Raw genomic sequence first — 56,636 nt, 5'->3', positions numbered from 1 at the left:
CCACCAGCAGCTCTTTAGCACGCACGATACCGATAATTTCATCAAGTTCACCGCGACACACCGGGAACAGGCTGTGTGGAGAAGAAAGCAACTGTTCGCGAATTTCCGCTACGCTCAGATCGGCGTCGACCCAACTAATTTCACCACGAGGTGTCATGATGCCGCGTAATGAACGGGATGCCAGTGAGAGAACACCGTTGATCATATAGCGTTCTTCTTCCACAAACGCGCCTTCCGGGACCGGAACAGGAACCGGATTGTCGGATTCCATCTGCACGCTGGCCTGACGTTTACCCCCCATCAGACGCAAGATTGCATCCGCAGTCCGCGCACGCAGCGGCAGAGTCGACTGGTGGCGAATAAAGTTACGACGGGCAATCTGGTTAAACAGTTCGATGATAATTGAGAAGCCAATCGCCGCATACAGATAGCCTTTCGGAATGTGGAAGCCAAACCCTTCGGCAACCAGGCTCAAACCGATCATCAGCAGGAAGCTCAGACACAGCACCACCACCGTCGGATGTTGGTTCACAAATCGCGTCAGCGGCTTCGATGCCAGCAGCATCACCGCCATCGCAATAACCACCGCCGCCATCATCACCGGCAGATGGTTGACCATACCGACGGCAGTAATGACCGCATCCAGCGAGAACACCGCATCGAGGATAACAATCTGCGTCACCACGACCCAGAAGCTCGCATAGCCTTTTGACTGCCCGGTATCATGTTCACGGTTTTCCAGCCGCTCATGCAGCTCTGTCGTAGCCTTGAACAAGAGGAAGATACCCCCCAGCAGCATAATCAGATCTCGCCCGGAAAACGCGTAGTCCATGACCGTAAACAGCGGTTTTGTCAGCGTCACCATCCACGAAATCACGGACAACAAGCCCAGACGCATAATCAGCGCCAGTGACAAACCAATGAGGCGCGCTTTATCTCGCTGTTTCGGTGGCAGCTTATCGGCAAGAATTGCAATGAAGACCAGGTTATCGATACCCAGAACAATTTCGAGAACAACAAGCGTGAGCAAACCCACCCAAATCTGCGGGTCCATTAAGAGTTCCATGACAAGCTCCTGCTTAAGGAATGATCAAACTGCGCCCTGAACATCTCAGGCGTTAAAGCAATATGCAGATAAAGTTTGTGGCAAAAAGTGCCAAACTGACAGGCTTGATACGGCCTAAAGGTGAAATGACGTCGGTGACGATCCATATGGTGGGCTACTGCCCTATACTCCTGAGTAATTAAACAGATGCTAAACATAACAGAGGCAACCGGTTTTTAGCAAAGATTTACCTTCCTTTGCAATAAGTTGTTTCGGAGATATTTCACCCTTCGAAATTTCTTCTGATCGGAAGTTAAATTACGGATCTTCATCACATAAAATATTTTTTTCGATATCTAAAATAATTCACGAAAATCATAGGTTTTTCTTTGTAACCCTTATCTGAATCGATTCGATTGCGGACGAGCGATTCAAAATGCATCTTCACGTTGATGTGTTAACGATAATAAAGGAGGTAGCAAGTGACCATTGCTATTGTAATAGGCACACATGGTTGGGCTGCAGAGCAGTTACTTAAAACAGCAGAGATGTTGTTAGGCGAGCAGGAAAACGTCGGCTGGATCGATTTCGTTCCAGGCGAAAATGCCGAAACGCTGATTGAAAAGTATAACGCTCAGTTGGCAAAACTGGATACCAGTAAAGGCGTGCTGTTTCTCGTTGACACATGGGGAGGCAGCCCGTTTAACGCTGCGAGCCGCATTGTTGTCGATAAAGAGCATTATGAAGTTATCGCAGGCGTGAACATTCCCATGCTGGTAGAAACCTTCATGGCGCGTGACGACAACCCCAGCTTCGATGAATTAGTCGCACTGGCGGTTGAAACGGGTAGCGAAGGCGTAAAAGCGCTGAAAGCAAAACCTGTTGAAAAAGCCGCTCCTGCCCCCGTCGCAGCACCTAAGGCAGCGGCACCCGCGAAACCGATGGGCCCGAACGACTATATGCAGATCGGCCTCGCACGTATCGATGACCGTTTAATCCATGGTCAGGTGGCAACTCGCTGGACCAAAGAAACCAACGTAACGCGCATTATCGTCGTCAGTGATGAAGTTGCTGCTGATACCGTGCGTAAGACGTTGCTGACTCAGGTCGCACCGCCAGGCGTTACCGCACATGTGGTTGATGTCGCGAAAATGATCCGCGTCTATAACAACCCGAAATACGCCGGTGAGCGTGTAATGCTGCTGTTCACCAACCCGACCGATGTAGAACGCATCGTTGAAGGTGGCGTAAAAATTACCTCTGTTAACATTGGCGGCATGGCATTCCGCCAGGGGAAAACGCAGGTAAACAACGCGATTTCGGTGGATGAAAAAGACATCGAAGCCTTCAAGAAACTCAACGAACGCGGTATTGAGCTCGAAGCCCGTAAGGTTTCTACCGATCAGAAACTGAAAATGATGGATTTGATTGCCAAGGCGAAATAACCACCTGGCATTTACTTAGTTTTCACACTTAAGTCTGTATAGCAATAGGAGAAGTACAATGGAGATTACCACTCTTCAGATTGTGCTGGTGTTCATCGTCGCATGTATCGCGGGTATGGAGTCGGTACTCGATGAATTTCAGTTCCACCGTCCATTGGTGGCCTGTACGCTGATTGGTGCCGTTCTAGGGGATATGAAAACCGGTATTATCATCGGTGGTACCCTGGAAATGATCGCTCTGGGCTGGATGAACATCGGTGCTGCGGTTGCGCCTGATGCTGCACTGGCTTCCATTATCTCTACCGTTCTGGTTATTGCGGGTCACCAAAGTATCGGTGCAGGTATCGCGCTGGCGATACCACTGGCAGCAGCAGGCCAGGTTCTGACCATTATCGTTCGTACCATCACCGTAGCATTCCAGCACGCGGCGGATAAGGCGGCCGAAAACGGCAACCTGACGGCGCTCTCCTGGCTGCACGTTTCCTCCCTGTTCCTGCAGGCTATGCGTATCGCTATCCCGGCGGTAATCGTAGCGATTTCTGTCGGTACCAGTGAAGTTCAGAGCATGCTTAATGCCATTCCGGAAGTCGTGACCGGCGGCCTGAACATCGCAGGCGGTATGATCGTGGTGGTTGGTTATGCGATGGTCATCAACATGATGCGCGCAGGCTACCTGATGCCATTCTTCTACCTCGGCTTCGTCACCGCGGCATTTACTAACTTCAACCTGGTTGCTCTGGGTGTGATTGGCGCAGTAATGGCGATCCTCTACATTCAGCTGAGCCCGAAATATAACCGCGTAGCCGGTGCGCCTGCTGCGGCGGCTGGCAATAACGATCTCGATAACGAACTGGACTAGCAGGTGAGCGAAATGGTTGATATGACTAAAACTACCACCGAGAAAAAACTCACTCCGAGTGACATTCGTGGCGTGTTCATTCGTTCTAACCTGTTTCAGGGTTCATGGAACTTCGAACGTATGCAGGCGCTGGGCTTCTGTTTCTCCATGGTACCGGCTATTCGCCGCTTGTATCCGGAAAACAACGACGCCCGTAAGCAAGCTATCAAGCGTCACCTGGAATTCTTTAACACCCATCCCTATGTAGCGGCACCGGTTCTGGGCGTTACACTGGCAATGGAAGAACAGCGTGCGAATGGCGCAGAGATTGACGATGGTGCTATCAACGGTATCAAAGTTGGTCTGATGGGACCGCTGGCAGGCGTGGGCGACCCGATTTTCTGGGGTACCGTACGCCCGGTATTCGCCGCGCTGGGTGCAGGTATCGCGATGAGCGGTAGCCTGCTTGGGCCACTGCTGTTCTTTATCCTGTTCAACCTGGTACGTCTGGCAACCCGTTACTACGGCGTGGCATACGGCTACCGTAAAGGCGTAGATATCGTTAAAGATATGGGCGGCGGCTTCCTGCAGAAACTGACTGAGGGAGCGTCAATCCTCGGCCTGTTTGTCATGGGGGCCTTGGTTAACAAGTGGACGCACGTGAATATCCCACTGGTGGTCTCCACCATCACCGGTCAGGATGGCCAAACGCGCGTGACCACTGTGCAGACAATCCTTGATCAGCTGATGCCGGGCCTGGTTCCTCTGCTACTGACCTTCGCCTGTATGTGGCTTCTGCGTAAGAAAGTGAACCCACTGTGGATCATCGTTGGCTTTTTCGTCATCGGTATCGCGGGCTACGCTGTCGGCCTGCTCGGCCTGTAAGACTGTTGTACATCACCGGGGGCTTGCCCCCGGTTTTTCTATTTAGAGGGTTGAGGATTCATGACTATCACGGACCTGGTGCTGGTTCTATTTATCTTTTCGCTGCTGGCGTATGCCATTTACGATCAGTTCATCATGCCCCGCCGTAATGGCCCCACTCTACTTACTGTTGCCCTGCTTCCACGCAGTCGAGTCGACAGCGTTATCTTCATCGGTTTGATTGTTATTCTGATCTACAACAACATCACCAGCCACGGCGCGCAATTTACCACATGGTTATTATGTGCACTGGTGTTAATGGGGTTGTATCTGTTCTGGATCCGTACGCCTAAAATTATTTTCAAACAAAAAGGTTTTTTCTTCGCCAATGTCTGGATTGAATATGACCGAATTAAAGAGATGAATTTATCAGAAGACGGTGTGCTGGTGATGCAATTAGAGCAAAGACGATTGCTTATTCGCGTACGAAATATAGACGACCTGGAGAAGATATATAAACTTCTCATTTCAAACCAATAGGTTACAAATATATCCCGAACTATGTTTTTTATATCTCAGTGAAAAATAAACATAGCTAAGGCTATATTTCTCCGCCCATATGTTATTTAATTTAACGTTTTATCTATAAATAAATCTAAATGAAAATTGTTTTCATTTAGAAGTCAAATAATATTTCTGCGTTTCTTGTTTTATATTCCCAAAATATGTTAAGGTTGCGCCCGTCGTTGGGGAGTAGCCGATTTCCAGACTCCGGAAATGTACGTGTCAACATACTCGTTGAAAAACGTGGCACGTACGGACTGAACATCACGTTTAGTCAGGCGAGACCATAGGCACATCAACTGCAATGCATATTTGAATGGCTCTGTATAGACAATGGGTCCGCTCAGTGTGCATGGTTACTGGGGGCAGTGATGTGTTTTATGGAATACCCCGGTCAGGACGCTGTTATGAATCTCACCGCTACCGTTCTTCTCGCTTTCGGCATGTCGATGGATGCTTTCGCCGCATCAATTGGCAAAGGCGCCACCCTGCATAAACCCAAATTTTCTGAAGCATTGCGCACCGGACTGATATTCGGTGCAGTTGAAACGCTTACGCCGCTGATTGGCTGGGGCATGGGGATGCTGGCCAGCAAATTTGTGCTGGAGTGGAACCACTGGATCGCCTTCATTCTGCTGATCTTTTTAGGCGGGCGAATGATAATCGAAGGTTTTCGCGACAACGGTGATGAAGAGGAAGAGCCGCAGCGCCGTCACGGTTTCTGGCTGCTGGTCACCACTGCCATTGCGACCAGTCTCGACGCGATGGCCGTCGGGGTGGGTCTGGCCTTCCTGCAGGTCAACATTATTGCCACAGCGCTGGCCATCGGCTGCGCCACATTGATTATGTCCACGCTCGGCATGATGATTGGTCGTTTCATTGGCCCAATGCTGGGCAAACGAGCTGAAATTTTGGGTGGGGTGGTGCTGATTGGTATCGGTGCCCAGATCCTCTGGGCACACTTCCACGGTTAATTCAGACGCTGCCAGACATGAATACTAAAGTCGGTCTGGCAGTCAAACGTCGTTTTCCCCGCTAACGTTTCCCACACTTCCGGCTTTGCCCGCCAGGCGAACGGCGTCATTTGCAGTAACGCAACGGCCTCGCTGCCCTGAAGCTGCATCTGATATCCCAGCGCAATACTCTGTTGCAGAACAAAACCGTCCAGTTGCTCTGTGTGTGGCGCATGCAAACGCACCTCATCATAAATCAGCCCTTTCAGTTCCATTAAATGACGCGGTCCCGGCGTGGCAGTGATCACCCATCCACCCGGTTTAACCACGCGAGCCAGCTCTTGCGCTTTACAGGGCGCATAGATCCGGATGATGGCATCCATTGACTCGTCTGCGAACGGCAGACGATGGCTGGAGGCAACGCAAAAGGTCACCTGCGGATAGCGTCTGGCTGCGGCTTTAATTGCCACTTTGGAGACGTCAAGACCAAAGGTTGTACAGCCCGCCAGCACATCGGCAAACGCGTGAGTGTAGTACCCTTCCCCACAGCCGATATCCAGGATCGTCGCATCGTCTGAAATCAGCCTCTGCTTGAGCGCATCCACAATCGCATCGCGTAGCGGCTGATAGTGACCAGCATCAAGAAATGCCCGGCGCGCCTGCATCATTTCCGCACTGTCACCCGGATCGCGAGACCGCTTATGCTGAACAGGCATCAGGTTAACATATCCCTCTTTCGCCACATCAAACTGGTGTCGCTCCGGGCAGACAAAACTGTTATTCGCTTGAGTAAGAGGCTGGTGGCAAAGAGGACAGGAAAACGACATGACAACTCCGGCAGGTGGCTTAAGGGCGCAAGTGTAACGCGAATTGCGCCCTGGGAAAATAACTTACAGCGACGGCGAGGATACGCTGCTGCCGTGCATCACCAGCAGATGATCGGAGTCAGCAGGCATGCCGTCCGGTTTGACGTTTTCCAGACGCAGAACATCGCCCATAATCTGGCTGAAGACCGGCGCGGAGACGGCTCCCCCATAGTAAGCACCGTTTTGCGGGTTATTAATCACCACGACCAGCGCGAATTTTGGATCGCTCGCTGGCGCAACCCCTGCCGTATAAGCCACGTATTTATCGACATATTTACCGTCATCACCAATTTTCTTTGCCGTCCCGGTTTTCACCGCAACACGGTAATCCCTCACCGCAGCCTTGGTCCCACCGCCGCCGGGTAGCGCGACGCTTTCCATCATATGTTCAACCTGATGCACCAACGCCTCCGGCATCACCCGCGTACCTATCACTGGCGGATCGATACGCGTAATAGAAAGGGGGCGGTAAATACCAAAACTGCCGATGGTGGCATAGACATGCGCCAACTGGAGCGGCGTCACCATTAACCCGTAACCGAATGCAAAGGTCGCCCGGTCCAGATCGCTCCAGTAACGTCGCTGAGGCATTAAACCGCTACTTTCTCCGGTTAGCCCCAGCCCGGTTGGGTCGCCAAAACCAAAGCGTTTATAGGTATCCAGCAGTTTCTGTACCGGCATTGCCAGCGAAAGGTGCGACACACCGGTATCGCTTGATTTCTGCAAAATACCGGTAAGCGATAGCTCCGGGTAAAATCCGACATCGCGGATGCGATGTCCATCGAGATTAAAAGGATGGGTATCAATGACGCTATCAGGCTGCACAATCCCTTGCTGCAGAGCAGTCATGATCACCAGCGGTTTAACGGTTGAACCGGGTTCAAAGGTGTCGCTAATTGCACGGTTGCGAAAATCATCCAGCACCGCGCCATCACGGTTATTGGGATTGAAGTCGGGAAAGCTTGCCATCGACAGGATTTCGCCGGTGGCAATATTGACCAGCACCGCGGCTCCAGATTCCGCTTTATTCCATGTTACGGCATTGTCCAGCGCATCTTCAGTCACCGTCTGCAAGCGCTCATCAATACTGAGCTGCAATTCGTGCGCGGGGACCGGCATCACTTCCGTGATATTTTCAATCACATGCCCGAACTTGTCTTTGCGCACAAGGCGAGAGCCGGGTTTACCCATCAACTGGCTGTTGAAACTTTTCTCCAGGCCTTCAATACCTTGTCCATCAATGTTCGTAAAGCCGATAAGATTTGCCGCCACATGGCCTGCGGGATAGAAACGGCGGGATTCTTCGCGCAGATTAATCCCCGGGAGATTAAGATCATCGACCCACTGCGCCTGCTGAGGAGAGATCTGGCGCGCCAGATAAATAAAGCGGCCAGATGGATTGCTGTTAACACGTTCAGCCAGCGTGCTGAGTGAAATATGCAGGGTCTTCGCCAATGCCTGCCAGCGTTCGTTATAGCCAACGCCACCTTTGCTGACAATCGTCTTCGGATCGGCCCAAACTGCATTCACCGGCACGCTTACTGCGAGAGGACGTCCTTCTCTGTCGGTAATCATCCCACGCGGTGAGGCGATTGTGACTTCACGTAACGAACGCATATCCTCCTGCTTGACCAGGCTCGTTGGGGTGACAATTTGTAACCAAGCAACCCGACCAAGCAACAATCCCAGACTCAACAGTATTGCCACACAAAGCAGGGCAAAACGTACGGGAGTAAAATTGCGCGCATCGCCGTCGTTTTTCTTTTTCACCGGGGCTCCAGCAAGATAGTTTTTCAGGTGACTGATTTAACGGGAATTGCCGGGAGAAAGCGGGAAAAACAATGCTACGAACATCGCGCCTTTGCAACAAAGCGCTAATGGAGAGGCATTCAGAAATATTTTGACGTAATTTGAATTAAAAAGCCCCGCATAAGCGAGGCTTTATATCTGAATTGGTTGCGCCTGAGCGCTTCAAATCAGTGGTATCGATCAGATAGCTGTTACGTTAACAGCAGCCGGACCTTTCTGGCCGTCCTGAATTTCGAACTCAACGTTCTGGCCTTCAGCCAGAGTTTTGAAGCCGTTACCCTGGATAGCGGAGAAGTGTACGAACACATCTTTGCTGCCATCAGCCGGGGTAATGAAACCAAAACCTTTAGACTCGTTGAACCACTTAACTTGACCTTTAATCTTTGCCATTTGCAAAATTCCTTAGAGTATTTTCTTCGCCCGCAGGCATAACATAGATAAAACTGAGACATTACTGCTTGAGGCACTAATATAAGGTTCGGCAGAGAAGCGGTATTCAACGTCAACGTGTTTACTCAGGACTTCTTTACTGAAAATGCCACACATAAACAGAACTGTACCTCGTTTAACCCAAACCGTGTTATCACATACAACGTTAATAATGGCAAGCCATTTTTAAACGTGTCTCGATCGGTCGCACAAATCCCGCAGTTCATCAAACAACAACTGCACAGTTATGCGCCAGGCCGAGTAGAGATATATCCTCGCCTCTCTCCCCTTGCCCCGGCTGGCCTGCGCCGTAGCATGGACTTTCTACCATAGCTCATCAGGTTCAACTGTTCCAGATTATCTGTCACAGCCTCTGCCAGATATCATTTTTTATGCTTAGTAATGCATAAAATATCACAAGCGTAAAAATGAGATCGGCATTCTGGTTTTGCACCAAAATAATGAAAGAATGATGACAATGCACAAAAAAAGTAAGAGAAACGTTTCGCTGATAATAAAACGATCGGTATCACAAAAATGACACAATCATATTATTAATCTATGGATAATTATATTTATGTCAAACCAGAGATAAGATATTAATTGGTCAGAGCATCTGGAAAAATGCAGGTTCCACGTGTGTCGGCGCAGTAATTGCCGGATTGTTGCAGAAGAAAATAATCTGATATCGTTGACGACAGGATGAAGCATCTGAGGATAGCATCTACAGACTCTCACCCTGTCTTTCTGTTTACTACCGTTCGGCTACCAGACGAATGATGTCATCATCTTCATCCTGAGTTTGCACCGCGGTAGGCTCTTCTGCTTTTTCCGGTTCGTTAGCTTCACAAAGACGACGGAGCAATACGTTCTGTCGTTTTTGCTGATCCAACAACGCCTCAAGCAGTTCAATCTGCTCGTTAGTACGCGAACTTGCCCGATTGATGAAAAACCACAATACAAGCCCGATAACCAGAACCACCACCGATACCACTAAAGACGCAAAACTCAACGCGCCAGAATTCAAAACTTCGTTCATTTCACCACCTCAATGTAGACAGCGTAGTTTACCATTGCCGCACAAGAAGGTAATCAACTGTTACTGAAATGCGCTTACCAGGGAATAAATTTATTGATGGCGCAAATTCCGCTGAAAAATTGTACGTCCTGATCGCACATGATGTTGAACACCTGCGCCCACATCAGTATGCATACCAGCACGACAACTATCAGGACCACCCATCGAATTTTTTTCACTCCAACTCCACTCTCCGAATCTACAGCCTATGTTGATAAATTATCATGAGTTACCTAAACCCTAAGTTAACTGTAACGGCATTAAATGTTTTTAGGAATGATTCACTTGTTTCATCCCATGTACAGGCTAATCTAATAATAACGAGAAAAGATAAGAGGTTGTAATGCGTTTGATTATCCGCGCTATTGTATTGCTCGCTCTGGTTTGGATCGGTTTATTACTGAGTGGCTACGGCGTTTTGATAGGAAGTAAGGAGACTGCGGCAGGTCTGGGCCTGCAAGGTCAATATCTGACCGCCCGCGGGACCAGCACCGCGCAATACGTCCATACCAACAGCGGCATCATTGGCCTGTCAGATTGCCCCCTGTTGAGGAAAAGCACCGTCGTTATCGATAATGGTTAATATAGCAGCAAAAAATCAGTACGTTATTCGCTCCGGCGACGACGGCAGATCGTAAAAAACCCGATACGCCGTATCGGGTTTTCTGTGTATCGCAACACGTCAAAATTAGAACGGGTAATCGTTATAACCCATTTGCTCTGAAATCTTACGCGCTGCGGTGTGCAGCATTTCGACATATTCGTGCAAACGTTCTTCAGAAAAACGCAGCGTCGGGAATGAGATGCTCAGACCCGCAATGACCACGCCGAAACGATCAAACACCGGTACCCCGATACAGCGCAGTCCTTCTTCCTGCTCTTCGTTGTCTTCGCCATAGCCCTGCTCACGGACTTTATCGAGTAATACCAGCAATTCATCAGTGTTAGTGATTGTCCGATCTGTACTGCGTTTGTACTCAATACCATCCAGAATTTGCTTCACTTCATCGCGGTCGCGCCATGCCAGCAGCACTTTACCAATGGCGGTGCTGTACAGCGGATTACGACGACCCACGCGGGAATACATGCGCAAATTGTACATCGAGTCGATTTTATGGATGTAGACAATGCTGTCTTCATCCAGCGCACCGAGGTGTACTGTTTCCTTGGTCAGACGTGAAAGTTCGCGCATCTGGATGTCAGCGCTACGGATCAGATCAACGTTCTGTAATGCACGCGCACCCAGTTCAAATAATTTCAGGGTCAGGGAATACTTCTCAGACTCGCCTTCTTGTGCCACATAGCCCAGCGTTTTCATGGTCTGCAAAAAGCGATAAACGGTGCTTTTTGACATCATGACGCGTTGTGACAATTCGGTAATACCAATTTCGCGCTCTTCACCCAGCGCCTGCAGGATGCCAAAAACCTTCAGCACGGAAGATACAGAATCGGGTTGTTTATCCAGATCTGCGATAGCCATTTACCACCTCATTGCGAGTGTTTTATAAAAATCAGAACCGGTTTTTATTATAATTTCACGTACCTGCCGTCGCAATCTGTCTTTGCTCACTTAGTTACAAATCTGCGACCTAACGCCTGAATATCAATGCTAAAATTATTATTCTCATCATAATTTCCGACAAAATTGACTTCCTATGGAAAAAATTCAGGCCGATGGCCTGCCATTGCCCCAGCGATACGGTGCAATTTTAACCATTGTTATTGGCATCTCTATGGCAGTACTGGACGGCGCAATTGCTAACGTTGCCCTGCCGACGATTGCCACCGATCTTCAGGCCTCCGCGGCCAGTTTCGGGTGGATCATTAATCAGAGCTGTCATTTCTGTCAAAGCTGACACTTTAAAAGAACAGTTTATTGACGCTAACCAAGATCGTATCTGCGTTCATAACGCACACTTCCACGACTATTATTTGAACGTTGGCTTATCTGGGCACAGCTCTTTCAACGTTCTTGACGCTAAGGTTGTTCCAAACGATGAAAACTAAAATTTTGCTTGTCATGGCACTGATGACTTCGTTCTCTGGTGCTGCTCATGCAGTGGGTGTGCAGTATGGTGAATACCAGCAGGTGGAGAACATCGCACAATGTGGGTATATTGCCAACACAATGATCGCCGACAACACTGCTCAGGTGATGGAGTTGTCACTCAAAAAGTATGTAGACATAACAGCGCGAATGCGCCCTGGCGGTTATAACCCATCTCCTGTCGATCTGGCCACTGACTATGCGCTGTTCTTCCAGCAGTCAGTGTCAGATACAGAAGATGACATGTTTAAAGCGATCAATGCACAGGGCCTATCTCTTGCTCCTGAGTCCTGGCAAGCTATGGCCGCTCAGTTTTGGGTAAGCAATAACTGTGCAGCTATCACCGCAGTGAAGTAACGGCAACGCGATACAGGAAGGACAGACCGTCTTCATTAATGGAGTATTTGACACAAAGGCGAAATCGAACGCTGGCTGACTCACATTCTTTCTTCCAAAGTGGGTGCAGAACATCGCCAGCACTCGATCCATCGATCATCGTATTGTCTGGTTAAGAGGGAGATTTAACCTAAACCTGCAACTACAACCACTTCGGTGGACATATCGCGCCTATCGGAGCACAAAACTATCCCTCTTTGGCGACATCTTCGTATTCGGAGCGTTTATTCTTTTTCGTATGGGAGAATACCGATTTTGCGCTCTTCACCCAGCAGCGCCTGCAGGATGCCAAAAACCTTCAGCATGGAAGATACAGAATCGGGTTGTTTATCCTGAGCGCGATAGCTATTTACCACCTCATTGCGAGTGTTTTATAAAAATCAGAACCCGTTTTATTACAATTTCACGTACCAGCCGCCACAATCTGTCTTTGCTCACTTAGTTACAAATCTGCGACCTAACGCCTGAATATCAATGCTAAAATTATTATTCTCATCATAATTTCCGACAAAATTGACTTCCTATGGAAAAAATTCAGGCCGATGGCCTGCCATTGCCCCAGCGATACGGTGCAATTTTAACCATTGTTATTGGCATCTCTATGGCAGTACTGGACGGCGCAATTGCTAACGTTGCCCTGCCGACGATTGCCACCGATCTTCAGGCCTCCGCGGCCAGCTCAATCTGGGTCGTTAACGCCTACCAAATCGCGATTGTCGTATCACTCCTGTCACTCTCATTTTTGGGTGATATGTTTGGCTACCGTCGCATATACAAGTGCGGACTGGTGGTATTTCTGCTCGCATCACTTTTCTGTGCCCTCTCCGATTCGCTGCACATGCTAACACTGGCGCGTGTGGCTCAGGGGTTTGGCGGCGCGGCGCTGATGAGCGTGAATACAGCACTCATTCGCCTGATTTATCCGCAACGTCAGCTTGGACGAGGAATGGGGATCAACTCCTTTATTGTGGCGGTTTCCTCAGCAGCAGGCCCAACTATTGCGGCAGCGATCCTCTCAATTGCCTCGTGGAAATGGTTGTTTCTGATTAACGTCCCGCTGGGGATTATCGCGTTGCTGCTGGCCATGCGCTTCCTGCCACCTAATACACCGCGCAGCAATAAGCCACGTTTTGATCTGCCCAGCGCAGTGATGAATGCGCTAACGTTTGGCTTGTTAATTACTGCACTCAGTGGGTTCGCGCAAGGGCAATCGCTTAAGTTAATTGGTGCTGAGCTCGTAGGGCTTATCGTGGTCGGTTTTTTCTTTATCCGCCGTCAGCTGGCGCTGCCGGTGCCGTTACTACCGGTTGACCTGCTGCGCATTCCACTGTTTTCACTCTCGATTTGCACGTCAATTTGTTCATTCAGCGCGCAAATGTTGGCGATGGTTTCCCTGCCTTTCTTTTTGCAAACCGTACTGGGTCGTAGCGAAGTCGAAACAGGACTACTACTGACCCCATGGCCGCTGGCAACCATGGTGATGGCGCCGCTGGCTGGTTATCTGATTGAACGCGTTCATGCGGGTCTTTTAGGTGCGCTGGGTATGGCCGTCATGGCAAGTGGGTTATTTTCGCTGGTGCTACTGCCTGCGACTCCTTCTGATTTTAATATCATCTGGCCGATGATTTTATGCGGTGCGGGTTTTGGCCTGTTCCAGTCACCGAATAACCACACCATCATCACCTCCGCACCACGTGAACGCAGCGGTGGAGCGAGCGGGATGCTGGGAACGGCACGCTTGCTTGGACAAAGTACCGGGGCAGCGCTGGTTGCATTGATGCTCAATCAGTTTGGCGATAACGGAACACATATATCACTGATAACAGCGGGTGTACTGGCAACGGTTGCCGCCATAGTGAGCGGCCTGCGTATCACGCAACCGCGCGCATAAACGCCATGCCCGGTAGCACTTCGCCGGGCATGGCGTCATTTATTATTCGCGTAACAGTGCCGATGTCACCATTCCGGTTGGTACATAGGATTGGACGGATCGTCGGTATCTCCCATTATACAATCTGAAAAAAACTCCAGACTAAATCCTGCAGTGGCTAACTGCATCAATTTACGCTGCTCATCCGTTAAATTCGCTGTTGGGTCGAGCTCTTCTGCTGAAGCAGCATCTTCTGCGGAAACTGGCGTTGTGCTGATGGTCATATCGCTCATGATAAATACCTATTTCAGAAACTCTTTTTGGGTTTCCAGCAAAGCTTCTATCGTCGACGACAAGACTTTAGTCAGGTTATTGAAGATAGTATTGGCCTGGCTTAATTTTTCAGACATAACTTGCGACTGACTCTCTACCGTACTCGACATCGTGTTCATCGAGTTTTCCCACTCGTTGAACATGCTGCTACTGATAGTGACTGATTCATCTGCGTTGTGCCCTTCAAAATCCCAGGTCGATGCGGGAGAGACATAAATATTCGCTTCATCCCCGCCAGTTCCGTTCATGTCATATGACCGGTCTATAACAACAATACTTTCTGTAACATGCACACTAGCATTACTATTACCAGCTTCACCATTAGTTTTTGCCGGGTCTAACATTGCCGTTGGAATTAAATAACAATCATATTCATGATAATCTTTAGTATCCGGTGATGTTACGAGTGTATAACCCGTCGGGATATAAAACTCTTTCTCGTCTATTTTGTCAATGGGGACAATAACCATATCCTTAGACGTTGGAATAACAGAATATGATTTATCACCCCCTGTATTTCCAGTATATCTTGTATCGGGAGAAACGACGGCTAAAGGCGGTGGTACAGGAACAGCCGATGCTGGAGACGCACTTCCAGCATCGGCTCGATACGCATACGATGAAGATGACTGAGATCCGTGAGCCTCAAAATCCCAATCGTCAGCATCGCTAACATAGATATTAGTTGCATCCTTGCCACTTGCTGGACCACCGTTGACCATATTCTTGATGTTGCTAGTGTCCAGTCCGCATTTAATGACATTATGAATATCAGTGATAGTGCACCTAACCTCGATACGGCAACAATTCAGGAGCGAGGTAGTGCAGCAGGCCAAATTATCAAGAGATTTCTTCTCTCCCCTCGAACAGTGCATATCTCGGACGCGAGCATAGCTAAACTAGAGCAATCTGGTTTTGATGCTTACATGAATCAAGGGCTTCAGAAATTGCCAAAAGAGGACCGTGAAATGACATTATCCATATATAAGGCTTTCGCCACACACCTAAATAAGTCAAGCGAGAATGACGTGCTAAAAAATGATGTTTCTTCTACCTTTTTCGGACAGGCTATATTGACAACATCATCTTTTCTCGAATCCAGTCGTATTGCGAGGGAGGCCCCAGGTATCGCCGGGGTTGGAGTTACTAGTACAGGAGAGGCTATCAAATCCGTATATGAAAAATTTCTTACTTACATTAACTCCCTGTAATTAATTCACCTGCATAGCATTTTATTCTGGATATCACCACACGATTGATAGTTTGAACTATTAAAGAGCCGCATCGCGGCTCTTTATCAATCCAGGCCACTTACTTCAGGTATTCCCCACTGCGCAGCGCTTCAATACGCTTATCCAACGGCGGGTGTGTCATAAACAGCTCACTCAACGATTTGGATTTACCGTTGATGCAGAACGCCATCATACTGGTCGCTTCCTGCGGCTCATAGCTGGTTTTCAGGCGCTGCAGCGCGGCGATCATTTTTTCACGACCCACAAGTTTCGCTGAGCCTGCATCCGCATGGAATTCACGATGACGTGAGAACCACATGGTAATGATGCTCGCCAGAATACCAAACACCAGTTCCAGCACAGTCGCCACCGCAAAGTAGATCAACGGGTTACCGTTGCTACCCTCTCCTTCATCGCGGTTACCGCCCATAAACCCAGCGGCAATCTGCGCCAGAATACGCGAGATAAAGATAACAAAGGTGTTCACCACACCCTGAATTAACGTCATGGTCACCATATCGCCATTGGCAATGTGGCTGATCTCATGCGCGATAACGGCTTCGGCTTCATCAGGGCTCATGTTTTGCAACAGGCCGGTACTCACAGCCACCAGCGAAGCATCCCGGCGTGCACCGGTAGCAAACGCGTTAATATCAGGCGCGTGGTAGATTGCAACCTGCGGCATAGCGATCCCGGCCTGGCGGGCCTGATTCGCGACTGTATTCATCAGCCAGCGTTCTCTTTCATTACGCGGCTGCTCAATAACTTCCCCGCCAACGGACTTTAACGCCATCCATTTGGACATCAGCAGCGAAATGAAGGAACCACCAAAACCAAACAGCAGTGCCATGATCAACAAGCCTTGAACGCTGCTTGACTGGATCCCTGTCAGGCTCAATACCAGCCCGAAAACGACCATCACAGCCAGGTTCGTCAGCAGGAAGAGCGCGATTCGCATCATAATTTTCTTTTAACCTCAATTTAACAAAACGCACTATGCGATTACCCATATCGTATGGGTCTTACGGCTATTTTCAAGCATCCATAGGTGCTAAGTCACCAGAAAGACACAACTTTACATTTTATCGTATCAGACTGACGTCTTCATGCGTTTGTTAAAAAAACAGGCACAATTTCTTGTGCCTGTATGAGGTTATTGAGTGGTTGCGGGCTGTTCCGCTGGCTTCTCTTTCTCAAGATGCGCCAGGTCGAGCGCGATTTTTACCGTTTCATCCAGGTACGGATCCGGCTCCTGGTAATCCTTCGGCAGATCGTCCAGTTTCTTCAATGGTGGTTTGCCTTCACGTTTAAACCGATCGTTGATACGCGCCAGACGCATTGCGTCATCTTCGTTATTCTCTTTCTCGCGCTGAGCGTAATTGAGAGAAGCGATGTTGCGCTTATCCTTCATCGCATTGAAACGCGCAATGTCCTTCATGATGTACTGGAACTCAGGATCGTTCGCAATACGTGCATTGTGCTCTTTCAGCAATTCAGGTCCGAACGGCGTCAGATTATCTGACTTAGTGTAGGTTGCAGCATCAATGCTGTCCCACGGCAGCGCGTTATCTTCGAACTTCTCACCGGTTTCGGTTTCTTCATTACCTGTCGGCATGATGATATCCGGCGTTACGCCCTTACGCTGCGTACTGCCACCATTAACGCGGTAGAACTTTTGAATGGTGTACTGAACAGAACCCAGCGCCGGCCATTCCGGACGCAGCATCTGATCGTAAATACGATTCAGAGAGCGATACTGCTGTACGGTACCCTTACCAAACGTCGGTTCACCGACAATCAGTGCACGGCCGTAATCCTGCATTGCCGCAGCGAAAATCTCTGATGCCGAAGCACTGAAGCGGTCAACCAGTACCACCAGCGGACCTTTGTAGTAAACAACGCCATCAGTATCGCTGTCTTCGCGCACCTTGCCGTTGTTATCACGAACCTGAACCACCGGACCAGAAGGGATAAACAGACCGGAAAGCGAGACCGCTTCGGTCAGTGCGCCACCACCATTGGTACGCAGGTCGATAATCACGCTGCTGACATTCTGTTTTTCCAGTTTCTGCAGCTGAACTTTGACGTCATCCGTCAGGCCAACATAGAAACCAGGAATATCCAGTACGCCGACTTTTTCTTTACCAACGGTTTTCACCGACATTTTAACAGCGCGGTCTTCGAGACGAATGCGTTCACGCGTTAACGTGACGATGCGCGTCTTGGTTCCCTTACCGGCAGGCAGGATTTCGAGGCGAACTTTACTGCCTTTTGGTCCTTTGATCAGCGCGACAACATCATCCAGACGCCAGCCAATCACGTCGACCATACCTTTTCCGGTCTGGCCTACGCCGACAATACGGTCGCCAACACTTATCGCTTTGCTCTTGGCTGCCGGGCCGCCCGCAACCATGGAGTTAATGACGGTGTAGTCATCATCCATTTGCAGCACTGCGCCAATACCTTCAAGAGACAAGCTCATTTCCGTATTGAACTGTTCGGTATTGCGTGGAGAAAGATAGTTAGTATGCGGGTCGATTTCACGGGCAAAAGCCGTCATCGCCAGAGAAAACACATCTTCGCTATTGGTCTGCGCCAGACGGCGAATCGCAAACTTGTAGCGGCGCGTCAGCGTTTCGCGAATTTCAGCGTCGGTTTTACCGGTCAGCTTCAGGCTGAGTTCGTCAAATTTAACCTTGCCGTCCCACAGCGCATTTAGCTCTGCTTCGCTTTTCGGCCACGGAGCTTTACTCCGGTCGAGGTTAAAGTTGTCGTTACCCGTGAAATCCATTGGACGTGCCAGTACGCCTAATGCGTACTGATAACGTTCAAACCGGCGCTTTTGCGCCAGATTATAGAGATCGTAAAAGACATCCAGCTTACCGCTACGCAGTTCATCACCGAGGACCGTTTTCTTTTTTGCAAACTGTTCGATATCGCTCGCCAACAGCACGTTGTGGCTGTAGTCGAGCAGATTCAAATAGCGGTCAAAAATTTTCGCCGAAAACGCCTGATCCAGATCGAACTGGCGATAGTGTGAACGCGTAAAACGCGATGTCACACGTTCGCTTACCGTCGCATGCTGGGTTTCTTCCTTTAAAACGGGGATTTGATCGGCACGCGTGATGTCTTCCACAGCGAGTGCCTGGCCTGCAAATGCAAGCAGACCAGCTAACGCAGTAAGCCTAAAAAAAGTGTTCATGCCAGGCCTGGCCTCCGTTTCAGAACACCAGGTGTTCTGCGCGTACAATCAAAGACATACCCGAATTCAGCTGTACACGGACGCCATCTTTGGTGATTTCTAATACGGTGGCATCCATCGCATTATTACCTGCTTTCACCTTCAGAGACTGCCCTACCGTCAGCACTGAAATATCAGATACCGGGGTATGCTGTTCTTCACGAGGAGCACGCGGTGCTTTTGCTGCTGGTTTTTCAGCGCGAGGTTTACGCTCTGCGACTTCCTTACGACGCGGAGCAGGACGCGGCTTGCGCTCGCGACGCGGTGCGTCTTCTTTTTCACCAGCAGCAGCGGCCGCTTCGCGTTTTTTCGCCTGTTGCTCTGCACGTTGCGCCTGAACGCGGGCTTTAGCTTCTTCCAGCTGTTTGCGCGCATGTTCAACGTGCTGCTCATCCAGCTCACCACAAGGGTTGCCGTCAAGATCGACACGCGTTGCGCCCAATTTAACGCCATACAGATAGCGCCAGCTTGAAGTATAGAGACGTAAGGCAGAGCGGAGCTGTGTCTTGCTGAGGTTCATTTCGCCCTCAACACGCTCTACCAGATCCTGAAAAATGCCAATTTTCAGTGGGCGCGCTTCGCCTTCCGCACTAAAACACTGCGGGAAGCGTTCGGCCAGAAACGCGATGACTTCTTTACTGCTATTCAACTTAGGTTGATTTTCCATGAAATTTCCTGATTACAACGGACGTAGCCAACAAGCGCAGGCATGAACAGGCGTCATTATAATGACGTCATCAGTAATTGCTACGTTATCCGTTGATTATCCTGCGACGGTCGCAAAGAATTTTTTGTAATCCGTCGTTGCAAGCACGGTTTCAAGCTGTGCCACAAGCGTCCGCAGACCCTGTTCATCTTCTTCTGTAAAGCGACCAAACGCTGTGCTATCAATGTCCAGCACGCCGATAATTTGATTCTCAACCGTAATCGGCAGAACGATTTCCGCATTGCTGGCGGCATCGCAAGCGATATGGCCATCAAAGGCATGCACGTCCTCTATACGCTGAACCTGGTTCTGCGCCACCGCAGTACCGCACACGCCGCGCCCTACCGGGATGCGTACGCAGGCGATTTTCCCCTGGAAGGGACCGAGCACCAGCGTAGTGTTCTCAAGCAGGTAAAAACCTGCCCAGTTCACTTCTGCAAGACGTTCGTACAATAACGCGCTGGTATTCGCCAACGTTGCCAGAAAACTGGTTTCACCTGCCATTAATGCCTGAAAATCACGGTTCAGATCCGTGTATAGCTCTATTTTGTTCATTATGTAATCACTTAGTTGTCTTACTTAAAACTGCAGCCTACTAAAATAAACATTAAATGCGTAAATGCTCAAGATCATTCCCATCATGGGTTAAGATAACATTACTTCAACACTTGATTCGCGATACATGGCCCTTACTCATCCACGCATCACGCCGGCTAAAAAAATAGCGATCAGATCCATTGGTGAAGCGCTACCCCGTGCGCATTACCAACGATGCCCTGAATGTGACCTGCTGTTTAGCTTGCCGAAAATGCGTTCGCACCAAAGTGCATTCTGCCCACGCTGTGAGGCCAAAATTCGTGACGGCCGTGACTGGTCGTTAACGCGACTGGCAGCAATGGCTTTCACCATGCTGTTACTGATGCCCTTTGCGTGGGGAGAGCCGCTGCTGCACATCTATCTATTAGGCATACGCATTGACGCGAATGTGGTACAGGGCATCTGGCAGATGACCCGGCAAGGCGATCCGCTGACGGCATCCTTCGTGATGTTTTGCGTCATTGGCGCTCCCGTAATACTCGTTTCATCAATCGCTTATTTATGGTTTGGCAATATTCTCGGTATGAACCTGCGCCCAGTATTATTGATGCTGGAAAGGCTTAAAGAGTGGGTCATGCTTGATATCTATCTTGTCGGTATCGGCGTCGCCTCGATCAAAGTGCAGGACTACGCTTTTCTGCTGCCTGGAGTGGGACTCTATGCTTTTATTGCGCTGGTGATCCTGAGCATTTTGACGCTGTCGCACCTCAATGTTGAGCAATTATGGGAACGCTTTTATCCACAAAGGCCCGCACGCCGCCCCGACGGACAGCTTCGTGTTTGCCTCGGTTGTCACTTTACAGGTTATCCTGATGCCCGAGGCCGCTGTCCCCGTTGCCATATTCCATTACGCTGGCGCAGAAATCAGAGCATCCAAAAGTGCTGGGCAGCTCTGCTGGCCTCGATTGTCCTGTTGCTGCCTGCTAATCTGCTGCCCATCTCGGTAATTTATGTTAACGGTGCCCGCCAGGAAGACACTATCCTGACAGGCATCATGTCCCTGGCGAACAGCAACGTTGGTGTAGCAGCCATTGTTTTTATCGCCAGTATCCTGGTGCCCTTCACCAAAGTGATTGTGATGTTTACGTTGTTGTTCAGTATCCAGTTTAAATGTGAACAAGGGTTGCGCACCCGCATCCTGCTACTCCGTATGGTGACCTGGATTGGTCGCTGGTCGATGCTGGACTTGTTTGTTATCGCCTTAACCATGTCGCTGATAAATCGCGATCAGATACTTGCTTTTACTATGGGACCGGCTGCGTTTTATTTCGGTGCAGCGGTAATATTGACTATTCTTGCAGTGGAATGGCTGGACAGCCGCTTACTTTGGGATGCACATGAGTCAGGAAACGCCCGCTTCGCAGATTGAAGCGCAGATTAAAACAAAACGCCGTATCTCTCCGTTCTGGCTGCTGCCGTTCATCGCACTGATGATTGCAGGATGGCTCATCTGGGGCAGCTATGAAGATCGTGGCAATACCGTGACCATCGACTTTATGTCCGCGGACGGTATTGTCCCAGGACGCACGCCCGTGCGCTATCAGGGTGTCGAAGTTGGCACGGTGCAGGATATCAGCCTGAGTAAAGATCTGCGCAAAATTGAAGTTCGAGTCAGCATTAAGTCCACCATGAAAGATGCCCTGCGCAAAGACACACAATTCTGGCTGGTCACGCCGAAGGCATCACTGGCGGGCGTTTCTGGTCTCGATGCACTGGTTGGCGGGAACTATATCGGGATGATGCCGGGCACCGGCGAGCCGGAAGATCATTTCGTCGCGCTCGACACGCAGCCAAAATATCGGCTGAATAATGGCGATTTGATGTTGCATCTGCGGGCGCCTGACCTCGGTTCGCTCAACAGCGGTTCGTTGGTTTATTTCCGCAAGATCCCGGTAGGCCGGGTCTATGACTACACCATCAACCCCAATCATCAGGGTGTAACCATCGATGTACTGATTGAGCGCCGCTTTACCAATCTGGTGAAAAAAGGCAGTCGTTTCTGGAATGTGTCTGGCGTGAATGCGGATGTCAGCCTGAGCGGCGCAAAGGTAAAACTGGAAAGTCTGGCCGCGCTGGTCAATGGCGCCATAGCCTTTGACTCCCCAGAAGATTCACAACCTGCCGCCGCCGACGACACGTTTGGGTTATATCAGGATCTCGCCCACAGCCAACGTGGCGTGATCGTCAAACTGGAACTACCCAGCGGCGATGGCCTGAAGGCTGGATCAACCCCGCTGATGTATCAGGGCCTGGAAGTCGGTCAACTGACCAGGCTGGATTTGAATCCAGGCGGTAAAGTCACTGGTGAAATGACCGTCGACCCCAGCGTTGTAACGCTGCTGCGCGACGGCACGCGCATTGAGTTACAAAGCCCCAAATTATCATTAAACGATATGAGCCTAAGCTCGCTGTTAACAGGGAAAACGTTTGAACTGGTGCCCGGCGAAGGCGAGCCACGTAGCCAGTTTGTGGTGATCCCCGGTGAACAGTCCCTGCTTCATGATCCCGGCGTTATGACACTTACGCTGACCGCCCCGGAAAGTTACGGCATCGATGCTGGCCAGCCGCTGATCCTTCATGGCGTGCAGGTCGGTCAGGTTATCGAGCGTAAGCTATCAAGCGATGGCGTTTCATTTATCGTGGCTATCGAGCCGCAGCATCGTGCACTGGTGCAAGGTGACAGCAAATTCGTGGTTAATAGTCGTGTGGATGTCAAAGTGGGCATTGATGGCGTTGAGTTCCTTGGCGCCAGCGCCAGCGAATGGATAAGCGGCGGTATTCGCATTTTGCCTGGTACCAAAGGTGAAATGAAAAAAAGCTATCCACTGTATGCAAACCTCGAAAAAGCAATTGAGAACAGCCTGAGCGATCTGCCCACCACCACCGTCAGCCTGAGCGCCGAGACACTACCGGATGTGCAGGCCGGGTCAGTGGTGCTATACCGTAAATTCGACGTCGGTGAAGTCATTAGCGTACGCCCTCGTGCCGACGCGTTTGATATCGATCTGCATATCAAACCGGAATACCGCAATCTGTTAACCAGCAACAGCGTGTTCTGGGCTGAAGGTGGCGCAAAAGTTCAGCTTAACGGCAGCGGCCTGACCGTACAGGCATCTCCCCTGTCGCGGGCGCTAAAAGGGGCGATTAGCTTCGATAACCTGAGCGGTGCCAGCGCCAGCCAGCGCAAAGGCGACAAGCGTATTTTGTACGCGTCAGAGACCGCTGCACGTGCGGTAGGTGGACAGATTACTCTGCACGCATTCGACGCCGGGAAACTCGCCGCAGGGATGCCAATTCGCTACCTGGGGATTGATATTGGTCAGATCCAGACCCTTGAACTGCTCACCAGCCGTAACGAAGTGCAAGCCAAAGCGGTGTTGTATCCGGAATACGTGCAGACCTTCGCGCGAAGCGGTACACGATTCTCGGTAATTACCCCGCAAATTTCGGCGGCAGGTGTAGAGCATCTGGATACTATCTTACAGCCATACATTAACGTGGAACCAGGGCGCGGTAACCCGCGCCGTGATTTTGAACTGCAGGAAGCGACGATTACTGATTCACGCTACCTTGATGGTCTGAGTATTGTGGTAGAAGCGCCAGAAGCAGGATCACTCAATATCGGTACTCCGGTTCTGTTCAGAGGTATTGAAGTGGGGACCGTCACGGGTCTGACGCTGGGTTCACTGTCCGATCGCGTGATGGTGGCCATGCGCATCAGTCAGCGCTACCAGCACCTGGTGCGCAATAACTCCGTGTTCTGGCTGGCATCCGGCTACAATCTCGATTTCGGCCTCACCGGCGGCGTCGTGAAGACAGGTACCTTCAATCAATTCATTCGCGGTGGTATCGCGTTTGCCACCCCACCAGGTACGCCACTGGCACCGAAAGCGCAGGCGGGTAAACACTTCCTGCTACTGGAGAGTGAGCCGAAAGAATGGCGTCAGTGGGGAACCGCCCTGCCACGCTAATCTTTTCCCTGCTCCGGCGTACTCGCGCCGGAGCGGTTAGCCTCGTCATACTTCAAGTAGGCGCGTAGTTGTCCTGCAACTCGAATTATTGAGGGTATATGCTACACTGCGCACCTGTTTTTTTGCCGGTGGTACCAAGTGGCTTATTTTCCTGACGCCTTTCTGACACAAATGCGTGAAGCAATGCCTTCCACGCTCTCTTTTGAAGATTTTCTCGCAGCCTGCCAGCGTCCATTACGCCGCAGTATCCGCATCAATACGCTGAAAATCTCCGTTGCTGATTTTCTCGACTTAACCGCGCCTTATGACTGGTCACTCACTCCGGTTCCCTGGTGTGCTGAAGGCTTTTGGATTGAGCGCAACAATGAAGAGTCTGTACCGCTCGGCAGTACTGCTGAGCATTTAAGCGGTCTGTTTTATATTCAGGAAGCCAGCTCAATGCTGCCAGTCGCCGCGTTGTTTGCCGAAGGTAATACCCCGCAACGTGTCATGGATGTTGCGGCTGCCCCCGGTTCTAAAACCACGCAAATTGCCGCAAAAATGAATAATCAGGGCGCGATTCTGGCGAATGAGTTTTCCGCCAGTCGCGTCAAAGTTCTGCATGCCAATATCAGCCGTTGCGGGATAGCCAATGTCGCGCTCACCCATTTTGACGGCCGGGTATTTGGCGCAGCGTTGCCTGAATCCTTCGATGCCATTTTGCTGGACGCCCCATGTTCCGGCGAAGGCGTGATGCGTAAAGACCCTGATGCGCTAAAAAACTGGTCGCCAGAAAGTAATCTGGAAATAGCCGCAACTCAGCGCGAACTGCTCGACAGCGCCTTTCACGCTCTGCGCCCCGGCGGCACGTTGGTTTACTCGACCTGTACGCTTAACCGTGACGAAAATGAAAACGTCATGCAGTGGTTGATTGAGACTTACCCGGACGCCGTCGAGTTTCTTCCTCTGGGTGATTTATTTCCGGAGGCCGGACGCGCCCTGACACCTGAGGGATTCCTGCACGTGTTCCCGCAAATTTATGACTGTGAAGGATTCTTTGTCGCGCGTTTGCGAAAAACAGCCCCTATCCCTGCACTGCCTGCACCGAAATATAAGGTGGGAAATTTCCCCTTCAGCCCGCTGAAAAGCCGGGAAGCCGCACAAATCACCCAGGCTGCTACCGCCTGTGGATTGCAATGGCAAGACAATCTGCGCCTTTGGCAGCGTGATAAAGAAATTTGGTTATTCCCGACAGACATTGAACAGCTGATTGGTAAAGTCCGTTTTTCCCGCCTCGGGATTAAACTCGCTGAAACCCACAATAAGGGTTACCGCTGGCAGCATGAGGCAGTTATCGCCCTTGCTAACCCAGAACATCACAATGCGTTTGAACTGACGCTTGAAGAAGCGGAAGAGTGGTATCGCGGCAGAGATGTCTACCCGCAAACCTCACCAACAACCGACGATGTACTGGTCACGTTCCAGCATCAGCCGATTGGACTGGCAAAACGTATTGGATCACGGTTGAAGAACAGTTATCCACGCGATCTTGTCCGGGATGGAAAACTCTTTACAGGATAACGCACGTTTTTACTGGCGCTTTTGCCCACGTTGACTACGCTGAAAAATGGGCGGCTTAACTGGTCGTACCACAACCCGCAAATCAACGGAGAGCACGATGATGAAAACCAGTGTGCGCATTGGCGCTTTTGAAATCGACGACGCCGAGTTACATGGCGAATCGCCGGGGGACCGAACGTTAACCATTCCTTGTAAATCCGATCCGGATTTATGTATGCAACTGGACGCCTGGGATGCCGACACCAGCGTCCCGGCCCTTCTCAATGGAGAACATTCCGTTCTATTCCGCGAGCACTACGATCGTAAGTCAGATGCCTGGGTCATGCGCTTTGCCTGATTCAAAAAGAACCCGTCGCCAGACGGGTTATTTATTGGCGTTAAAACAATTGAATCTAAGTACGCAGGCGGAGAAGAAAGCGATGGTTCCCCCCGCAGCCAGCACGCTATAAGCGAGTTCCCAGCTTTGCGTTGAATCCATCACCACACCAAATGTTAAAGGCGCAAGAGACCCTACGCCAAATCCAAGCAGCGACCGCAATCCCATCACACTCCCCAGCTTTGCCTGAGGCACATTATCGGCAATCGCGGCAGATAAGACGCCTGAATCACCAAGAATGAAGAAACTCCCCATAAACGCGAACAATAATGTCCACCCCGCCCCCCAGGAAACCGATAATCCCATCAGGAGTGAACTCAACGCGCCAGCAGCGCCCATAAAAATCAACACCGATGCGCGATTAAAATAATCGGAGATTGCCCCTACAATCAGCGTCGAGAACATCCCCGATAAATGTACAGCACAGGCGACGATCAACCCGGTGGCCATCGGCTCCATCTGCCAGACTTGCAGCGCATTCGTCACCAGGCTGGGGGTCCATGCCCAGCTCCCCAGTAACTCCCAGCAATGCGCAATATAACCTACCATCAGCAGTATCGCGCCGACCGACAGAACATGGCTCTTTGCCGATCCCCCCTGCTTCTGCGTCCTGTACATGTCTTCCTGATAGCCGGATAACGCCACTGAACCGGATACCGCGCCAACCAATGCGCCTGCGGCACATAAAGAGAACGCAAAGGAAGCTCCCCAGCGCAATGCTCCCCAGGCGGAGATAAATACAGACAGCAGGTAGCCAAACGAACCTGCGGCCAGGATCATCCCAACGGCAAGTCCACGTTTGGGCATGCTGTTCATGCCCATCGCCAACATCATCGCTGGCGTGTAGGCCCCACCCTGGGTCAATCCGACAAAGGCCATCATGACCAGAGCGGAGGAATAAGAGCGGGCAAAACAGGCGAAAAGCAATAAAGCGAGCACACCGAACCACGAGAAAATGAGATACACCTTGCGAGCCCCCAGATAGTCGCACAGCCAGGAGGCAGCAAATAAGGCGCAGGCGTTTGAAATACTAAATACCGTCTGTATTGTTCCCGCAGCGGCGGCGTCTATATGCCACTCTTCGCGTATTACCGGAAGTGCACCAGCAAAAGCCATTGTCCCCAGACATGTTCCCGCCCGTCCAAGGCAAAACAAATTGAATGCTTTCACTAAAATTGCCTTCAGAAAAAGTGAATATCGATAATGAACCAGAGCGTTACGGGCCATGTTATGAGCAAGGGGAAGACGCTGACAAACGATCTTTATTGCGTCAATTGGTTGAGTTAAACTCAACCAATGACACGATTACTCTCGCTCCCCCATTTGCTGGCATTCGAAGCTGCTGCGCGTAGAAGCAGCTTCAGTGCGGCAGCTGATGAACTGTTTATCACCACAGGAGCAGTCAGCCGACATATCCGCGCACTGGAAGCACAACTGGGCGTACAACTGTTTTATCGTGCACACAAATCTGTCAGGCTGACGAGTGCCGGCGAGACCTTTTCCCGCGTCGCAACACGGTTACTCGATGAACTTGCGCAGGCAGAAAAAGAGGTCAGCGCTAACACCTTTTCGGGAAGGTTAACCATCCAGTGCCTGCCCACATTCGCCATGCACTGGCTAATGCCAAGACTGGCTGAGCTGAATGAAATCCACCCTGAACTCACCGTCGATGTCACCACCAGCATTGGTCCCGTTAGCTTCGTTTCTCCCTTTGATGTCGCGATTCGCCGGGATCCGGCACATTTTTCCGGGCTTAAACCTGTTCCATTTCTTCGGGAATCAAGCCTGCTGGTTTGTAGCCAGCAGTACCTGCACAGCCGACCTCTGGTCTCGCCAGATCAACTGGACGATCATATAAAAATTCAAATTCGTGCGCGTAACGATCTCTGGAAACGCTGGCATAGCCATTTCCCAAATGATCATCAAGAAAGTAACCAGATTATCACGCTGGATCATACATTTGCGGCAATGCAGGCGGCTGAAGATGGCTTGGGTTTGGCCGTAATGCCCTATTTATTCTGTGAAAAACACCTGAAAACAGGAAGGCTGGTTGCGCCATTTGGCGATTTGACTATCGATACCGGAACCTATTCTCTGCTGTGGAATGACAGGCAAGATGGGGCCGTAAGAAAATTTACCCACTGGTTGCAATCTTTCGACCTGCCCGGTGAAACGTACCTGCCCTTCACGAATGAGTACACAGTGACGCGTTAACTTATTTCTCCCCGCCCCATTAACTGCAATTTCTTCTACACTATTGATACGGCAATACAATTTGAGGATGGAATGTTCACGCTGATTCTTTTTGTTTGCTACCTGGATGGCGGTTGTGAAGATATCGTGGTTGATGTCTACAATACAGAACGGCAGTGCTTAATTTCGATGGACGATCAGCGCATTCGCAACGGCGGATGCTTGCCGGCCGAAGACTATATCGACAGCTTCTGGCGTCCTGCTCAGGAATATAGTGATTTCTAATTATTGTAACTGCACCAACGTTAGCTCACCGCCAAATACCGCGCCGGTATCAATATAGTGCAGATTATCGCGATCAAGCCGATGGCGCAGGGGAGTATGGCCAAACCAAAAGTGATCTGCGCCATGAATTCCACTGCCTTTATTCATTAATCGCGCACGATCCCACAACACCCGTTGCAAATCGACCTCTTTTCGCCACAGATAAATATCATCCGGGTAATCGGCATGGGCAATCACGTGTACGCCATTCTGACAATGCAGTTCCAGAATCCACGGTAATTGCTGACAGGCTTCAAGAGCAAATCTTGCCGCGGGTTGTGCTGCCTGCGCAAACCACGAGCCCCCATTCATAAACCACAGCTGCAGATCCCCCGTTACCAGCGCATCCAACGCCATCTGCTCGTGATTCCCCCTGACCGCTATCATCCAGTTTCGGCGAAGCAACTGTAGACAGCGCAGACTATCAGGCCCACGATCGGTAACATCGCCGACAGAAACCAACAGATCGCGCCACGGATCAAACCGACACTGGCGCAATTTATCCATCAGCATAGAAAAACAGCCGTGAAGATCTCCCACGACCCAGATGTGACGCCAGTTTGTTCCTTCGACCCTCTGGTAGACGTTGTCAGACTGCCCCATATGACCTTCTACTCTCGGATATTACCTGCCTATAACTTTAGCAATAGCGGCATGAAACGAGGAGTAAACCGCATACGACACGCGATGATTTGCGCAGGGTACGATTTGACATCACTACAAACTCTCTGCTGTCGATGTCATGCAGCCCAGAATAACTACGCTGTGGATGCTACCCACAATTCGCCTTTGCGATAGGGCTTCTTCACGTTTTAATAGTGTTACTATTATTCTGCCTGGTTGATCCGTTATTTCACTGATAGATCAACTGGTTTCAGTGGCTTCCGCAGTTCAGTATCATGAAAATCTTTATATCGTGGTTCGAGACGGGCAGATTCTGAAAGAATAACTCGATTATCCCGAAAGCTCAGATGGTCACTATCAAATAACTTATGAAAATCAGCAGCAAGTGCAATGCCATTTTCTACACTCGGTAAGCCTTTATTGGCATGGCTAATTATGTGGCAAGCTTCAACTGCCAAAGTACTGCCGGTAATTGCGCATTTATTGCCCCAATTCGACATCACCGCTTTACGAAATTTTGCCTGCTCCCGGCGAATTTTAACCATGCGTAGACCGTCTTCCCTGCGAGCATATGTCCCCATTTGATAATCAGGTATTGCAATCAATAAACTGAGAACCGACACAATTTCTTCGCACAAAGGCGCTTCAAATGAAGCTCCCTGATGACAAAAATGTCGTTTAAAATTAGTCCATTCCTCTTTTCGCTTGCTGGGAGGGAGTTGTTCACCAACGAGCAATTCATCCACCGGAAGGAAAGTATCAAGAGTGGATAGGTCTTTCAGTTGAACTCGATATGGATAAGCGTTGTTTGGGTCCACAAAAGTATCAATAATTTCGAATAAGCCACACAACTGGAAGTCTCGCTTTCCAGAGAGTTTTTGAATAACAAAAAGGCGGTCACCAGGGGTCACTTGACGGGTTTTCCATTCCTGCCCAACCCCATACCCATTACTGTAGTCAAAATCTTTTGTATTTTTGGGTCCATGGTAAGCATAGAAATATTTCATCTTTTATTCCTTTTGAAATGCCAATAAAGAGTAATATCGACAATCCCACGATAAAACTTAACGTATAAATGCGGTACTGTGGACTGCTGCTGGTGGCCGTCAACACCAGGGACATATCGACTGTTCTGGAAGGTTACGTACTCTGTCTGCAGGAAAGCATGGTCTCAAGTCTTCGCGCCAGAAAAGAGAACACAGAGGTTTTTGCTCAGAGACTGCTGGGGCATAAAAATTTAACAATGACCCAAAAATACCTGGACGCACGCGGTGCAGAATATGTTATGGTTTAGACAGGATATGGAAATTTCGAGTAATTTTCGTGGGATTTCGTGAAAGCACAGAAAAAACCCAACGAAAACAAGCACATAAAAAGAGACCGAATACGATTCCTGTATTCGGTCCAGGGAAATGGCTCTTGGGAGAGAGCCGTGCGCTAAAAGTTGGCATTAATGCAGGCTAAGTTACCCTGCCATTTAAGAATAGATGACAGCGCCAGGTTTTCCAGTCCGCGACTAAAGTGGTCTGAAAAAAAGGGAGATTGTCACTCGCTACAATGTAAAAACCGCAAGTTCTCCTGTGAGATCCTTGCGGTTTTTTATTGGAAATCAGAGCGCTACATCTGACAATTAGCAGAGCTTTTGTGCACGCTCCACAAACGGTGCCAGGCTCATTTTTTCGCCCGGTTTCGCCGGATCATCAATCTGGATAATCTCGATCGGCTTTGCCGTGGTTTTTCCGCTCTCCACCTGCTGTCTGGCAACATCATTCAACGGATATTGCACCAGCGTACTGGGATTGATGACATACAGCGCGTTACCCGGGCGGCAGGTCAGCATCACCTCTTCCCGATTAAACGCCCACTTATCTTTGCCAACCTCAAAACGGCTGACGGTAATGACCTGCGGCGCAGCCAGCGCGGCTCCGGAGCTTGCCAGGAGTAATAAAGAGATAATGATTTTTTTCATGCGTTTCGCCAGTCCATCAATCAGAAAGGTTCAAGGGTTGCGAACAGGCTGACAATTGCCAGCACAACGGCTCCTATACCCCATTCCAGCTTGGTCATCCAAATAAAATAGAGAGTCATGCCGCGGTTATCCTGCCGCATGCGTGGTACCAGAACATACCGATTCACCAGCGCAATCGCCACCATTAGCATGACCAGGGCACCTTTTAACAAAAGTAGTCGCCCGTAAGCCATGTGCCAGGGAACAGAAAAACCGACAATAAACAGCGCATTCATAATACCAGTAAGTAAAACACCGATAACAAAAAGATGCCCGTAGCGGGAGAAACGCATCATGGTGCTGATTGCCTGTTCTCGCCAGCGGCCATGCGCCATTCGCATACAGTAAAGTACGGGTAGCAGGCCACCGAACCAGGCGGCGGCGCATATCAGATGCAAGGCATGGTTAACCTGCTGGATTGCCCCAGTAATACCACTATGCAGCGTCGCATGCCCGACGCCAGCCAGCAAAATAAACTGCGCAATCGTCAGCATTAACAGCCGTCGCGGCATGCTACGCGGTACGATAATAACCACCACCAGAGTGACCAGCGCGAGGATAATCTGCCATAACCAGACGCCGCCAAACTGCGTTTGCAACACCGCGCCCCATACATCTGTAGAGATAACATCCCGCCAGCCTGAGCCCATTAACCCACCCTGGATCGCCAGCATCAGCGTCGCGCTGATAAAGCTCCACGTTGCGGCATGCCGTTGCAGACGCAAAAAACGACGCATCATTAAACGACGAACCGAAACGGGAGCCAGCCATGCGCCGTAAAGCGCACAACCAAACACCAGCATCAAAGTGGTAAAATGGATAAACCGTAATGCAACCCAGGTAAATGCCAGCATCGGTTATTTCACGCTAAAGGTATATTGCCCCTTCGTCTTGTGACCATCCACGGAAACAACGTGCCAGTCGACCGTATATTTTCCTGCTTCAAGTGTTTGATCAAGCGGAACAATCAGCTGTGTTTTGTCCTGCTCACTGCGTGACGCCTTGCCCGTTTTGATCTGTTCTTTGTTTGGACCTGTCAGCGTTGCGCCGCTGAATCCCGGCTCTACGCCTTCAGAAAAATTCAGCGTCAACGCCTGAGGAGATGCCGCAACCTCGGCATTAGCCGCCGGGCTTTGTTTTGTGAGGTGGGCATGCGCCAGGGCGGCGGGCGTTGCCAGCACGCTGGCGAGTACGATGAGAGCGCTGCGAAGCATAGATGCAGATGAAGCCATTTCAACTATTCCTTTTTGTTATGTCTAATCTATAGAGAATAACCTTCTACAATGATCGAGTCGAGAATCATCATTTCAGGCTTGCCATTAATGCGCACTCTTAGTAACTTTTGCGCGCTAATGGAGAGATGAGGAAAAACGTATGAATATTAATCTGGCCAAACTTGAGCAAGCAGAAATGGATAAGGTTAACGTCGATCTCGCTGCGGCAGGTGTCGCATTTAAAGAGCGCTACAACATGCCTGTCGTTGCTGAAGTAGTCGAGCGTGAACAGCCTGCACATTTACGCGACTGGTTCCGTGAACGCCTGATCGCGCACCGTTTAGCTTCTGTTTCCCTGTCACGTTTACCTTACGAGCCTAAAGTTAAATAAACCTTATATTAAGTTACAATTCCTTACATGATGCCTGCTACAGTATAAGTACATTCTTAATCTACTATTTAAGGATGGTTGTAGACACTATGAAAAGGAAATCATTATGTCACACTGGAAAATTGCTGCAGCGCAGTACGAACCACTTCAACGATCATTAAGCGAACACGTCGCCCATCATTTGCAGTTCATTCAGGCAGCGGCTAAATGCCAATGCGAATTGTTGGTTTTTCCATCATTGTCCCTGTTGGGATGTGTGGACGAAGACGACGCTCTCCCAGCCCCACCTGATGAAGAGTTATTGCAACCCCTCGCCCACGCTGCGGCCACGTATCGTATGACCATCATTGCCGGGTTGTCGGTAGAGCATCACGATCGCTTTGTGAAGGGAATAGCGCTTTTCTCTCCCTGGATGACCTCGCCGTTAATGTTTCATCAAAGCCATGGCGCCTGTATCGCCAGGCAACAAAATGCCATCAGCGTTGTCGACAGTCAGCCGGAAGGTATTGATATCGACCCGACATTTTCGCTATTCACAACCTCTCAGTCCGTCAGCGAACCAGAACTGCTCTCTTCCGCTTCGCGCCTGCAAAGTTTTTCACATAAATTCGCCATTGCGGTGCTGATGGCCAATGCACGTGGCAGCAGCGCGTTGTGGGATGAAGGGGGGCGGTTAATTGTACGCGCAGACAGCGGTTCGTTACTGTTAACCGGACAACGCACGCCACGGGGTTGGCAAGGTGATATCATTCCATTACGCTAGTCGTTTTGGTCTGGAGCCCGGCATGTTGCGCATAATAGATACAGAAACCTGTGGTCTGCAGGGAGGCATTGTTGAGATTGCGTCTGTCGATGTCGTTGACGGAACGATCGTCAATCCCATGAGCCATCTGGTGCGTCCTGACCGTCCCATCAGTCCACAAGCCATGGCTATCCATCACATCACTGAAGCGATGGTAGCGGATAAACCGTGGATTGAAGATGTCATCCCGCAGTATTACGGCAGCGAGTGGTACGTGGCGCATAACGCCAGTTTTGATCGGCGTGTGCTGCCCGAAATGCCAGGAGAATGGATTTGCACCATGAAGCTTTCCCGCCGTCTGTGGCCGGGGATCAAATACAGCAATATGGCGCTCTATAAATCCCGCAAGCTGAGCGTCCAGACGCCGTCTGGTCTGCACCACCACCGCGCGCTTTATGACTGCTACATCACAGCGGCACTGCTGATCGACATTATGAAGACGTCCGGCTGGACCCCGGAGCAAATGGCCGATGTCACCGGTCGTCCTGCGTTGCTAACCACATTTACCTTCGGAAAATACCGCGGGAAACCGGTATCTGAAGTCGCTGAACGCGATCCGGGCTATTTGCGCTGGCTGTTTAACAACCTTGACAATATGAGCCCGGAATTGCGCCTAACGCTGAAACACTATCTGGATAACGCCTGAGTTTACGCTTGTCCAGGCAGTGTGCCCTGCGCCAGCCCAATCAAAAACGCGTATTCCAGGGCCACACCTTCGTAAGATTTATAACGTCCGGATTTACCGCCGTGCCCGGAATCCATATCCGTGCAGAGTAACAGCAGATGGTCGTCCGTTTTCAGCTCACGCAGTTTTGCCACCCACTTTGCCGGTTCCCAGTATTGCACCTGGGAGTCGTGCAAGCCCGTTGTCACCAGCAGATGCGGATAAGCCTGCGCGGTAACATTGTCATACGGACTGTAGCTTTTCATGTAGGTGTAATACTCTTCCTCCTGCGGATTACCCCACTCTTCAAACTCACCGGTCGTCAGTGGAATTGACTCATCCAGCATTGTGGTCAGCACATCGACAAATGGCACCTGTGCAATGACGCCATGAAACAGTTCAGGGCGCTCATTGATGGCAACACCCATTAACATTCCTCCGGCGCTTCCTCCCATGCCATAACATAGCGAAGGCGCGCCATAGCCCATTTTTAGCAGTGCATCGCAGACGTCGAGATAATCATTGAAGGTATTTTTCTTATGCAGAAACTTACCGTCTTCGTACCACTGTTGCCCTAACTCACCGCCGCCACGGACATGGGCAATGGCATAAACAAAGCCGCGATCCAGCAGGCTCAAGCGGCTGCTGCTGAAATCGGCGTCCATGCTGGCGCCATACGAGCCATAACCGTAAACCAGTAACGGATTTTTTCCTTTCAGGAAGTACTTTTGATGGTAAACCAGCGAAACCGGAACCTCGGTACCATCCCGCGCGGTGATCCATACGTGTTCGCTGCGGTAGTTCGCCGCATCAAATCCGGGAACCTCCGTCTGCTTGAGCACGCGACGCTCTCCGGTGTCCATATCCAGTTCAAACAGCGTATCCGGGGTGGTCATGGAGGAATAGCCATAACGCAGGCGCGAGGTCTCCGGCTCAGGGTTATAGGCAAGCCATGTCACATACGCCGGATCGTCAAAGGCGATACCGACCACTTCGCGCGTTTTACGATTGATCTGACGCAGACTGGTTAAGCCCCGCTGGCGCTCTTCCACCACCAGCCAGTCTGTGAACAGCGTAAAGCCCTCCAGCATCACGTTGTCACGCGGAGGGATCAGCGTCTCCCAGACTTGCTCATCACGAACACGGGTACGGTACAGGCCGAAATTTTTCCCCTGACGGTTGGAGCGCAGATAAAAATTGTGCTGATAGTGATCGAGACTGTATTCGTGGTCTTTGCGTCGCGCTAAAAAGACCAGTGGCTCTGCATCAGCCAGTTCTGCATCAATGAGCAGAACCTCACTGGTGGTTGCACTCGCAATATGAATAACAACATAGTGCTGTGAGGTGGTTTTATGCAGACTGACATAAAACATATCATCGGCTTCTTCATATACCAGCTCATCCAGTGATGATGGCGAGCCTACGGTATGCCGCCAGACCTGATACGGCAGCAATGTGGTTTCATGCTTGCGGACATAATAGAAAGTCTGCGAGTCGTTGGCCCAGACTAATTCCGGCTCGACGTTTTCAAGTACCTCCGGGTACCAGTTACCCGTTTGTAAGTTGCGAAAACGCACGCCATATTGCCGGCGGGACAGATAATCCTCAGCCAGCGCCATAATGGTGTTATCCGGGGATATCGCCAGTCCTCCCAGCGTATAAAACTCACTGTGGGCCGCGCGCTGGTTACCATCCAACAAGGTGTCCCATTCATCCCACTCTTCACTGAAGGCAGACTGACGTTGATAAATGGCATATTCGCACCCCGGTTCATAGAGATGGCGATAGCGGTACCCATTTTTCACATACGGTGCAGACACATCCTGAGGGGGAATACGGTCGATAATCTCTTTCAGAACACGCTCCTGCAAAGCTTGCTGCGAAGCCATCACCTGGCGGCCATATACATTTTCTTGTTGCAGGTAATTCAGTACTTCTGGTTGCGAGCGGGTGTCATCTCGCAACCAGTAATAATTATCAACGCGGGTGTCGCCATGCTGCGTCATGGCGTGGGGAATACGAGGAGCTTTAGGTAGCATGTCATTGTTCTTTTGCTTAATCATCCTATAAGGGTGGCAAAAGTCAGCAATGATGCAAGCGAAACATGCGCCTTGGCGGTAACTATTTAACCCGGCAGGGCCTGTTTTTGTTCCTTAAGATCCTGCTCAATCCCTTCACGAACATCCTGCGGGATCTTCAACGCATCACCCAATGCATTCAGATAACTGCGTTCCATAAAGTGGTCGATATCAATCGCCGCACAGCTCAGGAAGTAAATTTCTAGCGCTTCTTCTTCGTTACGGATCCCCTGAACCAGACGCTGAGGATCGAGTGGTTGTTCAATCGCACGTTCAATCAGAACGCGGCCCTGCTCTTCCACGCCCGCTTCACGGAGCTGCTGCTCAATAGCGCTACGTTCTTTGGCATCAATATGGCCATCGCTTTTCGCCGCAAAAACCAGCGCCAGAATCAGACGTTCGGTTCGCTCATCCAGCGGCGAGCTCTGTGCACCAAACTGCGGCTCATCCTGATGCGCTGCGCGAACTTTATCCTTGTACTTGTTCCATAACACAGTCCCGGCAACCGCACCGCCGCCCACCAGAAGCGCGCTGGTGCCGTATTTACTCAGTAATTTACGAGAAGATTTGTTGGCAACCAGTAATCCTGCCAGACCGCCTAACGCGCCTGGAACGAGAAGTTTACTCAGCCCTTGCTCGCCAGAAGATGACGCGGAGGAACCCTTTTGCCCAAGAAGAGATTGTAGTTGATTTAGCCAGTTAGCCATTTTGCCCCTCAAGTACAGACGAATAATCATCAAAGCGTACCCGAGGGGATGTCAGGAAGTGTTCAGGTCATCAAAAGATGTGCAAATACCTCCGTTACTGCGGCTGATACTCCGCTGTTCCGGCTTTGCAGTCGACTTTTACCTGATAGTGAATATCCGCACTTTTACCGCGAACAGTCAGGGGGACAGACCATTTACCGTCTTTGCCCGTAATATCGGGCGTGTTTACCCAGGCGACCGGATCGGCTTGCCCGACGCGCTTTTGATCGTCAGCCCAGCGCGCGATGCGATTTTGTTGATAATCACGTTTCACGCTCGCCGCAATACCGTTAGCGTCCAGTCCCTCACACTTGGGGAACTGGACGTTTTTGCTTTCCATATTTGCCGCAAATACAGATACGCTGGCAGACAGCAGCAGCAGGCTCAATAACGTTCTTTTTTTATACATTCTTTTCTCCTTAATCTCCCCTTCGTCATTCAGATTGCCTGTAGCAACGGGAAATAACGTCAGGGATTGCACAATGATTCAGGGAAAAGCATGGTACAAAATATCAGGAGCGCAAGTCGCTTCAGGCCGCCTGGGTATCATCCTCAGCGTGCGCGTCGTTGTCGACCACCTGTGGAGAAGGCAGCTTGCCGTTTTTGAGGATGGCGCTTAGCACATCTTTTTGCTCAGCCAGCCACAGGGAAAGCGCTTCGCGCTGCTCGTCTTCAAGCGCTACCGGCGATTGCTCCAGCCATGTATCGAGCAAATCCGCTGTATCCAGCATTTTGTCATACGCATCGGCTTCCTTTTTGCTGGTAAACGACATTTTTTCCTCACCTTCCCGAATGACTACGTATTTAACTTCAACCGCCATTTTGCAGCCTCTTAAATTACCTGTATTTATGTACAGTATATTCTTTTTAAGCCCTGAAATCAACCTGGTAATAAAGACAGACGCAAACGTTTTCGTATATACTGCGCCCAGATAAAACAGGGGATTAATTTATGACGTTATTAGGCACAGCGCTGCGTCCCGCAGCAACGCGAGTGATGTTATTAGGTTCGGGAGAACTGGGTAAAGAAGTGGCAATTGAATGTCAACGCCTGGGTGTGGAAGTCATTGCCGTGGATCGTTACCCCGACGCGCCAGCCATGCACGTTGCCCATCGCTCATACGTTATCAACATGCTGGATGGCGAAGCATTACGCCAGCTCGTCGAGCGTGAAAAACCACATTATATCGTGCCGGAAATTGAGGCGATCGCCACGGATATGCTGGTAAAACTGGAGCAGGAAGGCCAGCGTGTTGTGCCATGTGCAAGAGCAACGCAACTGACCATGAACCGGGAAGGAATCCGTCGCCTCGCCGCCGAAGAATTGTCTCTACCGACCTCTTCTTACCGCTTTGCTGACAGTGAAGTCCGCTTTCGCGAAGCCGTCGCTGAAATCGGCTATCCCTGCATCGTGAAACCGGTAATGAGTTCGTCCGGTAAAGGACAAAGCTTTATCCGTTCAGCCGATCAGCTCGCTGCAGCCTGGGACTATGCTCAACAGGGCGGTCGGGCTGGTGCCGGACGCGTTATCGTCGAAGGCGTAGTGAATTTTGATTTTGAAATCACACTGCTTACCGTCAGCGCCATTGACGGCGTACATTTTTGCGCACCGGTTGGACATCGCCAGGAAGACGGCGATTATCGTGAATCCTGGCAGCCGCAGCAGATGAGTGAACTGGCACTGGCGCGCGCGCAGGAGATTGCCCGTAAGGTGGTGCTGGCGCTGGGAGGCCACGGACTGTTTGGGGTCGAACTGTTTGTCTGCGGTGATGAAGTGATTTTCAGCGAAGTCTCCCCTCGCCCTCACGACACGGGTATGGTGACGCTGATTTCTCAGGATCTGTCCGAGTTTGCCCTGCACGTGCGTGCATTCCTTGGTCTTCCCGTTGGCGCAATCCGCCAGTATGGGCCGTCAGCATCAGCGGTGATCCTGCCGAAGCTAAGCAGCCAAAACGTTACCTTTGATAATGTGGATGCTGCCGTTGGCGCGGGTTTGCAGATACGTCTGTTTGGTAAACCCGAAATCGACGGTACTCGTCGTTTAGGTGTCGTACTGGCAACTGCAGAAAGTGTTGAAGAAGCTGTTGATCGCGCAAAAAACGCGGCTTCACAGGTAAAAGTGACAGGTTAAAACCGGAGCCGTAGACCGGATGAGGCAGTAAAACCCCATCCGGCAAAGCCCGATATCGGCGCTAACGCCTCTTATCGGGCCTTCGGTTTACACGTTGATAGCTTACTGCTTCGCGCCTTCAACCGCTTCGCGAGCCAGTTTGGTGATACGATCGTAATCACCCGCTTCCAGCGCATCCGCCGGAACCAGCCAGGAACCGCCGATGCACAGCACGCTTTTCAGTGCCAGGTAGTCGCGGTAATTCGCTGGAGAGATACCACCGGTTGGGCAGAAACGGACCTGTGAGAACGGACCCGCAATCGCCTGCAGCGCTTTCGTACCGCCGTTCGCTTCAGCCGGGAAGAATTTGAACTCTTTCAAACCGTAGTCCATACCCAGCATCAGTTCAGAAACGGTGCTGATACCCGGGATCAACGGAATAGTGCCTTCAGTTGCGGCTTTCAGCAGTGGCTCGGTCAGACCCGGGCTGATAGCGAACTGCGCGCCCGCTTCGGTGACTTCAGCCAGCTGTTGTGGATTCAGTACGGTACCCGCACCAACGATAGCATCCGGAACTTCTTTGGCGATCGCGCGAATGGCATCCATCGCACATGCGGTACGTAACGTCACTTCCAGAACGCGCACGCCCCCTGCAACTAACGCTTTTGCCATCGGCACAGCGTGTTCCAGTTTGTTAACCACAATAACCGGTACAACCGGGCCAGTGGTCAGGATTGCTTCTGCACTTGTCTTCCAGTTTTTCATCAGAGTTTTCTCTCGCCTGATTACAAATTAAGTCTTAAAAAGTGATACAGGTTGCGCCCTGCTCCGCACCGGACAGCTTTTCACGCAACGCGCTGAACATTTCACGCCCGGTACCCACGCGCGAAGCGCTAAGGTCAGGGATGTGAGGCTGACGGGAAGCAAGTTCCTCTTCATCAACCAGCAGCGTTAATTCACCTGTCTGTCCATTCACACGAATGATGTCGCCATCGCGCACTTTCGCCAGCAGCCCGCCATCGTAAGCTTCTGGAGTTACATGGATTGCTGAAGGCACTTTACCTGAAGCACCTGAAAGTCGTCCATCGGTAACTAACGCAATTTTGAAACAACGGTCCAATAATACACCAAGTGGCGGCATGAGTTTATGTAATTCTGGCATTCCGTTCGCTTTTGGTCCCTGATGGCGCACAACGACCACACAATCCCGGTCAAGCAGACCCGCATCAAACGCCGGTAACACATCATGTTGACTTTCGAAGACCACGGCAGGCGCTTCAATCACCTGATTTTCAACTGGAACAGCTGAGGTTTTCATCACCGCACGCCCCAGGTTACCACTCAGTACTTTAGTGCCGCCGTGATGGGAGAATGGCTGATCAAAGGCGGCAATCACATTGCTGTCCAGTGATTTTTCCGCACCTTCGCGCCAGTCCAGTTCACCATTGTTGAGCCACGGCTCCAGGGTGTAGCGCGATAAACCGAATCCAGCGACAGTGTTCACATCTTCATGTAACAGACCCGCATTCAGCAGTTCACGCATTAATACAGGCACACCGCCAGCAGCCTGGAAATGGTTAATGTCTGCCGGGCCATTCGGGTACAGACGCGCCATCAGCGGCACGATATCGGATAGATCGGAGAAGTCATCCCAGTTAATCAGAATACCGGCTGCACGCGCCATGGCTACCAGGTGCATCGTATGGTTGGTTGAACCGCCGGTCGCCAGCAGTGCCACAATACCGTTCACAACCACTTTTTCATCAATCATTTTCCCGATCGGCATCCATTCATTGCCGTTGCCGGTCAGACGTGTTACCTGACGGGCCGCCGCTGCGGTCAATGCTTCACGCAGTGGTGCATCCGGGTGAACAAAAGAGGAACCTGGCAACTGCATGCCCATGAACTCCACCACCATCTGGTTGGTGTTAGCGGTGCCGTAGAACGTACAGGTTCCCGGCGCATGATAAGACGCAGCCTCGGATTCGAGCAGTGCCATACGATCCACTTTGCCTTCGGCATACAGTTGACGAATACGCACTTTCTCTTTGTTCGCCAGACCACTCGCCATCGGGCCTGAAGGGATGAAGATTGAAGGCAGATGACCGAAGGAAAGCGCCGCCATGACCAGGCCCGGGACAATCTTGTCACACACGCCGAGGAACAACGCACCGTCGAACATATTGTGTGAGAGCCCCACAGCCGCTGACATCGCAATGACTTCACGACTTAGCAGAGAAAGCTCCATACCGTCCTGGCCCTGGGTCACACCGTCGCACATCGCAGGTACACCACCAGCAACCTGGCCCACCGCATTGGCTTCATGTAGTGCTTTGCGAATGATGGCCGGATAGTGTTCATACGGCTGGTGTGCGGAAAGCATGTCGTTATAGGAGGTAATGATCGCGATATTGTTACGCAACATGCTTTTTAGCGAGGCTTTATCCTCCGGCTGACAGGCGGCAAAACCATGCGCCAGATTGCCGCATGCCAGCTGTGAGCGATGGACGGTAGTCGTTTTAGCCTGTTCGATTCGAGCGAGGTAGGCGGAACGCGTGTCACGGGAACGTTCGACGATGCGTTGTGTTACGAGTAACAAATTCGGATTCATAGAGGCTCCTAAAATTTATCTGTCAGAGCGGTTGGGTAAACAATGTATTCAGCATTACTAAATATAGCTGAATCGCTTGTTAGCCGTAGCTCAGGGGCAAAATCGTTTCAGGCAGTGTAATAAAAAAAACCTCGCGGGTGAATCCACGCGAGGTTTAAAAGTGCAAAAATTATTCTACAATCTGTGTTAGATCATGTTACCGGTAAAATAACACCTAATGGCTAGATGATCTTTTACTCGAATTCGTTCCAGGAACGACCGTCACGGGTGATCATGGCTACAGACGCAACCGGTCCCCAGGTTCCTGCCTGATAAGGCTTCGGCGACTCGTTATCCATCGCCCAGGCTTCAGTAATTGAATCCACCCACTTCCAGGCCTCTTCGACTTCATCGCGACGCACAAACAGAGCCTGAATACCGCGCATGGTTTCCAACAGCAGGCGCTCATAGGCGTCGGCCAGGTGCGTTTGGTTGAAGGTTTCTGAGTAGCTCAGATCCAGCTTAGTGATCTGCAGATTATGTTTGTGGTCCAGACCCGGCACTTTGTTCAGTACCTGGATATCAACCCCTTCATCAGGCTGCAAACGAATAGTCAACTTGTTCTGCGGCAGATCCTGCCAGGATTCTTTAAACAGATTCAGCTCAGGTGTTTTGAAATAAACCACCACTTCAGAGCACTTGGTTGGTAAACGTTTACCAGTACGCAGGTAGAACGGTACACCCGTCCAACGCCAGTTATCGATATCGACGCGGATCGCCACAAACGTTTCCGTATTGCTGCTCTTATTCGCGCCCTCTTCTTCCAGGTAACCCGGTACCTTTTTACCCTGGGCAAAACCAGTGGTGTACTGGCCGCGAACCGTTTTTTCACGCACGTTCGAGCGATCGATGCGACGCAGCGATTTCAGGACCTTCACTTTCTCATCGCGAATGCTGTCGGCGCTCAGATCAGCCGGAGGGGACATTGCGATCATGCAGAGGATTTGCAGCAAGTGGTTCTGGATCATATCGCGCATTTGACCGGCCTGGTCAAAATAGCCCCAGCGGCCTTCAATACCGACCTCTTCAGCCACGGTAATTTCTACGTGATCGATAGTGCGGTTATCCCAGTTGTTCACAAACAGGGAGTTGGCAAAACGCAGTGCCAACAGGTTCAGGACCGTCTCTTTCCCGAGATAGTGGTCAATACGATAAACCTGGCACTCTTCGAAGTACTCGCCAACCTGATCGTTGATTTCACGGGATGTCGCCAGAGACGTGCCCAGCGGTTTTTCCATCACCACGCGAGCGGGTTTAGCATTCAGCTTTGCTTCACCCAAGCCTTTGCAGATCGCGCCAAAGGTGCTTGGCGGCATAGCGAAATAGTTAATCGTGGTACGTGATTTTTGATCCAGCATCTCGCCCAGACGGCTAAATGCGGCGGTGTCATTGACGTCCAGGTTACAAAACTCCAGACGGCCACTGAGAGTTTCCCATAAACTTTCATCAATTTTTTCTTTCATGAAAGTTTCGAGCGCTTCGCGTACAACCTTGGTATAGGCAGCTTTGTCCCAATCAGCACGCCCTACCCCAATGATGCGGGTATCCGGGTTAATCTGACCGGCCTTTTCCAGTTGATACAGGGAAGGCAGCAATTTCCGTCGCGCCAGGTCGCCCTTCGCACCGAAAATGACCAGGTCACATGCCTGGGCTGTTTGCGTTACCGCCATGTCATTCTCCTCAATTAAGTGCCTGGTGCTTTTGCCAGACACTGGTTGTAATTTTATTACAGTGCACTGTACTGCTTTTACGTGAATCCGGAAACCGTAAACGCTTATCCAGCCGTGCTGTTACCGCGAACAGCCGCTTTATTGGCGTATAACCCATCAAAATGGATAAAAAAGTCGTATTTTTCGTACCCATGACGAAGTATGAAAATCCGACTCCGATCATGTAATGAAAAAAAACAACAACTATTCTGTCCATTTTGCCCCGTTGCTGCATTAGCAGGGGTAATATCTATACACTAAATTGTGTATCGGTTTCCCCGTATCGCTGAAATCGTTTTTGCCCATGACCCATGAGTCTACCTACATCATGAATATGCTGGAAAAAATCCAGTTAAAACTGGAACATTTGAGCAAGTCAGAGCGTAAAGTCGCCGACATTATTCTTGCCTCTCCCGAGCGGGCAATCCATTCAAGTATCGCCGCACTTGCTGTAGAAGCGAATGTCAGCGAGCCAACGGTGAACCGTTTTTGTCGCAGCATGGACACCCGCGGCTTTCCTGATTTTAAACTGCATCTGGCGCAAAGTCTGGCAAATGGTACCCCTTATGTTAATCGCAATGTAGATGAGGATGACAGCGTTGAATCTTACACGGGGAAAATCTTCGAGTCAGCGATGGCAAGCCTCGACCACGTTCGCCAGTCGCTGGATAACGCGGCGGTAAACCGGGCAGTAGATTTATTAACCCAGGCGAAGAAAATTGCCTTCTTTGGTTTAGGTTCTTCCGCCGCGGTAGCACATGACGCGATGAATAAATTTTTCCGCTTTAACGTTCCGGTTATCTATTCCGACGACATCGTACTGCAACGCATGAGCTGTATGAATTGTAGTGATGACGATGTCATTGTGCTCATTTCACACACCGGAAGAACCAAAAGTCTGGTGGAACTGGCACAACTGGCAAGAGAAAACGATGCCATGGTGATTGCCCTGACATCTCCTGGTACGCCGCTGGCACGTGAAGCAACGCTGGCAATTACCCTCGATGTACCGGAAGATACTGACATTTATATGCCCATGGTCTCTCGACTTGCTCAACTTACCGTGATAGATGTGCTGGCTACGGGATTTACTTTGCGCCGTGGGGCAAAATTTAGAGATAACTTGAAGCGTGTCAAGGAAGCGCTCAAGGAATCGCGTTTTGATAAAGAATTACTCATCAAGAGTGATGACCGCTAAAAGCAATAACAATGTTCTACCCTTTTATCATCCGGGTCGTTCATTTTACCGTTTATGTTCGAGAACGGCCGGATTAATGTTCACGCAACACCAAGTTGTTTCAGTCAACGGAGTATTACATGTCCAGAAGGCTTCGCAGAACCAAAATCGTTACCACCTTAGGCCCGGCAACTGACCGCGATAACAACCTTGAAAAAATTATCGCCGCTGGGGCGAACGTTGTACGTATGAACTTTTCGCACGGCTCTCCAGAAGATCACAAATTGCGGGCGGATAAAGTCCGTGAGATTGCCGCCAAACTGGGACGTCATGTAGCTATTTTGGGTGACCTGCAGGGACCTAAAATCCGCGTATCGACCTTTAAAGAAGGGAAAGTATTTCTCAATGTTGGCGACAAATTCCTGTTAGACGCCAACCTCGGTAAAGGTGAAGGCGACAAAGAAAAAGTCGGCATCGATTACAAAGGCCTGCCTGCTGACGTCGTGCCGGGCGATATCCTGCTGCTGGATGATGGTCGCGTACAGCTCAAAGTGCTGGAAGTTCAGGGTATGAAAGTCTTCACCGAAGTCACTGTCGGTGGCCCGCTCTCCAACAACAAAGGTATCAACAAACTTGGCGGTGGCCTTTCTGCTGAAGCTCTGACGGAAAAAGACAAAGCAGACATCATTACTGCAGCGCAAATCAGCGTTGACTATCTGGCGGTTTCTTTCCCTCGCTGTGGCGAAGATCTGAATTATGCCCGCCGCCTGGCGCGCGACGCTGGCTGCGATGCGAAAATTGTTGCCAAGGTAGAGCGTGCTGAAGCTGTCTGCGACCAGAATGCGATGGATGACATCATCCTTGCCTCTGACGTGGTAATGGTCGCGCGTGGTGACCTGGGCGTGGAAATTGGCGACCCGGAGCTGGTTGGTATTCAGAAAGCGTTGATCCGTCGCGCACGTCAGCTGAACCGTGCGGTTATTACCGCAACGCAGATGATGGAGTCAATGATCACTAACCCAATGCCGACACGTGCGGAAGTCATGGACGTGGCAAACGCCGTGCTGGATGGGACTGATGCCGTCATGCTGTCTGCCGAAACTGCGGCAGGCCAGTACCCGGCGGAAACCGTCGCAGCTATGGCTCGCGTATGTCTGGGTGCAGAGAAAATCCCGAGCATCAACGTTTCTAAACACCGTCTCGACGTACAGTTTGATAATGTCGAAGAAGCTATCGCCATGTCAGCGATGTATGCCGCGAACCATCTGAAAGGCGTTACCGCTATCATCGCCATGACCGAGTCCGGTCGTACTGCGCTGATGACATCACGCATCAGTTCTGGCCTGCCAATTTTCGCGATGTCTCGTCATGAGCGTACGCTGAATCTGACCTCTCTGTATCGTGGGGTTACACCGGTCCACTTTGACAGCGAAACTGACGGTGTAATGGCTGCCAACGAAGCGGTCAATCTGCTGCGCGACAAAGGCTACCTGGTGTCAGGCGATCTGGTGATTGTGACCCAGGGTGATGTCATGAGCACCATCGGCTCCACCAACACCACACGTATTCTGACTGTAGAATAACGACTCTGCTGACTGCCTGATATTACTCGCTTATCAGGCGCACAGGTCGCCTGATACAAAAAAGCCTCTCGAACGAGAGGCTTTTTTTATTTCTTCGGATAGAGATCTTTGCGCTTATAGGGCTCAATCTCGCCGGGTTTACGGGTCTTTAGCAGTTTCAGAATCCAGGTGTATTGTTCAAGATGTGGGGTGACAAAAATCTCCACTTCTTCATTCATCCGTCTGGCAATTGTATGGTCATCGGCCGTCAGAATGTCATCCATGGGGGGGCGTACCTGAATCGTCAGGCGATGCGTTTTACCATCATACACCGGGAATAGCGGTATTACGCGTGCATGACAAACCTTCATCAGGCGGCCAATCGCCGGTAACGTTGCCTTATAGGTCGCGAAGAAATCGACAAACTCGCTGTGCTCCGGGCCGTGGTCCTGATCCGGTAAGTAATATCCCCAGTATCCCTGCCGTACCGACTGAATAAAAGGTTTAATACCGTCGTTACGTGCATGTAAACGACCGCCGAAACGTCGACGTACCGTATTCCAGACATAATCAAATACCGGATTGCCCTGGTTATGGAACATCGCTGCCATTTTCTGGCCTTGAGCTGCCATCAGCATTGCCGGAATATCAACACCCCAGCCGTGAGGGACGAGAAAAATCACCTTTTCCTCATTACGTCGCATCTCATCGATAATTTCCAGGCCCTGCCAGTCAACGCGGTGCTGGATTTTCTCCGGACCGCGCATGGCTAATTCTGCCATCATAACCATCGCCTGAGGCGCAGTCGCAAACATCTCATCAACGATGGCCTCACGCTCGGCTTCGCTGCGCTCCGGAAAACAGAGGGATAAATTAATAAGCGCTCTACGACGCGAACTTTTCCCCAGCCGTCCGGCAAGCCGCCCCAGTTTCGCCAGAACGGGATCGCGAAATGACGCGGGCGTTAATGCAATCCCTGCAATCGCTGCCACGCCAAACCAGGCGCCCCAGTAGCGCGGGTGACGGAATGATTTTTGAAACTCAGGGATATACTCAATACTCTTTTTTTTCGTTTCCATGCTCTTCCAGTATCGGGGGCCGCGAAAAAGTAAATCTGCTGATAGTGTAGCGGCGCACCGTGTCCCGTACAAAATAAAAAAGCCGGCACGCATAGCGTACCGGCTCTGTCAGTGTATTTATTAATCGAAGCGTAACTGAGGCAGAACCTCTTTCACCTGAGCCAGGTACTCGGTACGATCCGAACCGCTCAACCCTTCCGTACGCGGCAGTTTTGCCGTCAACGGGTTCACAGCCTGCTGGTTGACCCATACTTCGTAGTGCAGGTGCGGGCCCGTAGAACGCCCGGTGTTACCTGACAGCGCAATGCGATCGCCACGTTTCACTTTTTGCCCCGGTTTAACCAGCAGCTTACGCAGGTGCATGTAACGGGTGGTGTAAGTACGACCGTGACGAACAGCAACATAGTATCCGGCCGCGCCACTCCGTTTCGCGACAACCACCTCACCATCACCGACTGACAGCACCGGCGTACCTTGCGGCATCGCAAAGTCGACACCTTTGTGCGGTGCAACGCGCCCGGTTACCGGATTCAGGCGACGCGGATTGAAGTTTGACGAAATACGGAACTGCTTCGCCGTAGGGAAACGCATAAACCCTTTAGCAAGCCCGGTCCCGTTACGGTCATAGAATTTACCGTCTTCAGCACGGATCGCGTAATAATCCTTGCCTTCAGAGCGCAAACGAACGCCCAGCAGTTGGCTTTGTTCGCGTTTACCGTCCAGCATCTCGCGAGACATCAAAACGGAGAACTCATCGCCTTTCTTCAGCTTGCGAAAGTCCATCTGCCATTGCATCGCTTTAATCACTGCGCTGATTTCAGAGCTGGTCAGGCCGGCATCTCTTGCACTGGCGACAAAACTACCGCCCACCGTACCGTTGATTCGGCTGTTGACCCAGTCGCCCTGCTGCATTTCGCTGCTCATTTTGAAACCCGTTGCTGTACGATCATAAGTACGAGTTTCACGGCGGGAGACTTCCCAGGTCAGGCGCTGCAAATCACCTTCCGAAGACAGTGTCCAGGAAAGTTGCTGGCCAATTTTCAGATTACGTAGATCTTTATCAGATGCGGCAAGCTGGCTGATATCGCCCATATCAATGCCGTACTGGTTCAGAATACTGCTCAGCGTATCGCCGGTAGAGACAACATACTCGTGAACCCCGGCCTCGCCAGAGGTCTTGTCATCAAGTTCGTCCTGAGGGATAGCTTCATCTTCCTGAGCGGCTTGATCGATAGGTTCGCTGGCCTCTGGCAACAGTGAACGTATCTCGCTTTTTTCCAGCTCAATGGTTTTAACGATGGGTGCAGAGTCGGGATGGTATACATAAGGCCGCCAGACTGCGACGGCCAATGTCAGAACAGTAAGCGACCCCAACATAACACGATGGGGTCGCGGCAAATTATTAAACGCCAGAGCGACAGAGCGGGCTATCTGTTGCACGTATTCACTTCCTCATTAATCTCCTTTCAGGCAGCTCGCATACTGGTTGGCTAATTGGTTCAGAAACGCTGAATAGCTTGTTTTACCCAGTTTGATATTCGTTCCGAGGGGATCCAACGTTCCCATTCGAACGGATGTCCCTCTCGCTACGGCTTCAACGACCGCTGGCCTGAACTGTGGCTCAGCAAAAACGCAGGTTGCTTTTTGCTCAACCAACTGTGTTCTTATTTCATGTAAACGCTGCGCACCAGGTTGAATCTCAGGGTTCACGGTAAAGTGACCAAGCGGTGTTAGCCCGTAGTGTTTTTCGTAGTAGCCATAGGCGTCATGAAAAACGAAATACCCTTTACCCTTGAGCGGTGCGAGCTCGTTACCTACCTGCTTATCGGTTGCGGCTAATTGTGCCTCAAAATCCTTCAGGTTGGCGTCAAGTTTGGCTCGACTTTGCGGCATAAGTTCCACTAATTTATCATGGATTGCAACCGCTGAGGCCCGCGCTATCTCTGGGGAAAGCCAAAGATGCATGTTGTAATCACCATGATGGTGATGCTCGTCACTTTTTTCGCCGTGAGCGTCGTTATGCCCATGATCGTCATCATCATCGTCAGCGCCTTTCATGAGTAACGGTTTCACGTCATTGAGCTGCGCAATCGTTACCTGTTTTGCGTTAGGAATATTCTTGACTGACTTTTCCATAAACGCCTCCATTTCCGGACCTATCCAAACAACTAAGTCCGCGTTCTGTAAGCGTTTTACGTCTGAAGGACGCAGCGAATAATCGTGTTCGGAAGCCCCGTCAGGCAACAGAACCTGGGTGTCTGTAACCCCATCTGCAATCGCTGAAGCAATAAAGCCCAACGGCTTAAGTGACGCCACTACAGCAGCATTTGCTGCCTGAGTTGCACTACCCCAAAGAGCAGCGGATAATGCTGCGAAAAGAAGCGTATTTTTATGTAACATAATGCGACCAATCATCGTAACGAATGTGAGAAATGTGATATTATAACATTCTATAACTTCTGCAAGACTAAAATTGATATGACGACTTTGGTTTCACTGGAAAATGTCTCGGTCTCTTATGGTCAACGCCGCGTCCTTTCTGACGTATCGCTTGAACTTCGACCCGGCAAAATTTTAACGCTTCTTGGCCCGAATGGGGCCGGAAAGTCTACGCTGGTGCGCGTTGTATTGGGGCTGGTAGCGGCTGATGAAGGGGTTATCAAGCGCAACGGGCATTTGCGGATTGGCTATGTACCGCAAAAACTCTACCTCGATACAACACTTCCGCTGACGGTGAGTCGCTTTTTGCGCTTACGTCCTGGCACAAAGAAAACCGACATTCTCCCTGCGCTGAAGCGTGTTCAGGCCGGGCATCTGATGGATGCGCCGATGCAAAAACTGTCCGGCGGGGAAACACAGCGTGTCTTGCTGGCCCGTGCGTTGCTAAATAAACCGCAGCTCCTGGTGCTCGATGAACCGACTCAGGGCGTGGATGTGAATGGTCAGGTTGCACTGTACGATCTTATCGATCAGTTGCGACGTGAGCTGGATTGCGCCGTGCTGATGGTATCCCATGACCTGCATCTGGTCATGGCAAAAACCGACGAAGTCCTGTGTCTGAACCACCACATTTGCTGCTCCGGCACGCCAGAGGTGGTTTCTATGCACCCTGAATTCATTTCTATGTTCGGGCAACGCGGCGCTGAACAACTCGGAATTTACCGTCACAACCATAATCATCGCCACGATTTACAGGGTCGCATTGTTTTACGCCGGGGAAATGGTCACTCATGATTGAATTATTATTACCCGGTTGGTTAGCCGGGATCATGCTGGCCTGTGCTGCTGGCCCGCTTGGCTCGTTTGTAGTCTGGCGTCGAATGTCTTATTTCGGCGATACGCTGGCTCATGCGTCGCTGCTGGGGGTCGCCTTTGGCCTGCTGCTGGATGTAAACCCTTTCTATGCGGTTATCGCCGTCACCCTGTTGCTGGCCGCAGGCCTGGTATGGCTGGAGAAACGCCCGCATCTCGCGATTGATACCCTGCTCGGTATTATGGCGCACAGTGCGCTGTCATTAGGGCTGGTTGTTGTTAGCCTGATGTCGAATATTCGTGTGGATCTGATGGCCTATCTGTTTGGCGATCTGCTCGCTGTCACCCCAGAAGATCTGGTGGCCATTGCCATTGGCGTGGTTATCGTTCTGGCGATTTTGTTCTGGCAGTGGCGTAACCTGCTGTCGATGACTATCAGCCCGGATCTGGCCTTTGTTGATGGCGTGAAGCTGCAACGTGTCAAGCTATTGCTGATGCTGGTCACAGCACTCACTATTGGTGTGGCGATGAAATTCGTCGGGGCACTGATTATCACCTCACTGCTGATAATTCCTGCGGCTACCGCACGTCGTTTCGCCCGTACACCCGAACAGATGGCCGGTGTTGCCGTGGGCGTTGGGATGATAGCGGTTACAGGCGGGCTGACCTTCTCAGCGTTCTATGATACGCCAGCAGGACCATCCGTGGTGCTTTGTGCTGCACTGCTGTTTATCTTCAGTATGATGAAGAAGCAAGCGAGCTGAGTGGTATTTCGCCGGATGGCGGTTTCACCTAATCCTGCCTACATCATACCGTAGGCCTGATTAGCGTAGCGCCATCCGGCATTATTGGGGCTTAAGGCATTGCCGGCGGCGTGATCCCGAAATGGTTCCAGGCCCGTACCGTTGCCATTCTTCCGCGCGGCGTACGCTGCAGAAAACCTTGCTGAATCAGATACGGTTCCAGCACGTCCTCAATGGTTTCACGTTCTTCGCCGATTGCCGCCGCCAGGTTATCCAGTCCTACCGGACCACCGAAGAATTTATCGATAACCGCCAGCAGCAGCTTACGGTCCATATAATCGAAGCCTTCCGCATCCACATTGAGCATATCCAGTGCCTGGGCGGCGATATCCGCCGAGATGGTGCCGTCATGCTTCACTTCGGCAAAATCGCGTACCCGACGCAATAAACGGTTGGCAATACGCGGCGTACCACGTGCCCGCCGCGCCACTTCCAGCGCGCCTTCGTCACTCATCTCCAGCCCCATAAAGCGGGCACTGCGTCCAACAATATGCTGCAGGTCAGCCACCTGATAGAACTCCAGGCGCTGCACAATCCCAAAGCGATCACGCAGTGGAGACGTTAACGACCCCGCGCGGGTTGTTGCGCCGATTAGCGTAAACGGCGGCAGATCGATTTTAATTGAACGCGCAGCCGGGCCTTCGCCAATCATGATATCCAGCTGATAGTCTTCCATTGCCGGATACAACACTTCTTCCACCACCGGTGACAGACGATGGATTTCATCGATAAACAACACATCGTGTGGTTCAAGGTTGGTGAGCATTGCCGCCAGGTCGCCTGCTTTTTCCAGTACCGGACCGGACGTAGTACGCAGATTAACGCCCATTTCATTGGCAACAATATTGGCAAGCGTGGTTTTACCGAGACCCGGAGGACCGAAAATCAGCAGATGGTCGAGCGCGTCACCGCGCAGCTTCGCCGCCTGGATAAAAATCTCCATTTGCGAACGCACCTGCGGCTGACCAATGTACTCTTCCAGCAATTTAGGGCGGATCGCACGATCCACCAGATCTTCAGGGGTCGTGCTGACAGCCGAAATCAGACGGTCTGCTTCAATCATCCTCTACCTCACAGCGCCGCGCGAAGCGCTTCACGAATCAGGGTTTCACTGCTGGCATCAGGGCGGGCAATTTTGCTCACCATGCGGCTGGCTTCCTGTGGTTTATAGCCCAACGCCACCAGCGCAGCAACCGCTTCCTGCTCGGCATCGTCCGTTGCCGGACTTGCCGGCGAGGTCAGGACCAGATCTGCCGCCGGGGTAAAGAGATCGCCATGCAGTCCTTTAAAACGGTCTTTCATTTCGACGATCAATCGCTCTGCCGTTTTCTTACCGATGCCCGGTAATTTCACCAGTGCGCCAAGCTCTTCGCGCTCAACGGCATTGACAAACTGCTGCGCAGACATACCGGAGAGGATCGCCAGCGCCAGCTTCGGCCCCACACCGTTGGTTTTAATTAGCTCTTTAAACAGCGTGCGCTCTTGCTTATTGTTAAAGCCATACAGCAGCTGTGCGTCTTCGCGCACCACAAAATGCGTGAAGATGATCGCTTCCTGCCCGGCTTCCGGCAGCTCGTAGAAACAGGTCATCGGCATATGCACTTCATAGCCTACCCCGCCCGTTTCCAGAAGGACCAGTGGGGGTTGTTTTTCAAGAATGATGCCTCTGAGTCTGCCTATCACATGACGCTCCTGCGTTAAGGGCTAAAAGGTAATGCGCTATCATAAAAAAAGGCTGGATAGATATCCAGCCTCATTTGTCACTAACGTAACCTACCGCGCGCTAAATTCAACCTCGACTCACTCATTTGCATGGCGTTCTGGCTGACATGGCAGTGGGTAATGGCAATCGCCAGCGCATCCGCAGCATCCGCCTGAGGGTTAGCCGGGAGTTTGAGCAGCGTACGCACCATGTGTTGTACCTGGCTTTTTTCCGCGCTGCCGATACCGACGACGGTTTGTTTAACCTGTCGGGCAGCATACTCAAACACCGGAAGATCCTGATTGGTCGCAGCAACAATCGCCACGCCGCGCGCCTGCCCCAGCTTAAGCGCCGAATCGGCGTTTTTCGCCATAAAGACCTGCTCGATGGCAAAATAATCCGGCTGGAACTGGGTGATGATTTCCGTCACCCCCGCGTATATCAATTTCAGGCGTGACGGGAGATCGTCAACTTTGGTGCGAATACAACCACTGCCGAGATAGGTCAACTGTCTGCCGACCTGACGGATTACGCCATAACCGGTAATGCGCGACCCCGGATCAATGCCGAGAATGATAGACATCACGCATCTCCTGTTATTTTATGGCTTAACCACATCATTCTAACGTAGCTGCAACCTCATCGGAGATTTCGCCGTTGTGGTAAACTTCCTGCACGTCATCGCAATCTTCCAGCATATCGATCAGACGCATCAGTTTCGGCGCTGTTTCTGCATCCATATCCGCTTTGGTGGATGGGATCATAGAAACTTCAGCCGCGTCCGCTTTCAGACCTGCCGCTTCCAGTGCATCACGAACTTTACCCATCTCTTCCCACGCGGTGTAAACGTCAATCGCGCCGTCGTCGAAGGTTACAACGTCTTCAGCACCGGCTTCCAGTGCCGCTTCCATGATGGCGTCTTCGTCGCCTTGTTCAAAGGAGATCACGCCTTTCTTGCTGAACAGGTATGCGACAGAACCGTCGGTACCGAGGTTGCCGCCTGTTTTAGTGAATGCGTGGCGCACTTCCGCAACGGTACGGTTACGGTTGTCAGACAGACATTCAATCATAACGGCTGTACCGCCAGGACCGTAACCTTCATAGATGATGGTTTCCATGTTGGAATCTTCATCACCACCCACACCGCGCGCGATTGCACGGTTCAGAGTGTCACGTGTCATGTTGTTTGCCAGCGCTTTATCAACCGCTGCGCGCAGACGCGGGTTAGCATCTGGATCGCCACCACCCAATTTAGCCGCCGTCACCAGCTCACGAATGATTTTGGTGAAGATCTTACCGCGCTTAGCATCCTGCGCTGCTTTACGATGTCTGGTGTTGGCCCATTTACTATGACCTGCCATAAATAATCTCTCCAAAAAGCGCGCCTTCTCAGGCGACGTTAATTACAAACTCTTCAATCGCCTGCCGGTTACTCCACGACTTGGTTAACTGTGCCGCCTCATGCGCATTAACCCAACGGTAGGTCAAATGTTCGGTGAACACGATCTCTCGTTCAGTGGGCAGTGCCAGGCAAAACCAGGACTCCGTATTACTTACAATTCCTGGCGCATAGCGATGACGTAAATGACTAAAAATCTCAAACTCCACCGTGCGCTGGCAGTCAATTAAGGTCAGTTGCTCACGCGCAACATCAATGGCGACCTCTTCCTTTACTTCGCGCAGGGCGGCTTGCGACGCGGTTTCACCTTCTTCAAGGCTGCCGGTGACCGACTGCCAAAAATCAGGATCGTCGCGTCGCTGTAACATCAGCACTCTCCCGGTGTCCTTTGCATAAATCACGACTAACACCGAGACAGGCTGTTTATATGCCATATCAGTTATTCTCGGCCTTCTTAACAACCTGAATGCTCAGTTCCGCCAGCGCAGCTTCATTGGCCAGGCTCGGCGCTTCAGTCATCAGACACGCGGCAGCCGTCGTTTTCGGGAAAGCAATAACGTCACGGATGTTATCAGTACCGGTCAGCAGCATGGTCAGACGATCCAGACCAAACGCCAGGCCCGCGTGCGGCGGTGTACCGTATTTTAACGCATCCAACAGGAAGCCGAATTTCTCGCGCTGCTCTTGTTCGTTGATACCCAGAATACCGAATACGGTCTGCTGCATATCACCGTTATGGATACGTACAGAACCGCCGCCTACTTCGTAGCCGTTGATAACCATATCGTACGCATTGGCAACCGCATCTTCCGGCGCAGCTTTCAGCTCAGCTGCCGTCATGTCTTTCGGCGAGGTGAACGGGTGGTGCATCGCGGTCAGACCGCCTTCACCATCGTCTTCAAACATTGGGAAGTCGATAACCCACAACGGCGCCCATTTGGATTCGTCGGTCAGGTTCAGGTCTTTACCCAGTTTCAGGCGCAGAGCCCCCATCGCGTCGGCAACCACTTTCTTGTTGTCGGCGCCGAAGAAGATCATATCACCGTCTTGCGCGCCAGTACGTTCCAGAATGGCTTCAATGATTTCAGCATTCAGGAACTTGGCCACCGGGCTGGTTACCCCTTCCAGACCTTTCGCACGCTCGGTGACTTTAATGTATGCCAAACCTTTCGCGCCGTAGATCTTAATGAAGTTACCGTAATCGTCGATCTGCTTACGGCTAAGTGCAGCGCCGCCAGGTACGCGCAGAGCCGCTACACGCCCTTTCGCATCGTTAGCCGGACCAGAGAACACGGCGAATTCAACAGATTTCAGCAAATCAGCAACGTCCACCAGCTCCATCGGGTTACGCAGATCCGGCTTATCGGAACCGTAACGACGCTCAGCTTCGGCAAAGGTCATGATCGGGAAATCACCCAGATCCACACCTTTTACTTCCAGCCACAGATTACGCACCAGCGCTTCCATCACTTCACGCACTTGCGGTGCGGTCATGAAGGAGGTCTCAACATCGATCTGAGTAAATTCAGGCTGGCGGTCAGCACGTAAGTCTTCGTCACGGAAGCATTTTACAATCTGGTAGTAGCGGTCGAAGCCAGACATCATCAGCAGCTGTTTGAACAACTGAGGAGACTGTGGCAGCGCGTAGAATTTACCTTTATGTACGCGAGACGGTACCAGGTAGTCACGCGCACCTTCTGGCGTCGCTTTCGTCAGCATCGGCGTTTCGATGTCGAGGAAGCCATGGTCGTCCATGAAACGACGCACCAGGCTGGTAATTTTGGCACGCGTTTTCAGGCGCTGCGCCATTTCAGGGCGACGCAGATCGAGATAGCGGTACTTCAGACGAGCTTCTTCAGTATTTACGTGGTTAGAGTCGAGCGGCAGTGAATCTGAACGGTTGATAATGACCAGATCGGAGGCCAGCAC

At 51.0% G+C, this 56,636-nt stretch carries 61 protein-coding genes, 1 pseudogene and 1 riboswitch (2 of these 63 cut by a window edge); of the genes and pseudogenes, 24 read left to right on the top strand and 38 right to left on the bottom strand.

Annotated elements, in window-relative coordinates; all coding sequences use genetic code 11:
• On the bottom strand, positions 1–1,066 hold the 5' portion of the coding sequence (gene yoaE / locus SK32_RS03810; RefSeq protein ID WP_048211405.1) for a CNNM family cation transport protein YoaE. The gene continues 494 nt to the left of window position 1, outside the view; only the first 1,066 of its 1,560 coding nucleotides appear in the window; its start codon is at positions 1,064–1,066; its stop codon lies off the left edge, out of view.
• Positions 1,054–1,212 (bottom strand): protein YoaL, encoded by a 159-nt coding sequence (locus SK32_RS26670; RefSeq protein WP_371747004.1) that lies wholly within the window; start codon positions 1,210–1,212, stop codon positions 1,054–1,056. The genes yoaE and SK32_RS26670 overlap by 13 nt, the downstream gene beginning before the upstream one ends.
• Positions 1,213–1,527: 315 nt before the next feature.
• Between SK32_RS26670 and manX the strand changes: the two genes are divergently transcribed.
• The 5 genes from manX to mntP all read left to right on the top strand — a co-directional run bounded on the left by manX (position 1,528) and on the right by mntP (position 5,730).
• Positions 1,528–2,490, top strand: coding sequence for a PTS mannose transporter subunit IIAB (gene manX, locus SK32_RS03805; protein WP_005122176.1), 963 nt, complete (start codon positions 1,528–1,530; stop codon positions 2,488–2,490).
• Positions 2,491–2,548: 58 nt separating this feature from the next.
• On the top strand, positions 2,549–3,349 hold the full coding sequence (locus SK32_RS03800; RefSeq protein WP_003021004.1) for a PTS mannose/fructose/sorbose transporter subunit IIC: 801 nt from the start codon (positions 2,549–2,551) through the stop codon (positions 3,347–3,349).
• Positions 3,350–3,361: 12 nt separating this feature from the next.
• A complete protein-coding gene (locus SK32_RS03795) occupies positions 3,362–4,213 on the top strand; it encodes a PTS mannose transporter subunit IID (RefSeq protein WP_003833769.1) in 852 nt (283 codons plus the stop codon).
• Between the two features lie 60 nt (positions 4,214–4,273).
• Positions 4,274–4,732: a DUF986 family protein gene (locus tag SK32_RS03790; RefSeq protein ID WP_005122172.1), complete on the top strand. Its 459-nt coding sequence runs from the start codon at positions 4,274–4,276 to the stop codon at positions 4,730–4,732.
• 196 nt (positions 4,733–4,928) lie between these two features.
• A riboswitch (yybP-ykoY riboswitch) is annotated at positions 4,929–5,032 on the top strand.
• A gap of 131 nt (positions 5,033–5,163) precedes the next feature.
• Positions 5,164–5,730: a manganese efflux pump MntP gene (mntP, locus tag SK32_RS03785; RefSeq protein ID WP_003021013.1), complete on the top strand. Its 567-nt coding sequence runs from the start codon at positions 5,164–5,166 to the stop codon at positions 5,728–5,730.
• Here the strand turns inward: mntP and rlmA are convergent.
• From rlmA to mgrB, 6 genes are all read right to left on the bottom strand, one after another.
• Complete coding sequence (gene rlmA / locus SK32_RS03780; protein ID WP_048211404.1) at positions 5,727–6,536, bottom strand: 23S rRNA (guanine(745)-N(1))-methyltransferase; 810 nt, start codon at positions 6,534–6,536, stop codon at positions 5,727–5,729. The genes mntP and rlmA overlap by 4 nt on opposite strands.
• Before the next feature lie 63 nt (positions 6,537–6,599).
• Positions 6,600–8,345, bottom strand: coding sequence for a peptidoglycan glycosyltransferase FtsI (gene ftsI, locus SK32_RS03775; RefSeq protein WP_048211403.1), 1,746 nt, complete (start codon positions 8,343–8,345; stop codon positions 6,600–6,602).
• A 219-nt stretch (positions 8,346–8,564) separates the two neighbouring features.
• The gene (gene cspE, locus SK32_RS03770) at positions 8,565–8,774 is read right to left on the bottom strand and encodes a transcription antiterminator/RNA stability regulator CspE (protein WP_001062678.1); all 210 of its coding nucleotides are present in this window, start codon (positions 8,772–8,774) and stop codon (positions 8,565–8,567) included.
• 12 nt (positions 8,775–8,786) lie between these two features.
• On the bottom strand, positions 8,787–8,930 hold the full coding sequence (locus SK32_RS24245; protein ID WP_003034983.1) for a DUF2627 domain-containing protein: 144 nt from the start codon (positions 8,928–8,930) through the stop codon (positions 8,787–8,789).
• A gap of 637 nt (positions 8,931–9,567) precedes the next feature.
• On the bottom strand, positions 9,568–9,852 hold the full coding sequence (locus tag SK32_RS03765) for a YebO family protein (RefSeq protein ID WP_048211402.1): 285 nt from the start codon (positions 9,850–9,852) through the stop codon (positions 9,568–9,570).
• Between the two features lie 74 nt (positions 9,853–9,926).
• Positions 9,927–10,070, bottom strand: a complete 144-nt coding sequence (gene mgrB, locus SK32_RS03760; RefSeq protein ID WP_003034977.1) for a PhoP/PhoQ regulatory lipoprotein MgrB — start codon at positions 10,068–10,070, stop codon at positions 9,927–9,929.
• Positions 10,071–10,234: 164 nt separating this feature from the next.
• On the opposite strand from mgrB, the gene SK32_RS03755 reads away from it, so the two are divergent.
• Complete coding sequence (locus tag SK32_RS03755) at positions 10,235–10,474, top strand: YobH family protein (protein ID WP_048211401.1); 240 nt, start codon at positions 10,235–10,237, stop codon at positions 10,472–10,474.
• A 105-nt stretch (positions 10,475–10,579) separates the two neighbouring features.
• Here SK32_RS03755 and kdgR read toward each other — a convergent pair whose 3' ends face one another.
• The gene (kdgR, locus tag SK32_RS03750; protein ID WP_005120190.1) at positions 10,580–11,371 is read right to left on the bottom strand and encodes a DNA-binding transcriptional regulator KdgR; all 792 of its coding nucleotides are present in this window, start codon (positions 11,369–11,371) and stop codon (positions 10,580–10,582) included.
• Positions 11,372–11,546: 175 nt separating this feature from the next.
• Between kdgR and SK32_RS03745 the strand changes: the two are divergent.
• Positions 11,547–11,720, top strand: a pseudogene (locus tag SK32_RS03745) (MFS transporter); the annotation flags it as partial.
• A gap of 167 nt (positions 11,721–11,887) precedes the next feature.
• Positions 11,888–12,295 (top strand): hypothetical protein, encoded by a 408-nt coding sequence (locus SK32_RS03740; protein ID WP_048211399.1) that lies wholly within the window; start codon positions 11,888–11,890, stop codon positions 12,293–12,295.
• A gap of 263 nt (positions 12,296–12,558) precedes the next feature.
• Here SK32_RS03740 and SK32_RS26585 read toward each other — a convergent pair whose 3' ends face one another.
• The gene (locus tag SK32_RS26585) at positions 12,559–12,690 is read right to left on the bottom strand and encodes a hypothetical protein (protein ID WP_264300076.1); all 132 of its coding nucleotides are present in this window, start codon (positions 12,688–12,690) and stop codon (positions 12,559–12,561) included.
• Positions 12,691–12,857: 167 nt separating this feature from the next.
• Between SK32_RS26585 and SK32_RS03735 the strand changes: the two genes are divergently transcribed.
• Positions 12,858–14,225 (top strand): MFS transporter, encoded by a 1,368-nt coding sequence (locus SK32_RS03735; protein ID WP_048211398.1) that lies wholly within the window; start codon positions 12,858–12,860, stop codon positions 14,223–14,225.
• 65 nt (positions 14,226–14,290) lie between these two features.
• On the opposite strand, the gene SK32_RS03730 is transcribed toward SK32_RS03735, so the two are convergent.
• Positions 14,291–14,497, bottom strand: a complete 207-nt coding sequence (locus SK32_RS03730; protein WP_048211397.1) for a hypothetical protein — start codon at positions 14,495–14,497, stop codon at positions 14,291–14,293.
• Positions 14,498–14,506: 9 nt separating this feature from the next.
• Positions 14,507–15,259 (bottom strand): IpaD/SipD/SspD family type III secretion system needle tip protein, encoded by a 753-nt coding sequence (locus SK32_RS25640; protein ID WP_225807913.1) that lies wholly within the window; start codon positions 15,257–15,259, stop codon positions 14,507–14,509.
• Between the two features lie 42 nt (positions 15,260–15,301).
• On the opposite strand from SK32_RS25640, the gene SK32_RS26210 reads away from it, so the two are divergent.
• On the top strand, positions 15,302–15,748 hold the full coding sequence (locus tag SK32_RS26210; RefSeq protein WP_048211396.1) for a hypothetical protein: 447 nt from the start codon (positions 15,302–15,304) through the stop codon (positions 15,746–15,748).
• Between the two features lie 100 nt (positions 15,749–15,848).
• Here SK32_RS26210 and htpX read toward each other — a convergent pair whose 3' ends face one another.
• The 4 genes from htpX to SK32_RS03700 form a co-directional block, all read right to left on the bottom strand.
• Positions 15,849–16,730, bottom strand: a complete 882-nt coding sequence (gene htpX / locus SK32_RS03715; protein ID WP_003034964.1) for a protease HtpX — start codon at positions 16,728–16,730, stop codon at positions 15,849–15,851.
• Positions 16,731–16,922: 192 nt separating this feature from the next.
• A complete protein-coding gene (prc, locus tag SK32_RS03710) occupies positions 16,923–18,971 on the bottom strand; it encodes a carboxy terminal-processing peptidase (RefSeq protein ID WP_048211395.1) in 2,049 nt (682 codons plus the stop codon).
• Between the two features lie 19 nt (positions 18,972–18,990).
• Positions 18,991–19,677, bottom strand: coding sequence for an RNA chaperone ProQ (gene proQ / locus SK32_RS03705; protein WP_048211394.1), 687 nt, complete (start codon positions 19,675–19,677; stop codon positions 18,991–18,993).
• 96 nt (positions 19,678–19,773) lie between these two features.
• A complete protein-coding gene (locus tag SK32_RS03700; RefSeq protein WP_048211393.1) occupies positions 19,774–20,271 on the bottom strand; it encodes a GAF domain-containing protein in 498 nt (165 codons plus the stop codon).
• 127 nt (positions 20,272–20,398) lie between these two features.
• On the opposite strand from SK32_RS03700, the gene yebS reads away from it, so the two are divergent.
• The 4 genes from yebS (at position 20,399) to SK32_RS03680 (ending at position 26,181) form a co-directional block, all read left to right on the top strand.
• Complete coding sequence (gene yebS / locus SK32_RS03695) at positions 20,399–21,682, top strand: membrane integrity lipid transport subunit YebS (RefSeq protein ID WP_048211392.1); 1,284 nt, start codon at positions 20,399–20,401, stop codon at positions 21,680–21,682.
• Positions 21,651–24,284: a PqiB family protein gene (locus tag SK32_RS03690; RefSeq protein WP_048211391.1), complete on the top strand. Its 2,634-nt coding sequence runs from the start codon at positions 21,651–21,653 to the stop codon at positions 24,282–24,284. The genes yebS and SK32_RS03690 overlap by 32 nt, the downstream gene beginning before the upstream one ends.
• Positions 24,285–24,422: 138 nt before the next feature.
• Positions 24,423–25,844: a 16S rRNA (cytosine(1407)-C(5))-methyltransferase RsmF gene (gene rsmF / locus SK32_RS03685; protein WP_075551371.1), complete on the top strand. Its 1,422-nt coding sequence runs from the start codon at positions 24,423–24,425 to the stop codon at positions 25,842–25,844.
• A gap of 100 nt (positions 25,845–25,944) precedes the next feature.
• Positions 25,945–26,181: a YebV family protein gene (locus SK32_RS03680; RefSeq protein ID WP_101742234.1), complete on the top strand. Its 237-nt coding sequence runs from the start codon at positions 25,945–25,947 to the stop codon at positions 26,179–26,181.
• Positions 26,182–26,208: 27 nt separating this feature from the next.
• Here SK32_RS03680 and SK32_RS03675 read toward each other — a convergent pair whose 3' ends face one another.
• Complete coding sequence (locus SK32_RS03675; protein WP_075551370.1) at positions 26,209–27,390, bottom strand: MFS transporter; 1,182 nt, start codon at positions 27,388–27,390, stop codon at positions 26,209–26,211.
• A 126-nt stretch (positions 27,391–27,516) separates the two neighbouring features.
• Between SK32_RS03675 and SK32_RS03670 the strand changes: the two genes are divergently transcribed.
• Entirely contained in the window at positions 27,517–28,434 is a 918-nt protein-coding gene (locus tag SK32_RS03670) for a LysR substrate-binding domain-containing protein (RefSeq protein WP_048211388.1), read from the top strand.
• A gap of 72 nt (positions 28,435–28,506) precedes the next feature.
• Complete coding sequence (locus tag SK32_RS03665; RefSeq protein WP_048211387.1) at positions 28,507–28,698, top strand: YdfD/YebW family protein; 192 nt, start codon at positions 28,507–28,509, stop codon at positions 28,696–28,698.
• Here the strand turns inward: SK32_RS03665 and pphA are convergent, their stop codons facing one another.
• The 5 genes from pphA to yobA form a co-directional block, all read right to left on the bottom strand.
• The gene (gene pphA, locus SK32_RS03660) at positions 28,699–29,340 is read right to left on the bottom strand and encodes a protein-serine/threonine phosphatase (RefSeq protein ID WP_048211386.1); all 642 of its coding nucleotides are present in this window, start codon (positions 29,338–29,340) and stop codon (positions 28,699–28,701) included.
• 245 nt (positions 29,341–29,585) lie between these two features.
• Entirely contained in the window at positions 29,586–30,368 is a 783-nt protein-coding gene (locus SK32_RS03655) for an HNH endonuclease (RefSeq protein WP_048211385.1), read from the bottom strand.
• Between the two features lie 623 nt (positions 30,369–30,991).
• Positions 30,992–31,330, bottom strand: coding sequence for a YebY family protein (locus tag SK32_RS03650; RefSeq protein ID WP_048211384.1), 339 nt, complete (start codon positions 31,328–31,330; stop codon positions 30,992–30,994).
• Positions 31,331–31,350: 20 nt separating this feature from the next.
• Entirely contained in the window at positions 31,351–32,223 is an 873-nt protein-coding gene (gene copD, locus SK32_RS03645) for a copper homeostasis membrane protein CopD (RefSeq protein ID WP_048211383.1), read from the bottom strand.
• A gap of 3 nt (positions 32,224–32,226) precedes the next feature.
• A complete protein-coding gene (gene yobA / locus SK32_RS03640) occupies positions 32,227–32,601 on the bottom strand; it encodes a CopC domain-containing protein YobA (protein WP_044711069.1) in 375 nt (124 codons plus the stop codon).
• Positions 32,602–32,743: 142 nt separating this feature from the next.
• Here yobA and SK32_RS03635 point away from each other — a divergent pair, with 142 nt between their 5' ends.
• The 3 genes from SK32_RS03635 to exoX all read left to right on the top strand — a co-directional run bounded on the left by SK32_RS03635 (position 32,744) and on the right by exoX (position 34,422).
• Positions 32,744–32,974, top strand: a complete 231-nt coding sequence (locus SK32_RS03635) for a DNA polymerase III subunit theta (RefSeq protein WP_005120732.1) — start codon at positions 32,744–32,746, stop codon at positions 32,972–32,974.
• 106 nt (positions 32,975–33,080) lie between these two features.
• Positions 33,081–33,737, top strand: coding sequence for a carbon-nitrogen hydrolase family protein (locus tag SK32_RS03630; protein ID WP_048211382.1), 657 nt, complete (start codon positions 33,081–33,083; stop codon positions 33,735–33,737).
• Positions 33,738–33,759: 22 nt separating this feature from the next.
• On the top strand, positions 33,760–34,422 hold the full coding sequence (gene exoX, locus SK32_RS03625; protein WP_048211381.1) for an exodeoxyribonuclease X: 663 nt from the start codon (positions 33,760–33,762) through the stop codon (positions 34,420–34,422).
• A 2-nt stretch (positions 34,423–34,424) separates the two neighbouring features.
• Here the strand turns inward: exoX and ptrB are convergent, their stop codons facing one another.
• The 4 genes from ptrB to yebG form a co-directional block, all read right to left on the bottom strand.
• Positions 34,425–36,479: an oligopeptidase B gene (ptrB, locus tag SK32_RS03620; protein WP_170927362.1), complete on the bottom strand. Its 2,055-nt coding sequence runs from the start codon at positions 36,477–36,479 to the stop codon at positions 34,425–34,427.
• Between the two features lie 86 nt (positions 36,480–36,565).
• On the bottom strand, positions 36,566–37,225 hold the full coding sequence (locus tag SK32_RS03615) for a tellurite resistance TerB family protein (protein WP_048211379.1): 660 nt from the start codon (positions 37,223–37,225) through the stop codon (positions 36,566–36,568).
• A gap of 94 nt (positions 37,226–37,319) precedes the next feature.
• On the bottom strand, positions 37,320–37,673 hold the full coding sequence (gene yebF / locus SK32_RS03610) for a protein YebF (protein ID WP_003034909.1): 354 nt from the start codon (positions 37,671–37,673) through the stop codon (positions 37,320–37,322).
• A gap of 121 nt (positions 37,674–37,794) precedes the next feature.
• Positions 37,795–38,085, bottom strand: coding sequence for a DNA damage-inducible protein YebG (gene yebG / locus SK32_RS03605; RefSeq protein WP_048211378.1), 291 nt, complete (start codon positions 38,083–38,085; stop codon positions 37,795–37,797).
• A 131-nt stretch (positions 38,086–38,216) separates the two neighbouring features.
• On the opposite strand from yebG, the gene purT reads away from it, so the two are divergent.
• Positions 38,217–39,395: a formate-dependent phosphoribosylglycinamide formyltransferase gene (purT, locus tag SK32_RS03600; protein ID WP_048211377.1), complete on the top strand. Its 1,179-nt coding sequence runs from the start codon at positions 38,217–38,219 to the stop codon at positions 39,393–39,395.
• Between the two features lie 102 nt (positions 39,396–39,497).
• Here purT and kdgA read toward each other — a convergent pair whose 3' ends face one another.
• The 3 genes from kdgA to zwf all read right to left on the bottom strand — a co-directional run bounded on the left by kdgA (position 39,498) and on the right by zwf (position 43,694).
• Positions 39,498–40,139, bottom strand: a complete 642-nt coding sequence (gene kdgA, locus SK32_RS03595) for a bifunctional 4-hydroxy-2-oxoglutarate aldolase/2-dehydro-3-deoxy-phosphogluconate aldolase (protein ID WP_003034901.1) — start codon at positions 40,137–40,139, stop codon at positions 39,498–39,500.
• Between the two features lie 34 nt (positions 40,140–40,173).
• Positions 40,174–41,985, bottom strand: a complete 1,812-nt coding sequence (edd, locus tag SK32_RS03590; protein ID WP_048211376.1) for a phosphogluconate dehydratase — start codon at positions 41,983–41,985, stop codon at positions 40,174–40,176.
• 233 nt (positions 41,986–42,218) lie between these two features.
• Positions 42,219–43,694: a glucose-6-phosphate dehydrogenase gene (zwf, locus tag SK32_RS03585; RefSeq protein ID WP_048211375.1), complete on the bottom strand. Its 1,476-nt coding sequence runs from the start codon at positions 43,692–43,694 to the stop codon at positions 42,219–42,221.
• A 367-nt stretch (positions 43,695–44,061) separates the two neighbouring features.
• On the opposite strand from zwf, the gene SK32_RS03580 reads away from it, so the two are divergent.
• The gene (locus SK32_RS03580) at positions 44,062–44,931 is read left to right on the top strand and encodes a MurR/RpiR family transcriptional regulator (RefSeq protein ID WP_003034893.1); all 870 of its coding nucleotides are present in this window, start codon (positions 44,062–44,064) and stop codon (positions 44,929–44,931) included.
• A gap of 119 nt (positions 44,932–45,050) precedes the next feature.
• Entirely contained in the window at positions 45,051–46,493 is a 1,443-nt protein-coding gene (pyk, locus tag SK32_RS03575) for a pyruvate kinase (protein WP_048211374.1), read from the top strand.
• Positions 46,494–46,579: 86 nt separating this feature from the next.
• Here the strand turns inward: pyk and lpxM are convergent, their stop codons facing one another.
• From lpxM to znuA, 3 genes are all read right to left on the bottom strand, one after another.
• Positions 46,580–47,551 (bottom strand): lauroyl-Kdo(2)-lipid IV(A) myristoyltransferase, encoded by a 972-nt coding sequence (lpxM, locus tag SK32_RS03570; protein WP_048211373.1) that lies wholly within the window; start codon positions 47,549–47,551, stop codon positions 46,580–46,582.
• Between the two features lie 120 nt (positions 47,552–47,671).
• The gene (mepM, locus tag SK32_RS03565; RefSeq protein WP_071887356.1) at positions 47,672–48,991 is read right to left on the bottom strand and encodes a murein DD-endopeptidase MepM; all 1,320 of its coding nucleotides are present in this window, start codon (positions 48,989–48,991) and stop codon (positions 47,672–47,674) included.
• Between the two features lie 15 nt (positions 48,992–49,006).
• Positions 49,007–49,951 (bottom strand): zinc ABC transporter substrate-binding protein ZnuA, encoded by a 945-nt coding sequence (znuA, locus tag SK32_RS03560; RefSeq protein ID WP_005120703.1) that lies wholly within the window; start codon positions 49,949–49,951, stop codon positions 49,007–49,009.
• Between the two features lie 78 nt (positions 49,952–50,029).
• Between znuA and znuC the strand changes: the two genes are divergently transcribed.
• Both znuC and znuB read left to right on the top strand, forming a co-directional pair.
• The gene (gene znuC / locus SK32_RS03555; RefSeq protein ID WP_048211371.1) at positions 50,030–50,785 is read left to right on the top strand and encodes a zinc ABC transporter ATP-binding protein ZnuC; all 756 of its coding nucleotides are present in this window, start codon (positions 50,030–50,032) and stop codon (positions 50,783–50,785) included.
• The gene (znuB, locus tag SK32_RS03550) at positions 50,782–51,567 is read left to right on the top strand and encodes a zinc ABC transporter permease subunit ZnuB (protein ID WP_048211370.1); all 786 of its coding nucleotides are present in this window, start codon (positions 50,782–50,784) and stop codon (positions 51,565–51,567) included. The genes znuC and znuB overlap by 4 nt, the downstream gene beginning before the upstream one ends.
• 91 nt (positions 51,568–51,658) lie before the next feature.
• On the opposite strand, the gene ruvB is transcribed toward znuB, so the two are convergent.
• From ruvB to aspS, 6 genes are all read right to left on the bottom strand, one after another.
• Positions 51,659–52,669: a Holliday junction branch migration DNA helicase RuvB gene (gene ruvB / locus SK32_RS03545; protein ID WP_048211369.1), complete on the bottom strand. Its 1,011-nt coding sequence runs from the start codon at positions 52,667–52,669 to the stop codon at positions 51,659–51,661.
• Positions 52,670–52,677: 8 nt separating this feature from the next.
• Positions 52,678–53,289 carry a Holliday junction branch migration protein RuvA gene (gene ruvA, locus SK32_RS03540; RefSeq protein ID WP_016153412.1) on the bottom strand — a complete coding sequence of 204 codons (612 nt, stop codon included), beginning with the start codon at positions 53,287–53,289 and terminating at the stop codon, positions 52,678–52,680.
• Between the two features lie 80 nt (positions 53,290–53,369).
• Entirely contained in the window at positions 53,370–53,891 is a 522-nt protein-coding gene (gene ruvC, locus SK32_RS03535) for a crossover junction endodeoxyribonuclease RuvC (protein ID WP_003034867.1), read from the bottom strand.
• Between the two features lie 34 nt (positions 53,892–53,925).
• Positions 53,926–54,669 carry a YebC/PmpR family DNA-binding transcriptional regulator gene (locus SK32_RS03530; protein ID WP_003833836.1) on the bottom strand — a complete coding sequence of 248 codons (744 nt, stop codon included), beginning with the start codon at positions 54,667–54,669 and terminating at the stop codon, positions 53,926–53,928.
• A gap of 28 nt (positions 54,670–54,697) precedes the next feature.
• Positions 54,698–55,141, bottom strand: a complete 444-nt coding sequence (gene nudB, locus SK32_RS03525) for a dihydroneopterin triphosphate diphosphatase (protein ID WP_048211368.1) — start codon at positions 55,139–55,141, stop codon at positions 54,698–54,700.
• 1 nt (position 55,142) lies between these two features.
• Positions 55,143–56,636: the 3' portion of an aspartate--tRNA ligase gene (gene aspS, locus SK32_RS03520; protein ID WP_048211367.1), read on the bottom strand. The gene runs 279 nt beyond the window's last position; 1,494 of the gene's 1,773 nt are visible here — the last part of the coding sequence; its start codon lies off the right edge, out of view — the gene reads right to left on this strand; its stop codon occupies positions 55,143–55,145.

Origin of the sequence: Citrobacter sp. MGH100 (assembly GCF_001034465.1) — a bacterium.
GTDB lineage: Bacteria > Pseudomonadota > Gammaproteobacteria > Enterobacterales > Enterobacteriaceae > Citrobacter > Citrobacter youngae.
Note: the sequence above shows the minus strand (reverse complement) of the source record. Positions and strands in the feature narration are given on the sequence as shown.

Excerpts from the sequence above, each read along its gene's own strand:
- SK32_RS26670 (WP_371747004.1), bottom strand. The coding sequence starts at position 1,212 with ATGGATCGTCACCGACGTCATTTCACCTTTAGGCCGTATCAAGCCTGT.
- SK32_RS03800 (WP_003021004.1), top strand. The coding sequence starts at position 2,549 with ATGGAGATTACCACTCTTCAGATTGTGCTGGTGTTCATCGTCGCATGT.
- SK32_RS03795 (WP_003833769.1), top strand. The coding sequence starts at position 3,362 with ATGGTTGATATGACTAAAACTACCACCGAGAAAAAACTCACTCCGAGT.
- SK32_RS03790 (WP_005122172.1), top strand. The coding sequence starts at position 4,274 with ATGACTATCACGGACCTGGTGCTGGTTCTATTTATCTTTTCGCTGCTG.
- mntP (WP_003021013.1), top strand. The coding sequence starts at position 5,164 with ATGAATCTCACCGCTACCGTTCTTCTCGCTTTCGGCATGTCGATGGAT.
- rlmA (WP_048211404.1), bottom strand. The coding sequence starts at position 6,536 with ATGTCGTTTTCCTGTCCTCTTTGCCACCAGCCTCTTACTCAAGCGAAT.
- cspE (WP_001062678.1), bottom strand. The coding sequence starts at position 8,774 with ATGGCAAAGATTAAAGGTCAAGTTAAGTGGTTCAACGAGTCTAAAGGT.
- SK32_RS24245 (WP_003034983.1), bottom strand. The coding sequence starts at position 8,930 with ATGTGTGGCATTTTCAGTAAAGAAGTCCTGAGTAAACACGTTGACGTT.
- SK32_RS03765 (WP_048211402.1), bottom strand. The coding sequence starts at position 9,852 with ATGAACGAAGTTTTGAATTCTGGCGCGTTGAGTTTTGCGTCTTTAGTG.
- SK32_RS03755 (WP_048211401.1), top strand. The coding sequence starts at position 10,235 with ATGCGTTTGATTATCCGCGCTATTGTATTGCTCGCTCTGGTTTGGATC.
- kdgR (WP_005120190.1), bottom strand. The coding sequence starts at position 11,371 with ATGGCTATCGCAGATCTGGATAAACAACCCGATTCTGTATCTTCCGTG.
- SK32_RS03740 (WP_048211399.1), top strand. The coding sequence starts at position 11,888 with ATGAAAACTAAAATTTTGCTTGTCATGGCACTGATGACTTCGTTCTCT.
- SK32_RS03735 (WP_048211398.1), top strand. The coding sequence starts at position 12,858 with ATGGAAAAAATTCAGGCCGATGGCCTGCCATTGCCCCAGCGATACGGT.
- SK32_RS03730 (WP_048211397.1), bottom strand. The coding sequence starts at position 14,497 with ATGAGCGATATGACCATCAGCACAACGCCAGTTTCCGCAGAAGATGCT.
- SK32_RS25640 (WP_225807913.1), bottom strand. The coding sequence starts at position 15,259 with ATGGTCAACGGTGGTCCAGCAAGTGGCAAGGATGCAACTAATATCTAT.
- SK32_RS26210 (WP_048211396.1), top strand. The coding sequence starts at position 15,302 with ATGAATATCAGTGATAGTGCACCTAACCTCGATACGGCAACAATTCAG.
- htpX (WP_003034964.1), bottom strand. The coding sequence starts at position 16,730 with ATGATGCGAATCGCGCTCTTCCTGCTGACGAACCTGGCTGTGATGGTC.
- prc (WP_048211395.1), bottom strand. The coding sequence starts at position 18,971 with ATGAACACTTTTTTTAGGCTTACTGCGTTAGCTGGTCTGCTTGCATTT.
- proQ (WP_048211394.1), bottom strand. The coding sequence starts at position 19,677 with ATGGAAAATCAACCTAAGTTGAATAGCAGTAAAGAAGTCATCGCGTTT.
- SK32_RS03700 (WP_048211393.1), bottom strand. The coding sequence starts at position 20,271 with ATGAACAAAATAGAGCTATACACGGATCTGAACCGTGATTTTCAGGCA.
- yebS (WP_048211392.1), top strand. The coding sequence starts at position 20,399 with ATGGCCCTTACTCATCCACGCATCACGCCGGCTAAAAAAATAGCGATC.
- SK32_RS03690 (WP_048211391.1), top strand. The coding sequence starts at position 21,651 with ATGAGTCAGGAAACGCCCGCTTCGCAGATTGAAGCGCAGATTAAAACA.
- SK32_RS03680 (WP_101742234.1), top strand. The coding sequence starts at position 25,945 with ATGAAAACCAGTGTGCGCATTGGCGCTTTTGAAATCGACGACGCCGAG.
- SK32_RS03670 (WP_048211388.1), top strand. The coding sequence starts at position 27,517 with ATGACACGATTACTCTCGCTCCCCCATTTGCTGGCATTCGAAGCTGCT.
- SK32_RS03665 (WP_048211387.1), top strand. The coding sequence starts at position 28,507 with ATGTTCACGCTGATTCTTTTTGTTTGCTACCTGGATGGCGGTTGTGAA.
- pphA (WP_048211386.1), bottom strand. The coding sequence starts at position 29,340 with ATGGGGCAGTCTGACAACGTCTACCAGAGGGTCGAAGGAACAAACTGG.
- SK32_RS03655 (WP_048211385.1), bottom strand. The coding sequence starts at position 30,368 with ATGAAATATTTCTATGCTTACCATGGACCCAAAAATACAAAAGATTTT.
- SK32_RS03650 (WP_048211384.1), bottom strand. The coding sequence starts at position 31,330 with ATGAAAAAAATCATTATCTCTTTATTACTCCTGGCAAGCTCCGGAGCC.
- copD (WP_048211383.1), bottom strand. The coding sequence starts at position 32,223 with ATGCTGGCATTTACCTGGGTTGCATTACGGTTTATCCATTTTACCACT.
- yobA (WP_044711069.1), bottom strand. The coding sequence starts at position 32,601 with ATGGCTTCATCTGCATCTATGCTTCGCAGCGCTCTCATCGTACTCGCC.
- SK32_RS03635 (WP_005120732.1), top strand. The coding sequence starts at position 32,744 with ATGAATATTAATCTGGCCAAACTTGAGCAAGCAGAAATGGATAAGGTT.
- SK32_RS03630 (WP_048211382.1), top strand. The coding sequence starts at position 33,081 with ATGTCACACTGGAAAATTGCTGCAGCGCAGTACGAACCACTTCAACGA.
- exoX (WP_048211381.1), top strand. The coding sequence starts at position 33,760 with ATGTTGCGCATAATAGATACAGAAACCTGTGGTCTGCAGGGAGGCATT.
- ptrB (WP_170927362.1), bottom strand. The coding sequence starts at position 36,479 with ATGCTACCTAAAGCTCCTCGTATTCCCCACGCCATGACGCAGCATGGC.
- SK32_RS03615 (WP_048211379.1), bottom strand. The coding sequence starts at position 37,225 with ATGGCTAACTGGCTAAATCAACTACAATCTCTTCTTGGGCAAAAGGGT.
- yebF (WP_003034909.1), bottom strand. The coding sequence starts at position 37,673 with ATGTATAAAAAAAGAACGTTATTGAGCCTGCTGCTGCTGTCTGCCAGC.
- yebG (WP_048211378.1), bottom strand. The coding sequence starts at position 38,085 with ATGGCGGTTGAAGTTAAATACGTAGTCATTCGGGAAGGTGAGGAAAAA.
- purT (WP_048211377.1), top strand. The coding sequence starts at position 38,217 with ATGACGTTATTAGGCACAGCGCTGCGTCCCGCAGCAACGCGAGTGATG.
- kdgA (WP_003034901.1), bottom strand. The coding sequence starts at position 40,139 with ATGAAAAACTGGAAGACAAGTGCAGAAGCAATCCTGACCACTGGCCCG.
- edd (WP_048211376.1), bottom strand. The coding sequence starts at position 41,985 with ATGAATCCGAATTTGTTACTCGTAACACAACGCATCGTCGAACGTTCC.
- zwf (WP_048211375.1), bottom strand. The coding sequence starts at position 43,694 with ATGGCGGTAACGCAAACAGCCCAGGCATGTGACCTGGTCATTTTCGGT.
- SK32_RS03580 (WP_003034893.1), top strand. The coding sequence starts at position 44,062 with ATGAATATGCTGGAAAAAATCCAGTTAAAACTGGAACATTTGAGCAAG.
- pyk (WP_048211374.1), top strand. The coding sequence starts at position 45,051 with ATGTCCAGAAGGCTTCGCAGAACCAAAATCGTTACCACCTTAGGCCCG.
- lpxM (WP_048211373.1), bottom strand. The coding sequence starts at position 47,551 with ATGGAAACGAAAAAAAAGAGTATTGAGTATATCCCTGAGTTTCAAAAA.
- znuA (WP_005120703.1), bottom strand. The coding sequence starts at position 49,951 with ATGTTACATAAAAATACGCTTCTTTTCGCAGCATTATCCGCTGCTCTT.
- znuC (WP_048211371.1), top strand. The coding sequence starts at position 50,030 with ATGACGACTTTGGTTTCACTGGAAAATGTCTCGGTCTCTTATGGTCAA.
- znuB (WP_048211370.1), top strand. The coding sequence starts at position 50,782 with ATGATTGAATTATTATTACCCGGTTGGTTAGCCGGGATCATGCTGGCC.
- ruvB (WP_048211369.1), bottom strand. The coding sequence starts at position 52,669 with ATGATTGAAGCAGACCGTCTGATTTCGGCTGTCAGCACGACCCCTGAA.
- ruvC (WP_003034867.1), bottom strand. The coding sequence starts at position 53,891 with ATGTCTATCATTCTCGGCATTGATCCGGGGTCGCGCATTACCGGTTAT.
- SK32_RS03530 (WP_003833836.1), bottom strand. The coding sequence starts at position 54,669 with ATGGCAGGTCATAGTAAATGGGCCAACACCAGACATCGTAAAGCAGCG.
- nudB (WP_048211368.1), bottom strand. The coding sequence starts at position 55,141 with ATGGCATATAAACAGCCTGTCTCGGTGTTAGTCGTGATTTATGCAAAG.